Here is a 55255-nt window from a genome sequence, read left to right as displayed (position 1 = left end):
CCAGGACGGAATTCAGGCGTGGCCGGTGCTGCCGAAACCGCCGGCACCCCGGTCGCTGGCGGGGAATTCATCCACCACGTTGAAGCCCACCTGCACCACCGGCACCACCACCAGTTGGGCGAGCCGGTCCAGGGGACTCAGGGTGAACGCTTCCTTGCCGCGGTTCCAGGTGGAGACGAAGATCTCGCCCTGGTAGTCGGAGTCGATCAGCCCCACCAGGTTGCCCAGCACGATGCCGTGCTTGTGGCCCAGCCCGGAGCGCGGCAGGATCATCGCCGCCAGGCCCGGGTCGGCCAGGTGGATGGCGATGCCGGTGGGCACCAGATGGGTCTCGCCCGGCTGAAGGGTCAGCGGCGACTCGATGCAGGCCCGCAGGTCCAGGCCGGCCGCGCCGGGCGTGGCGTAGTGGGGCGGCGCGGCGCGCAGCCGGGAATCGAGAATCTTGACGTCGATGTGGTGCATGTGTGGACCTTTCCCCCAGCCCCTTTCCCGAGGAAAGGGGTGACTTCGGTTCGCTTCGCTCCCCGCTTCTGGCTACCCCGCCTTGGGGCGGCCCGGCGGCGGGGGACCTTTCCCCCAGCCCCTTTCCCGAGGAAAGGGGTGACTTCGGTTCGCTTCGCTCCCCGCTTCTGGCTACCCCGCCTTGGGGCGGCCCGGCGGCGGGGACCTTTCCCCCTCCCTCTTTCCCGAGGAAAAGGGTGACTTCGGTTCGTTTCGCTCCGCCTTATCGCGCCAGCAGGGCGGCGATGTGGACGATGATGCCGCGGGCGACGGTGAGCTTGTCGGCCACCGGCAGCGGATGGGCGCCGGCGGCGTCGAACAGGGTGACGGCGTTGCTGTCGCCCCCCAGGCCGTCCTGCACCAGATTGCCCACCACCAGCGGCAGTTGCTTGGCCCGGCGCTTGCCCTCGGCGTACTCGGCCAGGTTGCGGCTCTCGGCGGCGAAGCCGACGCAGAAGGGCGCATCCGGCCGGGCCGCCACTTCGGCCAGGATGTCCGGGTTGGGCGTCAGTTCGATGGTCAGCTGCGCGCCGGATTTCTTGATCTTGTGCTCGGCGGCGGCGAGCGGACGGTAGTCGGCCACCGCCGCCACGCCGATGAACACGTCCTGGCCCGGCAAGGCGGCCAGCACCGCGTCCCGCATTTCCAGGGCGCTGCCGACGTCGCGCCGCGTCACGCCGCGCGGCGTGGGTTGGGCGGTGGGGCCGGCCACCAGGGTGACTTCGGCGCCGGCCTCGGCGCAGGCCCGCGCCAGGGCGAAGCCCATCTTGCCGGAACTGGCGTTGGTGATGCCGCGCACCGGGTCCAGCGGCTCGAAGGTCGGGCCGGCGGTCATCAGCACCCGCTTGCCGGCCAGGACCTTGGGCTGGAGGAAGGCCAGCAGATCCTCGAAGATCTCCGCGGCTTCCAGCATCCGGCCCTCGCCCACTTCGCCGCAGGCCTGCTCGCCGCTGGCCGGGCCGAGCAGGGTCACGCCGTCGGCGCGAAGCTGCGCCACGTTGCGCCGGGTGGCCGGGTTGTCCCACATCTGGCGGTTCATCGCCGGGGCCGCCAGGAGCGGACAGGCCCGCGCCAGGGCCAGGGTGGAGAGCAGGTCGTCGGCCAGACCCTGCGCCATCTTGGCCAGGAAGTCGGCCGTGGCCGGCGCCACCAGCAGGGCGTCGGCGCCGCGGGTGAGGTCGATGTGGGCCATGCCGTTGGCCATGCGGTCGTCCCACAGCGCGGTCCATACGGGCCGACCGGACAATGCCTGGAACGTCTGCGGGCCGACGAAGCGGGCGCCGGCCTCGGTCAGCACCACGTCCACCGCGGCTCCGGCCTTGACCAGCAGGCGCGTCAGCTCCGCCGCCTTGTAGGCCGCCACGCCGCCGGTGATGCCCAGCACGATGCGCCGGCCCTGCAACTGTGCCACAGCCTGATTCATGACATTAGAATGGAACGTTGTGTCGAATGCGGAGATTCTACTATGTCGATTTCCACCTGGCCCGCGGCCGAGCGCCCGCGCGAGCGCCTGCTGCTGCAGGGTCCCGCCGCCCTCTCCGACGCGGAACTGCTGGCCATCTTCCTGCGCACCGGGCTGCGCGGCAAAAGCGCGGTCGATCTGGCGCGGGACCTGTTGGCCGGTTTCGACGGCGGGCTCTCGACCCTGGCCGCCACGCCGGCCCGCGAACTGGCGCGGCGCCCCGGCCTGGGGCCGGCCAAGGCCGCCCAACTGGCAGCGGTGATGGAACTGGCCCAGCGCATCCTGCATGAGGACGTCCGGGAACGCGACCTGCTCTCATCCCCCGCCCAGGTGCGCGACTGGCTGCGGCTCAAGCTGGGCGGGCTGCCCCACGAGGTGTTCGGCGCCCTCTGGCTCGACAGCCAGAACCGGCTGATCGCCTACGACGAACTGTTTCACGGCACCCTCAGCCAGACCAGCGTCTATCCCCGCGAGGTGGTCAAGCGGGCCCTGGCCCGCAACGCCGCCGCCGTGGTGCTGGTGCATAACCACCCCTCCGGCGCCGCCGAGCCGTCGCGCGCCGACGAGGCCCTGACCCGCGCCCTGCGCGAAGCCCTGGCCCTGGTGGAGGTGCGCCTGGTCGATCACCTGGTGGTCGCCGGCCCCCGTGGGACGGTGTCCTTCGCCGAGCGGGGACTGCTCTGACGCGCTCTGACAAAAGACTTGAATAAGTCGCGGACTCTCGTATAGAATGCCGCGCTTTGCTGTAATCGACTGACTGGAGCAACCAAATGTCCCGCGTTTGCCAAGTGACGGGTAAGGCCCCGATGGTGGGGAACAACGTGTCCCACGCCAACAACAAGACCAAGCGCCGCTTCCTGCCCAACCTGCAGAGCCGCCGTTTCTGGATCGAATCCGAAAACCGTTTCGTGCGCCTGCGCGTGTCCAATGCCGGCCTGCGCACGATCGACAAGAAGGGCATCGAAACTGTCCTCGCCGAGCTGCGTGAACGCGGCGAAGCGGTATAACCTGACGGAGAATCATCATGGCTAAAGGCGGCCGCGAAAAGATCAAGCTGGAGTCCACCGCTGGAACCGGCCACTTCTACACCACCAACAAGAACAAGAAGACCACGCCCGAGAAGCTCGAATTCATGAAGTTCGATCCCAAGGCGCGCAAGCACGTGCTGTACAAGGAAATCAAGCTCAAGTAATAGGCAAGTCCGGCCGATCTCCGGTCGCACCTATCGATCAAAAGCCCGCTCCGGCGGGCTTTTGGCGTTTACGTCGCTCACGTACGCCGCTCACAACCCAGGCCGCGTCCGCCGCGCTCACCCCTGGAGCAGACGCACCTCCCGCTGCGGGAAGGGGAACGCGATGCCGACCTCCTTGAAAGCGCGCCAGATCGACAGGTTGATGGCGGAGCGCAAGCCGCCGGTCCCGGCCTCCGGATCGCGGATCCAGAAGCCCAGCTCCAGACTGATGCCGGAATCGGCGAAAGCCAGCACCACCGCCTGCGGCGCGGGGTCCGCCAGCACCCGGGGCTGGGCCCGGGCGATCCCCTCCAGGATCGCCAGCGCCTGTTCCAGGTTGGTGCCGTAGGACACCTGGACCGGCAGACCGACCCGTACCTGGCGATCGGTATAGGATTCGTTGCCGACCACGGAACTGACCAGCAGTTCGTTGGGCACGATGGCCTCCACGCCGCCCAAGCCCTTCAGCACCGTATAGCGGGTGGTGATCCGCGTCACCTGGCCGCGGTCCGAGCCCACCGAGATCACGTTGCCGATGCGGATCGAGCGGTCCAGCAGGATGATGAAACCCGACACATAGCTGGCCGCGATCTTCTGCAGGCCGAAACCCAGCCCCACGCCCAAGGCGCCGCCGAATACCGAGAGGGTGGTCAGGTCGATCCCCACCAGGGGCAGGCTGATCAGCACCGCCAGCAGCAGCAGCAGGGCGCGGGCGAGACGGGACAGCACCTCGCGCAGATTCCGGTCCAGCCCCTCCACCCGCCCCAGGCGACCTTCCACCAGACTGCCCAGCCAGAGCGCCGCCAGCAGGGCCACGACCACCGTGACGACCCCCTGCGCCACCAGCCAGAGGTTGAGCTGCTGCCGCCCGACGGGGAAGCTGATCTCCTCCAGCAGCCCCACCAACTGCGGCAGCAGCCCCAGGACATGGAGCGCCACCAGCGACCAGGCGCAGAAGGCGAACATGCGCTCGAAAGCACCCAGCCAGCGGGCGGCGCTGAAACTGATGCGCAGCACATAGAACACGATGCGGATCGCCGCCAGGGAAAGCAGCAGGGGCACCGCCACCGACAGCAGCGTTACCGGGAAGTGGCCGCGCAGCAGGGCGCGCCCGATCAGCACCAGCACCAGCGCCGTCATCGGGAAGATCAGGCGCCTCACCCCGCCCTTGCCCACGCTGTGGTGCATGCCTGCGGCCGGGCGCGCGCGCAGGGTCCGGTCGAGCAGCGCGGCCAGCAGCAGACAAAACGCCAGCATACCCACCTGCCACCAGACGTCGGGCCGTTCCAGATCCCGCCAGAGTCCCGTCGCCAGACTGTCCCATTCACCGCTCATGGCTCGTCCCTCATCTTTCAAAACCTCCCGCGCACCGTTTCACCGGCCCCCCCGGCTCCCGCATTCTCCCAGCGTCGCCAGCAAGCGGGCGTCCTCCCGGGGCAGATGGGCGCAGGGCGCGCCCGCCCATGCCGCCGCGCCGGCCTGCGACCGGCCCGCCCCCTGCTCCGCCTGCGCATAGGGTTCCGCCTCGTCGCGGTGGCGCTGCCAGTTGGCCAGGTAGGCCCGCGCCAGCGCCGGATGGTCGCGCAGCAGCAGCAGGTTCTCGGCATTGCGGGCCTGGGCCGACCAAGTGTAGTTGTAGCTGCCGGTGATCACCACCGGGTGTTCCCCTTCCGGGTCGATCAACAGAATCTTGTTGTGGGCGGCGCTGTAGCGCCGCTCCAGGCGCAGCGGAATGCCCGCCGCCGCCAGCAGCGGCAACTGGGAATTCCCGCCTTTCTCCGCCATCGCCGCGTCGGCCAGGACTTCCACCCGCACGCCGCGCTGGTGCGCCTCCACCAGGGCGCGCGCCAGGGTGCGGCTGGTCAACAGATAGGCCTGGACATGGACCGCCTGGCGCGCCCGGCCGAGCGCGCGCAGGATCGCGCCCTCGGCGTCGTCCCAGGGCGTGAACAGCGCCTCCACGGTGCCGCGCGCCGGCAGCGGAGCGGCCGCGCGGGCCGCCCCCGTCGCCAGCAGGACGCCGGCCAGGGCGGCCAGCGCAACCCGAGCCACGCATGCCACCCATGCCACCGAAGCGCGGCGCGGCTTCAAGACTGGCGTTCCAGCACCGCGGCGTAGAAACCGTCGGTGCCATGGCGGTCGGGCAGCAGCCGCAGCGACTCCCCCATCTCCAGGGCGATGCCCTGGGCGGCCAGGATCTCGCCGCAGGAACGGCGCGCGAATTCCGGATGGGCGGCGAGGAAACCGGCGACCACCGCCTCGTTCTCCTCCTCCAGCAGACTGCAGGTGGCATACACCAGGCGGCCGCCGACCTTCACCAGACGGGCCGCGGCCGCCAGGATGGCGGCCTGCTTGGCGGTCAGCTCGGCCACCGAGTCCGGCGTCTGGCGCCATTTCAGGTCCGGATTGCGGCGCAGGGTGCCCAGGCCCGAGCAGGGCGCATCCACCAGCACCCGGTCGATCTTGCCGGCCAGGCGCTTGATGCGCTGGTCCTGCTCGCTGGCGATCGCCGCAGTATGGACGTTGGACAGGCCGGAGCGCGCCACGCGCGGCTTGAGCTTGGACAGGCGCTTTTCCGAGACGTCGAAGGCGTAGAGCCGGCCGGTGGAGCGCATCAGCGCGCCCAGCAGGAGGGTCTTGCCGCCGGCGCCGGCGCAGAAATCGACCACCATCTCGCCGCGCCTGGGCGCCACCAGATGGCCCAGCAACTGGCTGCCCTCGTCCTGCACCTCGATGCTGCCGTCGAGGAACAGCGGATGCTTGGCCAGCGCCGGCTTGTGGACCAGGCGCAGCCCGAGCGGCGCGTAAGGACAGGCGCCGGCCTCGATGCCGTCCGCCTTGAAGCGCTCCAGCACCGCCTCGCGCGTGGTCTTCAGGGGATTCACCCGCAGATCCAGCGGCGCCGCCTGGTTGAGGCTGTTGGCCAGTTGCAGCACCTCTTCCGCCGAACGCCCGGCGGCGAGCAGCTTGTCCGTCAGCCAGCCGGGGAAGTCGGCCGCTTCCGCCAGACTCAATTCCGGCGCCACCCCGGATTTGGCCTGTGCCTTCAGCTCGGCCACCCATTCCAGTTCCCGGGCCGTCAGCGCCTCGGCCAGCTGGCGCTGGCTGAACCCCATCAGGCGCACCAGGGCCGCCAGCAACAGGCGGCGCGGCGTCACTCGCTCGCCGCAGAGCTTTTCCAGCCAGCGCCGGCGGCGCAACACGCCGTAGGTGAGGTCGGCCACGAAGCCCCGCTCGCGGTGGCCCAGATCGCGGTGGTCGCGGAAGATCCGGGACAGTACCGCGTCGGCCGGCTGCTCGAAGCGCAGCATGGCGGTGAGTGCGTCGCCGGCATGATCCAGCAGGCGGGAAGTGATTTTCATCGTCGTCATTTTTCGTAGTCCATTTCTTCGGCGAGCTGGTCGAACAACTCGCCCTTGCGATCCAGATGGCGGATTTTCACCGGCAAGCCGGCCGCCTCCTTGCCCAGCCAGACCTCGGTGGTGTCGCCGCCGCCACTGGCGGAGCGCACCCGCACATGCCAGGTGGTGAAGCGGCCCGCCTTCAGGAGCAGGGTTTCCTGGCCCAGCCACTCGAAGGCGTAGCGTTCCACCTTGCGGCCCGTGGCCACCGCCATCTGGAAACCCTCGCCGCGCTGCGCGGCCTGCATCAATTGGTAAAACATCGACAGCATGTCCTCGGCCCCCTCGCTGAACGCCACGACCTGCCCGCTGCTCAACGTCACCCGCATCGCCGACCAGTCGAAGTCGGCCGCAACCACATCGTTGTCGCCCCGGTCCATCTCGAAGCGGGCCGGCCGCAATTCTCCCTGGAAAAAGCCGCCGCTGCTGGTCTGCACCACCTTCGCCGGACGAAACAGCGCGGCCAGCCCGGTGGTCTCGGTCGTGGCGCGGATCGTGTAGACCTGGCCGTCATGATGCCATTCATGAATCGCCTGTCCCACCACGAAACCGCCCTCCCCCTTCACCAGGGCGAAGCGCAGGCGGCCGCGGCGCGGCAGCGGCGGTGCGATCTGCGGCACCGCGCCGATCACCGCCGCCATCACTTCCGCCAGGGGCGCCGCCGGCAGCAACTCCTCGGTCGGCACGGCCTGCGGTGCCGGCGGCGCCGTGGCGGCCGACCAGGAAGCGACGCCATGGCCCGGATCCTGCCCGGCGGGTCGCGGCGGAGCGGGTGGCACGGATGGTTTGAGCGGCGGCGCGGGCAACTTGGGCGGCGCCAGCAGACGGGCTTCGAGCGGCGGCGGGGGATGGAGCAGGTCGTCCAGCAGGGCCACGTGCCAGCCCGGGCCGCCGACCACGGAAAGATGCAAGGCGATGGAAAGCGCCAGGGCGATCAGAAATCCCCGGCGGGCCATCGGTCTCATCCCAGGGGAGCGCGCAACGCGGCCTCCTCCGGCCGCGCCCCCGCCAACAGCACCCGGTTGCCCCGGATGGCGAGCCGCCCCTCGAGGAACCAGCGGGCGGCCTGGGCATAGACCAGATGCTCCTGCGCCAGCACCCGCGCGCCCAGGGTGTCCTCGTCGTCATCGTCCTGCACGGGCACGGCGGCCTGGATCACGATCGGGCCGGAATCCAGCGCCGGCGTGACGAAATGCACCGTGCAGCCGTGCAGCCGCACCCCGGCGGCGATGGCCTTGGCGTGGGTGGTCAGACCGGGAAAGGCCGGCAGCAGGGAGGGGTGGATGTTCAGCAGCCTTCCTTCGAAACGGCGCACGAAGCCATCCGTCAACACCCGCATGAAACCCGCCAGCAGCACCAGATCCGGCTGATGGCGCTCGATCTCGGCGGCCAGCGCGGCATCGAAATCCTCCCGCGAGGCGTACTGGCGATGGTCCACCACCCGGGTGGGCAGCCCCCGGCCGCGGGCATAGTCCAGGCCGGCGGCCTCCGGACGATTGCTGATCACGGCGACGCACGCGCCGGGCAGGCCGGCTTCGAGCAGGGAACGCATATTGCTGCCGCGCCCGGAAATCAGGATCACGTATTTTTTCATGGTCTCGGAAAACGAAGGGCCGCCCCGGGGTCTCGGGCTGGGCTCATGGTTCGACGGCGGCCTCCTGCCGGTGCTTCCACCAGCCCACCGCCGCCGGCACCAGGCTGACGATCACGATGCCCACCACCACCAGGGACAGGTTGTTGCGAATCACCGGCAGGTTGCCGAACCAGTAGCCGGCCAGGGTCAGGGACACCACCCAGAGCGTGCCGCCGGCCAGGTTGAAGGCGGTGAAGCGCCTCCAGTCCATCGCGCCGATGCCGGCCACGAACGGGGCGAAGGTGCGGAACAGCGGCAGGAACCGCGACAGGACGATGGTCTTGCCGCCGTGGCGCTCGTAGAAGGCGTGGGTCTTTTCCAGCGCCGCGCGGTTGAAAAACCGCGAATCCGGCCACTGGAACACTTTCGGCCCGAGATAGCGGCCGATGCCGTAATTGAGGCTGTTGCCCAGCACCGCCGCGGTGGTGAGCGCCACGATCAGGAGCCCGAGATCCATCCCCCCCACGGCGGCCACCGCGCCGGCCACGAAGAGCAGGGAGTCGCCGGGCAGGAAGGGCGTCACCACGAAGCCGGTCTCGGAAAAGACGATGGCGAACAGGATCGCGTAGATCCAGGTGCCGTACTGCTGCACCAGGAACTCCAAATGCTTGTCCAGGTGCAGGACGATATCGACGAATTGCAGCAGAAGTTCCATGGGACAAGGGCGTTGGGCGAGCCGCGCAGTTTACCCGATGCGCCCCGTTCGATCAGTCCACGGCGCGTTCCGCCACCTGCACGATCTCCAGGAGATTGCCGGCGTTGTCGGCGGCGATCGTCATCCGCGAGCCCTCCTCGCGTATTTTTTGCGGCGGCCGCAGCAGCTTGCCTCCCATCTTCGGGAGATGCTCCACCACCGCATCGAGATCGGGCACGACGAAGCACAGGATGTGATCGCTCCGGGAGGGCGGCGCCTTGCCCACATACTTGAGCAGAATCAGCCTGAATTCGGTGGCCTGGGCGCCGCCGGAAGAAAGAATGATCTCGTCGAGCGGATAGCGGATTCCCGTATCCACCTTGACGCGCTCCACCTCGATCATGCCGAAGACGGCCGTGTAGAAGGCGGCGCTCGCCTCCAGGTCATCGACCACCAGCTTGATGCCGACCAGTCCCGGCGGCGCCGGAGCCGCCGCCGCGGCGGGGGTGGAGACAGGGGCCGATTCCGCCCGATGTGCCATCGTTTCCATTGTTCGCATACAGATCCATCGACATTGTTTCCGGCCGGCAGATTACCAGCGAAGCGGTCGGTCATGCCGGCGCCGTCACAGCGGCGCCGCCACCGTCTTCGGCGGCCGCTGCAGGAACTCGACGAGTTCGTCGGCGGAAAGCGGATACGAATAGTGGAACCCCTGCACGACATCGCATCCCAGGCGATACAGCATTTGCGCCGTGGCCTCGTCTTCCACGCCCTCGGCCACGATCTGTATCCCGTAGCTGATGGACATCTGGATCACGGCGCGCACGATGGTTTCGTCCTGGATGAAGGACTTGTCGATCTTCAGTCGGTTGAGCGGAAAATTCTTGAAATAAGCGAGACTTGAATGGCCTGTACCGAAATCGTCCAGGGCGACGTGAATGCCCAGGGCTTTCAGGTGCCGCAACGTGTCCACCGTTTTCGAGGGGTTGCACATCACGATGCTTTCGGTGATCTCCAGTTCAATGTCGCCGGCCTGCAGACCATGGTGGTCCAATACGGAAACGATCCTCTCGGCAAGATCGTTCTGCGCGAACTGGCAGGGCGAAATGTTCACCGCTACGCGAATGTTCATCAAACCCAGCGTCTGCCACCGTTTCGCCTCGGCGCAGGCAGCGTGAAGCACCCATTCGCCAATGGCCGCCATCATTCCCGACTCTTCCGCGACCGGAATGAAGAACGACGGGGAAACCAGGCCCAGTTCGGGATGCTGCCAGCGTACCAGTGCCTCCACTCCGATGACGCGGCCACTGGACAATTCGATCTGGGGCTGGAAGTTCAGGAACAGCTCATCCTTCTCAATCGCCTTGCGCAACTGGGTTTCAAGGGAAAAGCGCCGGTCGACACCCTGTTGCATATCGTCGGCGTAAAGACTCCAGGTATTGCGTCCCTGGCTCTTGGCCCGGTACATCGCCAGGTCCGCGTGTTTCAGCAGGGCCTCCGTCGTGTTGCCATCGTCCGGGAAAACACTGACCCCGATGCTGGCGGTGCAATAAACCTCCTGTTCGCCCAGAGTGATCGACTCGCCCAGGCCTTCCTGCACCCTCCCGGCAACAATGGCGATGTCGTCCCGCGAGCCCAGATCCGCCAACAGAATCACGAACTCATCCCCGCCCCAGCGCGCCACCGTATCGCCCTCGCGCAGACAGATCTTCAACTTGGCGGCGACCGCCGCCAGCAACTGGTCGCCATGATCATGCCCCAGGGAGTCATTGACCAGTTTGAAGTGATCCAGGTCGATGAACATCACGGCGGCATCCCGCTGGTGGCGTTCCCCCCTTGCCAAGATCTGGCTGAGGCGGTCGTAGAACAGGGAGCGATTGGGCAAGCCGGTCAACAGATCGTAATTGGCGCTGCGCAACAACGCGTTTTCCTGCTGCTTCCGCTCCGTGACATCCCTCATGATGCTGATGTAATGGGTAATCTCGCTCTTGGCATTGCGAACCGGGGCCACTGACAGATCGATCCAGTAGGACTCGCCATCCTTGCGGCGCCCGCGCAGTTGGGTAGCGCCTTCCCGATGTTCGAGAAACATCCGGCGAAGTTCGTTGACTTCGATCTGGTCGACGTCCTCACCCAGGAAAATTCGTCCGCCCCGCCCCAGCAATTCAGCCGAGCAATACCCGGTGATGCGCTCCAGCGCCGGGTTGGCATAGATGATCGGATGCTCGGCCACCCGGACATCGGTGATCATGATCCCATCGGCGGCGGACTCGATGGCCCGATCCTGGATCTGCAGATTGGCCTGCGCCTCAACCCGCTGGGAGATGTCGCGAAAAGAACCCACGAACAAATCGCCGCCGGAAAGCTTCATATGGGCGAAGAAGACTTCCACGGGAATCCGACGCCCGCTCTGGTGTACCGCGGACAGTTCGATCCCATTCCGGCTCCGGTGCTGGCCGCCGGATTTGATGTAATGAGAGAAGCCGAGAAGCAGCGGTTCATGCACATGGTCCGGCAGCAGCACGGTGAGACTCCGGCCTTGAAGCTCATGAGGCTCGAAGCCAAAAACATCGGCCACCGCGGGGTTCGCATAGCCGATCACGCCATGTGCGTCGACCATGACCATCGCATCCGCGCTCACCTCCCAAAGCGTCCGATGGCGCAGTTCGCTATCCCGCACCGCCCGTTCGGCAAGCGCCTGCTCCTCCCTGAGTGCTTGAAGGGCATCCACCATCCGATTGAAGCGTTCCCCCAGACACCTGAATTCATCTTGACGATCCAACCGCAACCGGACGGAAAGATCTCCATCGGCGATCCGGTCGCACATGCGGCTGATGCGAGCCAGCGGCTTGCGGATGCGAAAGTGGCTGTAGAAGAGCGTCGCCATGGAAAGCAGAAGGCCCGATATCAGCGCGATGGACAGAAGCGACTGCAATCGATCCAATTCCCCGATCGCATAGAGCAATACAGCCGCACCCATGAGGGACGCCAGCAGGGCTGACAGGAAAGCAGCGCGACGAAGGCTGGGGCGCAGGAACACGCGCGGGAAATTCATGACAAAACTCCACGCTGGTAGAACAAAGACATTCGACGAGATATGGGCGCGCAAAACACATGCGCATCAAGCGTAGACGTGCCGGCATCAGATCTTCACATGATTCGGGAAGCGACCCCGCCACGCTCACCAAGGCGCTTAGAGACCAGGCCGACTATGCCAAACGGCTTATAGATTCCACTTTCGGTAATCAATAGACACAACTAATAGTAGATTTCTGGATGATAGCGTCTGCTGATGGAAGCACTCATCCAACGTACGAAATTCAGCCGTCGATTGAAACTGGCGCTGGATCGGCTCGACCCGCCGGGGCGTACCGGCGTTGCATGGCTGACCCGGGAGTTCAACCAACGGTATGGCGGCAAACCGATCAGCACCCACGCCGCGCGCAAATGGCTGCTGGGCGAGTCCATTCCCACCCATGACAAGCTGCTGACTCTGGCCAGTTGGCTCAAGGTATCCTCCGAATGGCTGCTCTACGGTGAAGGAAGCATGCAGACGGTAACGGTCGTCCAGCAGAAACAGGCCGTCTATGGGACGGACGAAATCCCCCTGCTCCAGGCCATCAGATCCCTCAATCGGGAGCACCGGCACATCGTCCAGGAACTCGTCGCCACCCTCGTCCGATTGGAAGGGCGGGACGTGCCTTTTGGCTGATGTTTTTTCCGAAGCCACCGCCATCGATGCCTCACCTTCGATGCGGCATGCAAGCCGCCCTGATTCTACTGTCCCCATCCTCTCCCCCAGCCTAGCAGCCCTCCCGCTCCAGTCAGGGCGACGAAGAAAATCAACAGGTGGCCCCACGCCCAGAAGCCGTAGCGGCGCGCCAGCTGGTCCGGCGGTAGATTGCTGACCAGGAACAGCCTGCCGTCATGGGGTTGCGCCATGCAATGGGTGTCGGGCATGGCCCGGACCTCGGCGACGCGCTTTTGCGCCTCCCGCCTCGCGGCCTGGCGCGCCAGGGCCCATTCCTTCATGTCCAGCACGCCGTTGCCGTCCAGATCGAAGCGTGCATGGAGTTTTTTCGAGTCCTGCTTCCACTCGGTCAGCACCGCCTTCAGCTCTTCGCCGGGGTCGATTTCCGCACTGCCCCCTCCCAGGGTGCGGAACTGGCCGATGGCGTAGAGAGGGTCGTTCTCCAGCAACTTCCATTCGGTGTAGCGGTAGTCCCCCCGCCGCCACGTGTCCTTGTGACGGGTCAGGATTTCCGCGCCAAAGGGATCGATGACGCAGACCGCGCTGCCGTCGTCGAGAACAAAGGCGTCCTGGCTCTCGCCCCGGTCCTCGGTATGCCACTTGTTGTCGCTGTCGCGGCGTTCGACCTGATAGCGGTACCAAAGGCAGGGCAGCACCGAGAGCTTGCCGATGAGCGGGGAACCCGCCAGGGGACGGCCGCGGCCGATCAACTCGACATACCCCTGCGCGGCGGAAGCGACCCGGGAGGTCGGCGTATCCCGTACCGCCCACAGCCGCCGCAGGGCGGACATCCAGGCGAACAGGCTGATCAGCGCCATCAGCCCCAGACAGACCAGCCAGACCTCCCGGCTCTCGCTCTGGGCGGCGGCGACCAGCAGCACCAATTGGGCGCCGGAAGTGACGAGCCCGGCGTAATGCCGGCGCAAGGCCTGCCGCATCGTCACGGCGGCCGGACTCAACCGAAGAGGGCCTTGATATCCACGTCGGCCGTTTCCGCGGTGGAGAATTCCAGCAGCGGCCGGGCCGGGAAGTTGAAATGGCGGGCGATGACGGCGTCCGGAAACTGTTCGATGCGCACGTTGTTGATGTTCACCGCCTCGTTGTAAAGCTCCCGGCGATCGGCGAGCGCGTTTTCCAGAGCGGTGATGCGGCTCTGCAACTGCATGAACTGCTCGTTGGCCTTGAGTTCCGGATAGGCTTCGGCCACCGCGAAAAGGTTGCCCAGACCCAGTCGCAGGGCGCCCTCGGCCCGGCCCAAGGCCGGGATGTCCTGCTGTTCCCGGGCGGACTGGACGCGGGAACGGGCCTCGATCACCCGTTGCAGGGTGCTCTGCTCGAAAGCCTTGTATTGCTTGCAGACCTCCACCAGCTTGGGCAGCTCGTCATGGCGCTGCTTGAGCAGCACGTCGATATTGGCCCAGGCCTTGGCGACTTCGTGCTTGACCTGCACCAGATTGTTGTAGAGGCCGATGCCGTAGATCAGGATGACGATCACGGCGCCAAGCAGGATCAGACCGATACTCATGGGGATTTCCTCCACACTGGATGTTTTGGCGCATCTTACGGTGAACCCAGGCCATGCGGCGCCACTATTCCGGCCGCTATAATCCCGCTCCCATGGCGCGCATCCACCCGCTTCCCGACCTTCTGATCAGCCAGATCGCCGCCGGCGAGGTCGTGGAACGTCCGGCCTCGGTACTCAAGGAGCTGCTGGAAAACAGTCTCGACGCCGGCGCCACGAAGATCGACGTGCAACTGGAGGAAGGCGGAGTGCGGCTGGTGCGCGTCACCGACGACGGCTGCGGCATCGAACCCGAGGACCTGTCCCTGGCCCTGGCCCGCCACGCCACCAGCAAGATCGGCAGCCTGTCGGACCTGGAGCGGGTGGCCAGCTACGGCTTCCGCGGCGAGGCCCTGGCGTCCATCGCCTCGGTGGCCAGGGTCAGCATCGGTTCCCGCACCGCCGGCGCCCAGCGCGGCAGCCGCATCCGCGGCGACACCCTGACCCTGGAGCCGGCCGCGATGGCCGCCGGCACCACCATCGAAGTCGCCGACCTGTATTTCAACACCCCGGCCCGGCGCAAGTTCCTGCGCACGGACGCCACGGAATACGCCCATTGCGACGAAGCCCTGCGGCGCATGGCCCTGGCCAATCCGGCCGTCGCCTTCGGCCTCGCCCACAACGGCAACCAGCGTCGCCGCCTGGCGGCCGGCGACCTGAAGCGGCGGGCGCAGGAAATCCTGGGCGACGACTTCCTCGAACACGCCCGCGCGGTGGAGGTCGGCGCCGGCCCGCTGCGGCTGACCGGCTTCGCCGCCCTGCCCGCCTATTCCCGCGCCGGCCGGGACGAACAGTATTTCTACGTGAACGGCCGCTTCGTGCGCGACAAGCTGCTCGCCCACGCCGTCCGCGAAGCCTACGTCGACGTGCTGCACGGCGCCCGCCACCCGGCCTACGTGCTGTTCCTGACCCTGGACCCGGCGGGAGTGGATGTGAATGTGCACCCGGCCAAGACCGAGGTCCGCTTCCGCGACGCCCGTGGCGTGCACCAGTTCGTCTTCCACGCGCTGCAGCGGACGCTGGCGGCGCCGCTGGCGACCCTGCCCACGGCGGCCACGCCGGCGCCGGCGACCAGCCCGCCGGCAGGCGCGGACGCCTATCCCCGCCCCATGCCCTGGCAGGCGCCGCTGGGCGTGCGGGAAAACACCGCCCAGGACTATCTGGCCTTCGCCCGCGGCGCCTTCGACGCGGCCTCAATCCCGGTGCCAGCGCCAGGGATGGCCTCCGCGCCCCAGGCGGCCGGCCGGGACGATGGTCCGCCGCTGGGTTATGCCATCGCCCAGTTGCACGGCATCTACGTGCTGGCCCAGAACGCGGCCGGCCTGGTGCTGGTCGATATGCACGCCGCCCATGAGCGCATCCTCTACGAGGGGCTGAAGAACCAGCTCGACGCCGGCTCGCCGCCGGTCCAGCCCCTGCTGGTGCCGCTGGTGATGGCGGCCGGCGAAAAGGAACTGGCCTGCGCCGAAGAGCATGGCGACACCCTGGCCCGACTGGGTTTCGAGCTGAGTCCGGCGGGGCCCCGCGAACTGGCGGTGCGCGCCGTGCCGGCGCTGCTGGCGGCGGGCGACCTGCCGGCCCTGGTGCGCTCCCTGCTCGCCGACCTGGCCGAGTTTCCCGCCAGCCGGGTGATCGAGGCCCGGCGCAACGAACTGCTGGCGACCATGGCCTGCCACGGCGCGGTGCGCGCCCGCCGCGCGCTCTCCCTGGCCGAGATGAACGCCCTGCTGCGCGACATGGAAGCCACTGAACGGGCCGACCAGTGCAACCACGGCCGCCCCACCTGGGTGCAACTGTCCATCGCCGATCTGGACAAGCTGTTTCTCCGTGGTCAGTAATACCCCCATGAACAACATGCCCATGTACCCGGCGGGCGCACTGACGCCGTCACCTCCCTCGCCCAGCGCGGACAACCGGAAGGAAGCGCATCCAGCCCCCCATGAGGAAGATGGCCGGCAATGGCCGGCCATCTTCCTCATGGGCCCCACCGCCAGCGGCAAGACCGCGCTGGCGATGGACCTGTGCGACCGTTTCCCGGTGGAACTGGTCAGCGTCGATTCGGCCCAGGTGTTCATCGACATGGACATCGGCACCGCCAAGCCCGACGCCGCCACGCTGGCTCGCTATCCCCACCACCTGATCGACCTGATCACGCCCGAGGAACGCTATTCCGCCGCCCGCTTCCGCGAGGATGCGCTGCGGGTGATGGCCGAAATCACGGCTCGCGGCCGGGTGCCCCTGCTGGTGGGTGGCACCATGCTCTACTTCAAGGCCCTGCGCGAAGGGCTGGCGGACCTGCCGGAGGCCGACCCGGCGCTGCGCGCCGCCATCGACGCCGAGGCCGCGGAAAAGGGCTGGCCGGCGCTGCACCGGGAATTGGCGGCGCTGGACCCGGAAACCGCCGCCCGGCTCAAACCCGCGGATGCCCAGCGAATCCAGCGCGCCCTGGAAGTGGTGCGTCTGACGGGCCGCCCGCTGGGGGCCTTCTTCGCCCGCCAGCGGGCGCCACGCCTGCCTTACCGCACGCTGGCGCTGGCGCTGGCGCCGGCCGATCGCGCCGAACTGCATCGCCGCATCGCCCTGCGTTTCGACCAGATGCTGGCGGCCGGGTTGGTCGAGGAAGTGCATGCGCTGCGCCGGAAATACCGGCTGGCGGCCGCATTGCCATCGATGCGCTGCGTCGGCTACCGGCAGGTCTGGGATATGATCGAGGGTCGCATTCCGCCCCCGGAATTGCGGGATCGGGGTATATTCGCTACACGCCAGTTCGCCAAAAGGCAGTTGACCTGGCTCAATAATATGCAAGAGGTGACCGTTCTCGACGCCATGGACGCAATCACCCCGGAGACAGCCCGCCTGACGGTGGACAGATTTTTGGCCGCAATGCCGACTTGATTGCCATGAGTGCACCGAGCAACGACAACCTCGACGAGTTCACGATCACCTTCCGCCGGGAAATCGTTTTTTATCTGCGCCAGTTGATCAATGACGGCACACCGATCAGCATCATGTTCAACGGCGGCAACGACAGCATCCTCACAATCGCGCTGGACCTCGACGAAAGCAAGGACATCCTTGTCTTCGACTGGGGCAGCAGCGAGGAAGTCAATCAGCGTTTCCTGAAGAGCGAACGCAACATCTTCATCGCGCGCCCCCATGGCATCCGCAACCAGTTCGTGACGGGCCAGCCCAAGGAGGTCACCCATCAGAAGCGGCGGGCCTTCGCCGTCAAGCTGCCGGAAAAATATGTACGTCTGCAGCGGCGGGAGTTCTTCCGCCTCACACTGCCCATGACCCAGCGCCCCCCATGCACCATCAAGCAAGGCGACGGCACGGAAATCATCCTGGAGGTGGTGGATATCGGTCTGGGCGGCATCGCGCTGGAAGCCGCCAGCCTGCCCAAGCCCTGCGAAATCGGCCAGACCTTCGCCGGCGTCCGCATCGACCTGAAGGGCCATGACGAACTGCTGGTCGACCTCGTCGTCCGCTACAGGGGCGAAATCACCCGGGGACAAAAACAGATGGCGCGGCTGGGCTGCGAATTCAGGAAACTGAGCCCGGCCCAGGACAACCAGCTGCAGCGCTACGTCACCCAGATACAGCGGGAAGAGCGGCTCCGAATGGGAGGCTAGCCTGCCGGCAGGCCCAGGGCGCACAAGCACCCTGGACGGGTCCGGTCATTCCAGGCCGTCAAAGACCAGTGGCGCATCGTGATACCCGATCGCCCAATCGACCAAGGCGTATCCGGGCATGGGGCGCGCGATGCCGAAACCCTGCGCATAGCCGCAGCCCATCCGCAGCAACCGCTTCCCGTGAGTGATCGTCTCGACCCCCTCGGCCACCACCTCCTTGCCGAACGCCTGCGCCAGGCCGATCACGCCCTCGATGATCGCCAGGTCGTCGGCATCCTGCAGCATGTCGCGCACGAAGGATCGGTCGATCTTCAGGGCATTCACGGGTAGCCGCTTCAGATAAGCGAGGGACGAATAGCCGATGCCGAAATCGTCCAGCGAAATTGACACGCCCAGCCGGCGGCACGCCGCCAGTACTTCGAAGGTTTTGTCCAGGTCCTCCAGGGCGGTGGTTTCCAGTATCTCCAGTTCCAGATGCTGCGGCTCCATGCCGCCTTGCCCGAGCCGGGCCGTCAGGTTGGCGAGAAAATCCCCATGCAGCAGATGGGACGCGGCGATATTCACGCTGACACCGATCTCCAGTCCGGCGGCGCGCCAGCGCCGCCAATACTCGACCGCCGCATCCAGCACCCATTCGCCGATCGGCGCCATCAGGCCGGTATTCTCGACCAGCGGCAGGAATTCGCCGGGAAGCACCAGGCCGTGCTCCGGATGCATCCAGCGCAGCAGGGCTTCCGCACCCACCACCCGACCCGTGCGCAAATTCACCTTGGGCTGGAAATACAGGCACAGCTCCTTCCGCAGCAAGGCAAGGCGGATGCGCTCGAGGTCCGCATGACGCTTCCGCACTCGCAGGTCGTAGTCCGCGTCGAACAGATGGTAGCCATCGCGCCCCTTTTGCTTCGCGATGAGCATTGCCTGGTCGGCATGACGCAGCAGCGTGTCCGGATCGCAGTCGTCGGAAGGGAACACAGTCGCGCCGATGCTGGCCGAAATCTGGACGGCGCAGCCATCGATCGTCATCGGCTCGGACAAGGACGCCAGCATCCGGGTCAGGGTGGGGTGGCACTCCTCGACGTTGGGCAGATCCCCCATCAACAAGGCGAATTCGTCTCCGCCCAGCCGCGCCACCGTGTCGCCGGCCCGCACCGCCCCCTGCAGCCTGACCGAGGCCTCGATCAGCATCCGGTCACCGGCTGCGTGCCCATAAGCGTCATTGATGTGCTTGAAACAGTCCAGATCGAGATAGCAGATCACGAGCACCCGGCCAGACCGCCGCGTCTGCGCCATCGCCACCTGCAGGCGGTCGACGAACAGCGCCCGATTGGGCAGGCACGTCAGGGCGTCGTAGTGGGTCATGTGGTCGAGTTCCCTCTGCCGCGTCCTGAGGACGGAGAGATCCATGAACGTTCCGACATAGCAGCTGCTGCGGCCGGTATCGACCGCGCAAAGCGTGAGCAGCAGCGGGAACGCCTCGCCGCTTTTGCGCCGCCCCAATATCCCCCCGCGCCAGACGCCTTCTTCCCGCAATACACTCCATATGGCGGCGTGGAACCGTACATCGTGCTGCTCCACGGCGAACATGTCGAGGCGGCGTCCGACGACATCCGCTTCGGCGTATCCCGTCATATCCGAGAATGCGGGGTTGACCCGTAGCACACGGCCTTCGTCACAGAGAATCATCATCCCTTCGTGGGCATGATCGAAGAGCGCATCCGCCAAGCCACCTTCCGCACCGGCATGGGATCCGGTATCGATTTCTTCCAATGACATTTCTTCCTCTGCGGCCGCCAAAAGCTTCCGGCAGCCGATCGCCTGACTACCCGGATGGACGATGTCACCGGCGTCCAAAGGTCCAAAGCGCCGATCACCATGACGTATGGAATACTAAGGATTCCTTAGTGACCGGTCAATCAAAACCTAAGAGTCTCTCGCCTGTCTAGGCGGATATCGAGACTCATGTCCAACGAGTTTTTTTCAAAGCGGTTAAAGGAGGCGCGACTGCATGCGGGGTTTTCCCAGGCGGCGCTCGGAATTGCCGCAGGCATCGACGAATTCTCGGCCAGCCCCAGAATCAACCAGTATGAAAAAGGCAAGCATCTGCCCGATCTGCTCACGGTATCCCGCATTGCCGCCGTGCTCGGCGTGCCGCCGCCCTATTTCTTCACCGAGGACGACGCCCTGGCGGAACTCATACGCTGCTGGGGGAATACGGACGAGACCGCGCGACAGGAACTCCTGGGCCAGGCCCGCCAGCGGAGCGGGAGCGCCGCCCCTGAAAAGAAGTCCGGCCGGCAGCGCCGGCCGTGAAACAGGCGCGGCGGAATCAGACGACGACGGTCCGGGCCTGTCCCTCGGCGCGGGCCTCGATGCGGCCGATGGCGTGGACCGTCTCGCCGGCCTCCGTCAGCAGCGACCGGGCAAGGTCCTCGTGCTCGGCGGCCACCACCACCGCCATCCCGATGCCGCAGTTGAAGACCCTGTGCATCTCGGCGTCGGCGACGTTGCCTTCCTTTTGCAGCCACTGGAACAGCGGCGGCAGGGGCCATGCCTTCTGTTGCAGCACGGCCGTCACGTTCTCCGGCAGCACGCGCGGCACGTTCTCCACCAGGCCGCCGCCGGTGATGTGGGCCATGCCCTTCACCGGCAGCGCCGCCATCAGGGCCAGCAGCGGCTTCACGTAGATGCGCGTCGGCGCCATCAGGACGTCGCGCAGCGACCGGCCATGGAAATCGGCGTCCATGTCGGGATCGGCGCGCTCGATGATCTTGCGCACCAGGGAATAGCCGTTGGAATGGGCACCGGAGGAGGCCAGGCCGAGCACCACATCGCCGGGGCGGATGGTGGAGCCGTCGATGATCCGCGACTTCTCCACGGCGCCGACGGCGAAGCCCGCCAGGTCGTATTCGCCGTCCGGATACATGCTCGGCATCTCGGCGGTCTCGCCGCCGATCAGCGCGCAGCCGGCCAGTTCGCAGCCCTGGGCGATGCCCTTGATCACGTCGGCCGCGATATCCACGTCGAGGCGGCCGCAGGCGAAATAGTCGAGGAAGAACAGGGGTTCCGCACCCTGCACCAAGATGTCGTTGACGCTCATCGCCACCAGGTCCTGGCCCACGGTGTCGTGCTTGTTCAGGTGGAACGCGAGCTTGAGCTTGGTGCCCACGCCGTCGGTGCCGGAGACCAGCACCGGCTCCCTGTATTTCTTCGACAGTTCGAACAGGGCGCCGAAACCGCCGATGCCGCCCATCACTTCAGGGCGCATGGTGCGCTTGGCAAAAGGCTTGATGCGCTCGACCAGGGCATCGCCGGCGTCGATGTCCACACCGGCATCACGGTAAGTCAGGGGGGTGCTCAAGTTGAGTTCCTCGGGAAGGGCGGCTAAAGTTGCGGGCTTCGCGGCCTGATGGCCGCTGCTTGGGGCCTGAATTTTACTGTGAAAGAACGCAAAACCGGAGTCCCGGGTAACTTCGAGCGCAGCGAGCAAACATCGTCACCTCCCCCGGAGAGGGGGAGGCCGGGAGGGGGCGGGCCTTCTTGCGCATTTCCGGCCAGACGGGACCGTTCTACATTGAGGCCGTCCTTGTTTGATTCCGGCTTGGCCGGCTCGGGTGCCGCATGACTGCCGACCGCCTACAGGCCGCTCTCTGGATCGGTCTCGGCCTTGTCCTGCTGTACCTGATCAACCTGCTCGGCCCGGTGCTGACGCCATTCCTGCTGGCGGCGATCCTGGCCTACGTCTGCAACCCGCTCGCCAACCGGCTCGCCGCGCGCCTGGGCCGGACCGGCGCGGTGCTCCTGCTGCTGACCGCCTCCGCCGTGATCGGCGGCCTCCTGGCGCTCACCCTGCTGCCCCTGGTGCGGACCGAGAGCCAGCAATTGATGGAGCGCCTGCCGGATCTGCTGGACGTGGCCAACGAACGCTGGCTGCCCTGGCTGCAGCGACATTTCGGCATTTCCCTCAGCATCGGCTGGTCGCCCGAGGAAGTGCGGGCCTGGCTGGGCGAGCATTGGGAGGGCATCCGCTCGGTGCTGGGCGGCCTGGCGCTGTCGGCGGCCAAGGGTGGGCAGGCGCTGCTGCAATGGCTCACCATCCTGCTGCTGACGCCGGTGGTGCTGTTCTATCTGCTGCGCGACTGGGACGCGCTGCTGGCCCGGCTGGCGGAGTTCGTGCCGCCGCGCTGGCGCGACACCACCTTTGCCCTCGCCCGCGAGGTGGACGGCGTACTGTCCGAATTCCTGCGCGGCCAACTGCTGGTGATGCTGATCCTGGCCGGTTATTACAGCCTGGCCCTGAGCCTGGCCGGCATCAACTTCGCCCTGCCCCTGGGCCTCATGACCGGACTGCTGATTTTCGTCCCCTACCTGGGCTATGCCACCGGCCTGGTGCTCTCGGTGCTGGCGGCCCTGCTGCAGTTCCAGGGATTCTCGCCACTGCTCGGCGTGGCCGTGGTGTTCGGCATCGGCCAGGTACTGGAGAGCTTCCTGCTGACGCCCTACCTGGTCGGCGAGCGCATCGGCCTGCATCCCCTGGCGGTGATCTTCGCCCTGCTGGCCTTCGGCCAACTGTTCGGCTTTTTCGGCGTGCTGCTGGCCCTGCCCGCATCGGCGGCGCTCCTGGTGGGGCTGCGCCGCCTGCGGGGCCTCTACCTGAACAGCCATTTCTATCGTAACGAATGATGGCCGCCGCCCCTCTGACGAGCCCGCAGCGGCAACTGTTGCTGGACCTGGAACTGGACCAGCCGCGCACCTTCGACAACTTCGTGGCCGGCGCCAACGGCGAACTGCTGGCCCGCCTCGCCGATCTCGCGCCCGGCAGCACCGCGCTCTATCTGTGGGGCCCCGAGGGCAGCGGCCGCAGTCACCTGCTCCAGGCCGCGACGGCGCGAGCCGCCGGCCAACGCGCCGCGCCGCTGCTGCGGGGCGACGCGGTGGGCGACTACCTGACCCCGCCGCCCGGCGCCCTCCTCGCCGTGGATGACGTCGAGCGCCTGGACGCGGCGGCCCAGATCGCGCTGTTCCGCGCCTTCAACTCGGCCCGCCTGGAAGGCTGGACCCTGCTGCTTTCCGGTCCCTGCCCGCCGGCGCAATTGAATCTGCGGGAAGACCTGCGCACCCGCATCGGCCAGTGCCTGATCTATGAAGTCCAGGCCCTGAGCGAGGAGGACAAGGCCGCCACCCTGCGCCAGCAGGCCGCCGCCCGCGGCATGCGGCTGGACGAGGCGATCGTGCAGTGGCTGCTGCGCCACGGCCGGCGCGACCTGCCCTCGCTGCTGGCGGCGCTCGACGCCCTGGACCGGGCCTCCCTGGAACAAAAACGCCCCCCCACGCTTCCCCTGCTGCGGGCAGCGCTGCAATCACGATCGGATCTCGCATGAAACTCGTTCTCTTCGACCTCGACAACACCCTTCTCGCCGGCGACTCGGACTTCGAGTGGGCCCAGTTCCTGATCTCCAAGGGCGTGCTCGACCAGGAGGTCCATGCAGCCCGCAACCAGGAGTTCTACGACCATTACAAGGCCGGCACCCTGGACATCCATGCCTTCCTGGATTTTCAGCTGGCCCCGCTCGCCCGCCATGGCCGGGAGGAACTGGACGCCTGGCACCGGGAGTTCCTCGCCAGCCACATCCGTCCCATGATCGGCGCCCCGGCCCGCGCCCTGGTGCAGCGCCACCTTGACGAGGGCGCGCTGACGGCGATCGTCACCGCCACCAACAGCTTCGTCACCGGCCCCATCGCCCGCGAATTCGGCATCGAGCACCTGGTTGCCACCATTCCGGCCTGCGAGAACGGCCGCTTCACCGGCAAGCCGCGCGGCACCCCCTCCTTCAAGGAGGGCAAGATCGAACGCGTCGAAGCCTGGCTGGAGTCGCTCGGATTCTGGTGGGGCAGCTTCGAGTCGAGCCACTTCTACAGCGACTCCCACAACGACCTGCCGCTGCTCGACCGGGTCAGTGCTCCCGTCGCGGTGGACCCCGACGACACCCTGCGCCGCCACGCCGAGCGCCGCGGCTGGCCGGTGATCAGCTTGCGCTGATGAATAAAACGCTCGCCCCCCTTCGCCCCCCTCCGGGGGGTTCGATACGGCTCGCTGCGCTCGGATGTTTGAGGGGGCTTCGTAGCGGCACCGATAGGTTGCGGCTGGCGCCGCATGCCGCTTTTCCTTGGGGCGGCCCGGTGGAAAAGCTCTGTTGGGACCTTGGGTTCGCCCCCCTTCGCCCCCCTCCGGGGGGTTCGATACGGCTCGCTGCGCTCGGATGTTTGAGGGGGCTTCGTGGCGGCACCGATAGGTTGCGGCTGGCGCCGCATGCCGCTTTTCCTTGGGGCGGCCCGGTGGAAAAGCTCTGTTGGGACCTTGGGTTCGCCCCCCTTCACCCCCCTCCGGGGGGGGCGATACTGCTCGCTGCGCTCGGATGTTTGAGGGGGCTTCGTGGCGGCACCGATAGGTTGCGGCTGGCGCCGCGTGCCGCTTTTCCCCATCGTGGGAAAGGCGGCCCGGTGGAAAAGCTGCGGGTTTGCGCCGGATGAGTCGTCTGCTCCTGCGTCTCGCCGCGAGCCTGGGTCTGGTGGCCCTGGTGCTCTGGCTGGTCGACCCCTGGAGGGTGCTGACGGCCCTGGGGCGGCCGGATGGTCGCTGGCTGGCGGCCGGCTTCGGCGCGGCGCTGAGCGCCACGGTGGCCAGCGCGCTGCGCTGGCGGCTGCTGGCCCGGTGGCTGGATGTCCGGGCACCGTGGCGCGTGTTCCTGCTTGCCTACTGGCGCGGCATCACCGCCAACACGGTACTGCCGGGCGGCACCCTGGGCGGCGACGCGCTGCGCGCGCTGCACTTGCAGCAAGCCGGCAACGCGCTGGCGCCGACGGCCATCAGCGTGGCCCTGGACCGGATCAGCGGGTTGTGGGTGCTGGTGGTGATCTCGCTGGCCACCACCGCCCTGGCGCTCGCCACCGGCCTGATGCCCGCCGCCGCGCTGCCCCTGCCCTGGCCGACGGCCGCCCTGCTTGCCCTGCTGGCGGTGCTGGCGCCCCTCGTCCTCTGGCATCTGTCCGCATCCACCCGCCATCTGCTGCCCGGCAAGCTGGCGCGCCTGCTCGACGCCATCCACGACCGCCCTCATCCCCTGCGCCAGTATCTGCTGCAACTGGCCGGCTCCGCGCTGGTGCAGGCACTGTCGATCCTGGCCTTCGCCTGCGGCGGCAAGGCGGTCGGACTTGACCTGGCGCTGTGGCTGTATTTCATCGCCGCCGGTCCCATTTTCATTTTCGCCGCCCTGCCCGTCAGCGTCGGCGGCTGGGGCACGCGCGAGGCCGCCGCCGCCGTGACCCTGGGCCTGTTCGCCGCGCCGCGGGAACTGGCCGTCGCGTCCGCTATCCTGTATGGGCTGTTCGCCGCCCTGCAGGGTCTGCTCGGCGCGCTGACGCTGATTCACCGCGCTCCACAGGAGAACCATGATGCTTGAGCAAACCGTCGCCGATTTTTCCGCCGCCGCCACCGGCGGCCGGGCCGTCTCGCTGGCCGACTTGCGGGGCAAGTCCATCGTGCTCTATTTCTACCCCAAGGACAACACGCCCGGCTGCACCACCGAAGCCCAGCAGTTCCGCGACCTGCACGCCGAATTCAGCAGCGCCGGCGCGGTGGTGCTGGGCGTCTCACGGGACGGCCTCAAGTCGCATGAGAATTTCAAGGCCAAGCTGAGTCTGCCCTTCGAGCTCGTTGCCGACCCCGAGGAAACCCTCTGCCAGCAGTTCGGCGTCATCAAGCTGAAGAACATGTACGGCAAACAGGTGCGGGGCATCGAACGCAGCACCTTTCTCATCGACGGCAAGGGCGTGCTGCGCCGCGAATGGCGCGGCGTCAAGGCCGACGGCCATGCGCAGGCCGTGCTGGAGGCGGTCAGATCGCTATGACAGAACCTCGCAGGAGCGGGCCATGCCCGCGACAGCTGGGTGGCACAACGCACTGATCGCGGGCATGGCCCGCTCCGCACGGTCAGAACGTCCGTGCTTCCTCGACAGAGCTTTTCCGCCGCGCCTCCCCGAAGGGGGCGAGCCTTCATGACTTTCCGCATCGTGAAAATCAATGCGAACGCGCCGGGTCCCCGGCCAGCAGGAGTGTCGCCAAGTCCCGGTCTGTCTTCTGGATGTGGTTCACCACCCAGTACTTGAGGTAGTCCAGCATGCCCTCGACGCCCCGGCGCCGCTCCGCTCTGTCCGTCGCATGAAGCGAGCGCAGTTGATTCACGAAGTGGCTGTGCTCCCTGATGTGCAGTTCGGCATGCTTGGCGTAAGCGGATTTCGCCCGCATCATCGACTCCTCGACCTCGAAGTGGAACACCACATAGCTCAGGAGCCGCTGCAGCAGCGGTTCGAGAAGCGCGTCGTCGCCGAGTTTCAAGGTCGCTTCCAGTCCGTTGATGATTTCGATCAGCTCCTGATGCTGCAAATCGATGGCACGGATGCCGACCGCCATTTCCGGTTTCCAGGACAGGCTCATGGCGAGACTCCTTGTGGGCCGGCCCCCCATCTGGCGACGGGGATCGACAATGGACGATCCTCGCGCGCCCGGAGAAATCCGACGAAATCGTCCGCCGGCAGCGGCCGCGAGTAAAAATAACCTTGCACGATGTCGCAACCCAGGCGCTGCAGAAGGTTCAGCGTGGATTCGTCCTCGACCCCTTCGGCCACGGTTTCGAGGCCATAGCTGAAGGCCAGTTGGATCACGGCGCGGACGATGGCCTCGTCCTGGACGAAGGACTTGTCGATCTTCAGGCGGCTGACCGGGAATTTCTTCAGGTAGGCCAGGCTGGAATAGCCGGTGCCGAAATCGTCGAGCGCCGCCCGCACCCCGATCTCCTGCAATTGACGCAAAACCTCGATGGTCTTGGTGGGGTTGCCCATCACCAGGCTCTCGGTGATCTCGACCTCGAGTTCCTCAGGGCGGACGCCATGGCATGCCAGCACGTCCATCACCCGCGCGGAGAGGTCGGGCTGCATGAACTGCCGGGCGGAAAGATTGACCGCCACGCCGACGTCGGCGAAGCCCATTTCCCGCCATCGCCGCACCTCCGCGCAGGCGGTGTGGAGTACCCAGTCGCCGATGGAAACGATGAGGTTCGATTCCTCCGCGAGGGGAATGAACAGCGCCGGGGACACCATGCCAAGCTCCGGATGCCTCCAGCGCAGCAGGGCCTCGGCGCCGATCACGCGCCCGCTGATCAATTCGATCTGCGGCTGGTAGTGCAGCAGCAGTTCGCCATTGTCGACGGCCTTGCGCAACTGGCCTTCCAGCGACAGGCGCCGGTCGATGCTTTCCTGCATCTCCTGGGCGTAGAGCCGATAGATGTTGCGCCCCTGCTCCTTGGCCCGGTACATGGCGATGTCCGCGTGCTGCAGCAGGGCGTCCGGATTGCTCCCGTCCCTCGGGAAAACGCTGCCGCCGATGCTGGCGCCGCAATAGACCTCCTGATCATCGAGGATGAACGGCGCATGCAGGCTGTCGAGCACTCGCTGCGCGATCAGCACGATGTCTTCGGAATGCTCCATCTCCGCCAGAAGAATGATGAACTCGTCGCCGCCCCAGCGCGCCAGGGTGTCGTTTTCGCGCAGACAGCCTTTCAACCGTTCCGTCACCTGCACCAACAGCTTGTCGCCGATGTCGTGTCCGAGGGAATCGTTGACCACCTTGAAGTGATCCAGATCGATGAAGAGGACACCCGTTTCCCGCAGGTGCCGCGCCGTCGCGACGATGGCCTGATGCAAGCGGTCGTAGAGCAGGGTACGGTTGGGCAAGCCGGTGAGGGAATCGTAGTTGACGCTGCGCAGCAGGGCCTCCTCCTGGCGCTTGCGCTCCGTGACATCCATGAAGATGCTGACGTAATGCGTCACCTCGCCCTGCGCATTGCGCACCGGCGCAACGGAAAGCTCGATCCACAGCAGCGTCCTGTTCTTGCGCCGGCCCCGTATCAGCACGGTTCCCTCACGCCGCTCGCGCAGCAACAGAACCAGTTCCTTGATTTCCGAAAGATCGGGCCTTTCGCCCAGGAAGACGCGGCCGCTGCCACCGATCACCTCATCCGCCGAATAGCCGGTGATCCGTTCCAATGCGGGGTTGACATAGATGATGGGATGCCCCGGGGCCCGGGAGTCGGTGATCATCACGCCTTCGCTGGTGGCCTGGATGGCGCGGTCGCGCAGGCGCAGATCGGCCTCGGCGGCAAGGCGCGCGGAGATGTCGCGGAAGAAACCGACGAACCAGTCCTCTCCGGAGAGCGAAACATGGGCGAAGGAAAGCTCCACCGGCACCTCCCTGCCGCTCTTGTGCAGCACGGCCATCTCGATGCCGGCCCAGTTCAGGCGACGCTTCCCCGTCTTGATGTAGTGCGCGAAGCCCTGTTTGTGGGCTTCGCGCAGACGGGCCGGTTGCAGCAGCGCGATATTCTGTCCGCGCACCTCATCGGTACGGTAGCCGAATACGTCGATCACGGCCGGGTTCGTATAGTGGATGGTACCCTCGGCATCGATCATCAGAATCGCGTCGGTACTCACTTCCCAGACGGTACGGCTGCGCAGCTCGCTGTCGCGGATCGCCTGCTCGGCCTCCGCATGAGCGATCGACAGGGACTGGATGGTGTCGGCGTTGTGGTTCATCCGCTCGATCAACCGGCCGAACTCGTCGGCGCGGTATTCCGTCACCCGGACCGAGAGGTCGCCCTGCGCCAGACGATCGGACATCTGCCCGATCAGCGCCAGGGGCTTCAGGATGCGCCAATGGATGTACAGATAGGTCCAGATCGACATCAGCAGACCCAGCACCAGGGTGATCGGCAGCAGCAGGCGCACCCGGTCGCCCATTTTCGAGGCGCGGGCCAGAACCACGTTGACCATGTCGTCGGATGCCTGCAGCAGCGCATCGCCGCCGTTCCCGAGCTGACGGACCTGCTCCTGCGAAAGACGCCGCGTCGAGTCGGCCGCGGCGACGATACTGGAGGTCAACTCGCGATACTCGCCCCAGCGGGCTTTCAGGCTCTTGAGGGCCGCGACACCCACATCCCCCGGATCACGAAAGATTCCTTTGCTCCACCCGTCGGTTTCCACGTGGCGCAACCCGGCATCCACCTTGTCGTGGAGCTCCGACAGCATCCGTTTGGCGTCGGCATCGCCATCCGCTGCGCGGTAAGCCATATAGGCGGTCCGCTGCGACAGCATGCGCAGACGCCCGGCGGTATTCACCAGGTCGGCCAGCGTCGACTGCTGTTCCAGCTGCTGGATCGCATTCAGGATGAGCACGGTGCCAAGCACGGTCGTCAGCATGACCGCCAGGATCGAGTCACGGCGCAATCCCTGGCGAAGAACAGGCCCCGAATACGGGAAGGACCAGTTCTTTATCGCGCCCAATACGTCGACGATCTTCATGCGCCCCCTCTGACGGACTTGAATACTCAGCGTCGTCAATATTACCTTGGGTCCGCCGGTTTACCCCCTTTCGAAGCATGGCAAACCATGATCGGCTCGCTGCGCTCGGGCGCTGGGGGGCATCCATGGGGCAGCCTGTCCTGAGCCTTGCCGAAGGGCCCGGTGCGAACGAATTTACAGCGTTTCCCTAGGGTCTGTTCACAGTATCGGATTTGTGTTTACATCCTGGAATTTGGACGTAAGCAATGGATCGGGACATGTTGAGCGATGCACAGTGGGCGCGGATTTCGGAGTTGTTGCCAGGGAAGCCCACGGACAAGGGAGGGCGTGCCGTGGATAACCGTTTATTTGTTGAGGCGGTGCTATACACCGCCCGGGTAGGCAACCCCTGGCGTGATTTGCCGCCGAAGTTTGGCAACTGGCACTCTGTGTATGTGCGCTTTGCACGATGGGAAGCCAATGGGGTTTGGTCGCGAGTGGCCGAGGCCCTCCGAGGAGAAGCAGACCTGGAAGAGCTCTTCATCGACTCGACAGTGGTACGTGCGCACCAGCACTCAGCGGGCGCATCAAAAAAAACGGTGGCGATCAGGCGATCGGTCGGTCGCGTGGCGGACTGACCACCAAGATCCATGCGTGCGTGGATGCCCTGGGTAATCCGCTGCGCCTGATCCTCACCGGTGGTCAGGTGGCCGACATTACGCAAGGCCCCGCACTGGTCGATGCCTTGGTTACCGACGCAGTGGTCGCCGACAAGGGATACGACAGCAACGCGTTTGTCGACACCATCGCCCGCATGGGCGCTGAGGCCGTCATTCCACCCCGCAGCAATCGCCCCACGCCGCGTGAGTTCGACCGAGAGCGCTACAAGGCGCGTAACCTGGTCGAGCGATTCTTCAATCGGCTCAAGCAATTTCGCCGACTCGCCACACGTTACGACAAGCTCGCCAACCGCTTCAATGCATTCTTGCATCTGGCATGCACCTATATCTGGCTACTGTGAACACGCTCTAGAAGAGCTCGACCCTGGCCATGGGTTGTTCGTGATGCGCCTGGGCGGCCTCTCCCGTCATCTGCCGATGGGTGTCGCGCTGGCTTTGCATGACGTAATTCTCGAACAGCGCCTCCAGTTGGCCGATGATCGAAGGCACCTGCAGCGGCTGCACCAGGCATTTCCCGGTAGCCTCCGCCAGTTGGTCCATATGTGTTGCATCCCGTGTGATCATATCCCGCTTCGTAGCTGGCCACTCTTTCGAGCAAGAGAAGTGATGCGTGGTCTGATTGAAACCTTGAAAGCGAAGCAAGCGACATGAGTGAAGTCCACGCCCAAGCCCGAACGACCCCTCGAACGCGAACAGAGATCAAGCAGTCATCCGCATCGCTGGCTGAGTTGGCAGAACGCTACAACATCAGCGTAGCGACCGCGCGTAAGTGGAAGCGGCGCGATAGTCCGGAGGATTTATCGCACCGCCCGCACAAGCTCTGTACCACGCTGACGCCTGCGCAAGAGGCGATTGTCGTGGCGTTACGGCGCCTGACGCTGCTGCCGTTAGATGACCTGGTGGCTGTGGTGCGCGAATTCATCAATCCGGAAGTCTCGCGCTCGGGACTGGATCGCTGCTTGCGCCGCCATGGCGTGGCCAACCTGCGCCAACAACAAGCCGAGGCACTGGCCGATGCAGGCGAAATCCAGCCCTCTGTCAAAACCTTCAAGGATTACGAGCCAGGCTTCCTGCACATGGATATCAAGTACTTACCGCAGATGCCCGACGAAAAAGAGCGGCGCTACCTGTTTGTGGCTATCGATCGCGCCACACGCTGGGTGTTCATGCATATCTATGCCGATCAAAGCGAGCGTAGCAGCGTGGATTTTTTGAACCGCCTGGAACGCGCCGCACCGATGAAGATCGTCAAACTGCTCACGGACAACGGCAGCCAGTTTACCGACCGCTTCACAAGCAAAAAGCGTGAGCCCACAGGACGCCACGTCTTTGATGTACGCTGCGCGGCGCTGAACATCGAGCACCGCCTGTGCCCGCCACGCCACCCGCAGACCAACGGGATGGTCGAGCGTTTCAATGGCCGAATCAGTGAGGTGGTGAGCCAGACCCGATTTGCTTCAGCCGCTGAGTTGGAGACGACGCTTGCGCGCTATGTAAAAACCTACAACCAGCAGATTCCGCAGCGCGCACTCAACCATCGTTCTCCCATTCAGGCGCTCAAGGAATGGCAGCAGAAAAAACCAGAATTGTTCAAAAAACGTGTTTATAACCAGGCGGGACTAGACACATATGGACATCCAGACGGCTCAGCGCCTGGCCGACGTGCTCGATCTGCTGCCGCGTCACGTCCTGGAACTGCAATCCACTCAGGGTTTCCATCACTTCGTCGACGATCTTCGCAGAGGCGGCATCCAGCGTCCCGGTCAGCGCGTGGAGGTAATCGGTGGTCTGGGTGAAACGCTCCCCCATCGCGCCGAGCCGGGTGCAAACGTCCTCCAGTTGCCCGATTTCGCTCTTTTCCTCGGCCGTGCTGAGCGACTGTTCCAGTTCATCGTGGATCACGGCCGTCACGGCGGCGATCCCGTGGGTGATCTTCACCGCCGCCGTATCGGTCTGTTCCGAAAGCTTGCGGATTTCGTCGGCGACGACAGCGAAACCTCGCCCGGCGGTGCCCGCCCGCGCCGCCTCGATCGTGGCATTCAGCGCCAGCAGATTGGTCTGCTTGGATATCTGCCGGATCAACTCGGCCAAAGGGGACAATGAACCGACCTGGCCGATGACCGATTGCACCCGCTGATGCTCGGCGGCGATCTCGTCCTGCCGGCCGATCTGGTACCGCTTGAGCGCATCCAGCGCCGCCAGGTTCCCCGCCAGTTGCTGTTCCGACTGCTCGGCCAGGTCTTCGGAATGGGAAACCGAACGTTTCACCTCGCTGGAGAGCTGGCTGCATTCGGCGTAAATGCGGTCGAGGCGGCCGGCGATGGCGTAGGCGGCGTCTTCCGTTTCCCGGGTAACCGCCTCCAGTTGCCCGCGAAGCACCCCGTTGACGGTGGAAATGTCCCGCAGGTGTCCGACGATGGTGTCGAAGTTGCGCAGATGATCCGCCTCCTGCAGCGCCCAGCGCTCTATCTCGTCGGAAAAGTCGAGGAACGTGCGCCCCAGCAGCAGGCGGTTGAACAAGGCCTGGAGGGCGGCAAAAATCAGCACGACGACGGTCGTCAGAACGATCAACTGTTCCTCGCTCCTGGCCAGGAGATGAATCCGAAATGCCTTCATCGCCCCCCAGGTCAGCGCAAAGGTCACGACCGCCACGACCAGGAAAGCGCCCAGGGTGAGCAGTGTGCCGTGGCTGCGGTAGAGGCGGATCAGGTTCAGATGCCAGCGACTGGTTTTGCTCATGGAGGCCTCAGCCCACGCCGCGAAGCTTGAGTTCGCGCCCCATGTCCTGGTCCGTCTCCAGAATGTGATTGATCCACCAGCGGTTGAGGTAGGACACCAACGCCTCGGCGGCGTCGGGCAGCCCCGCCTCGAAGCGCATCCGGATATCGGCGATGCTCGACCAGTACGAACGATGGGCGAGAATATGCCGGACGGTCCGGGCCTCGGTCGGTAGATGTTCCCGCAACAGCGCCTCCTCGGTGAGAAAGTGGTAGGCGGCGTATTCGTTCAGGTCCCGCAACGCATCCCGGACCGCGTTCCGCAACGGCCCGCTCCCCGCCGCCTCGGCACCGCCCCCCAGACGATTGAGCCGGTTCAGGCACTGCAACAGGACTCGATGCTGCGCGTCGACGTCGGCGACGCCCGTCGCGTATTCGGGGCACCATTTGATGGCGGAAGGAGGGGGGGTCATCATGAATTCGGTTTCCAACAAAAATCATCAGCGGACAGGATGCATCACTTCACTCACGCCGTGACTCAATTTACATTAAATCACGATGTTTTTCCGCCAGGTGGAAACAACATCCGCCAGGCCGCTTTGACAGGGCCGGGACGAATCCCGATAATCCGCGCCGCTGCAGCACCTCGACAGTCAAGGGAACACGGTTGAAATCCGTGGCGGGCCCGCCGCTGTGACCGGGGACGCCGCCCGCACGATCCACGATCGGCCACTGGGAGAGCCCACTCTCCCGGGAAGGCGCGGGGCAGGCGAATGATCCGGAAGCCAGAAGACCTGCGATCGAGGATTCCTTTCAGCGTTCATCGGCGTCGCGCATGGTCAGCGCGGCGTCGATCGAACCGGAATCTGGAGAATCGGATGCATTCCACCGCGCTACCGCGTGCCGACCTGGCACGCCTCGACACCGGCCTTGACGCCGCCCTGCAACGCAAAATCGACGCCAAGACCAAGCCGCCGGGCGCGCTCGGCCGCCTCGAAGCCCTGGCCCTGCAACTGGGCCGGCTCCAAGGCAGCCTCAGCCCCCGCATCCGCCGGCCGCAGCTGCTGGTGTTCGCCGGCGACCATGGCGCGGCGCGCGCCGGCGTGTCGGCCTACCCCCAGGACGTCACCTGGCAGATGGTGGAAAACTTCCTCGCCGGCGGTGCCGCCATCAACGTCTTCGCCCGGCAGTTGGGTTGGGAATTGCAGGTCGTGGACGCCGGCGTGGCCCACGACTTCGGCGCCCGCCCGGATCTGGTGGATGCGAAAGTCGCGCACGGCACCGCCAATTACCTCGAAGCGCCGGCCATGAGCGCGGATCAATGCGCCACCGCGCTGGCGCGGGGTGCGGCGCTGGCACGGCAGGCGGCCGACCGGGGCGGCAACCTGCTGGCCTGCGGCGAGATGGGCATCGGCAACACCGCCGCGGCCTCCTTGCTCACCCATTTCCTGGCGCCCGCGCCGCTCGCCGACTGCGTCGGCCGCGGTACGGGCCTCGACGACCTGGGCCTGGCCCGGAAAAAGGAACTGCTGGCGACGGCGGCGAGCCGCCATCAGGGCGCCAACGATCCCCTGTCCATCCTGGCCCGGTTCGGCGGCTTCGAGATCGCCATGATGGTCGGCGCCATGCTGGCCGCGGCCGAAGCGCGGATGCTGATCGTGGTCGACGGCTTCATCGTCACCGCGGCCGCGCTGGTCGCCGCGCGGCTGCAACCGGCCCTCACGGATTACTGCGTGTTCGCCCACCGCTCCGGCGAACCGGGGCACCAGTTGCAACTGGAGGCGCTGGACGCCCGTCCCCTGCTCGACCTGGGCCTGCGTCTGGGAGAGGGCACCGGTGCCGCCCTGGCCCTGCCCCTGATCCAGGCCGCCGCCAACTTCCTCGACCAGATGGCCAGTTTCGAGTCGGCCGGGGTGGCGGAGAAAATCTGAGGCCCGAAGCCACCGCCTCGTCGCGCTATGATCCGCAATGCGTGCCCACACCAGGAACAGCCATGAACGCCAAGCGCAGCAAGACCACCAAGCTCTTCGTCCTCGACACGAACGTGCTGATGCACGATCCCAACAGCCTTTTCCGCTTCGAGGAGCACGACATCTACGTGCCCATCATGACCCTCGAGGAACTGGACAACAACAAGAAGGGCATGTCGGAAGTGGCGCGCAACGCCCGCCAGACCAGCCGCATCATGGACGGCATCGTCAGCGACGAGGCCGACATCGAAAAGGGCATCGACCTCAGCGAACCCTCCCGCGGCCTGGCCACGGGCCGCCTGTTCCTCCAGGCCGAGGCGATCGCCACGGTACTGCCCACCTCCCTGCCCACCGCAAAAGGCGACAACCAGATCCTGGCCGTCGTCATGTACCTGCAGCAGAAGTTCCCCAAGCGGCCGGTGATCCTGGTCTCCAAGGACATCAACATGCGCATCAAGGCCCGCGCGATGGGCCTCCACGCGCAGGACTACTTCAACGACAAGGTGCTGGAAGACACCGATCTGCTGTACACAGGCACCCGGGAACTGCCCGCCGATTTCTGGGACAACCACGGCCAGGGAATGAAGTCATGGAAGGAGGAGGGCAAGACCCTCTACCAGATTCATGGCCCCCTCTGCCCCGAACTGCTGATCAACGAGTTCATCTATCTCGACGGCGAAACCGAAAAGCCGTTTATCGCCATCGTCAAGGAAGGCGGCGGCAAGAGCGCCCAATTGGCGACCCTGGTGGATTACGGCCACCAGAAGAACGCGGTCTGGGGCATCACGGCCCGCAACCGCGAGCAGAACTTCGCGCTGAACCTGCTGATGGACCCGGAGATCGACTTCGTCACCCTGCTGGGCCAGGCCGGCACCGGCAAGACCCTGCTGACCCTGGCCGCGGCCCTGACCCAGACCCTGGAACTGAAGCGGTTCTCCGAGATCATCATCACCCGGGTCACGGTGCCGGTGGGCGAGGACATCGGCTTCCTGCCCGGTTCCGAGGAGGAGAAGATGACGCCCTGGATGGGCGCCATCGAGGACAACCTGGACGTGCTCAACCGGCCTCACGAGGAACCCGGCCAGCCGGCCCAGGGCGGAAGCTACGGCGGCGACTGGGGGCGGGCCGCAACCATGGACCTGATCCGCAGCCGGATCAAGATCAAGTCGCTGAACTTCATGCGCGGCCGCACCTTCATCAACAAGTTCCTGATCATCGACGAAGCCCAGAACCTCACCCCCAAGCAGATGAAGACCCTGATCACCCGCGCCGGCACCGCCACCAAGGTGGTGTGCCTGGGCAACATCGCCCAGATCGACACGCCCTACCTGACCGAAGGCAGTTCCGGCATCACCTACGTGGTAGACCGTTTCAAGGGCTGGCCCCATTCCGGCCACATCACCCTGCAACGGGGCGAGCGTTCGCGCCTGGCCGACCACGCCGCCGAGGTGCTCTGAGCGCCGGCCCAGACACCGAATCGCACCCAACCGCGCCCGAACCCCGTCCCGGCGGTTCGGGCGTATCCGCAGCCCGCCCGCCATGACCTTCCCCGACCTCGAACCCGCCATCGTCTGGCGCCACTTCGCCACCCTGTGCGAGATCCCCCGCGTCTCAAAGCACGAAGGCGCGCTACGGCGACACCTGCGCGCATGGGCGGGAAATCGCGGCCTCGCCGCCCTGGAGGACGCCACCGGCAACCTGATCCTGAGGAAGCCCGCCACCGCCGGCATGGAGGATCGGCCCATGGTCACGCTGCAGGGCCACCTCGACATGGTCTGCCAGCAGAACACGGGGGGCGGCCACGACTTTTTCCGCGATCCGATCCGGCCCGTGCTGAAGGACGGCTGGCTGTGCGCCGAGAACACCACCCTGGGAGCCGACAATGGCATCGGCGTCGCCCTGGCGCTGGCGGCCCTGGAGGCCGACGACATCGCCCACGGCTCGCTGGAAGTCCTGCTCACCGTGGACGAGGAAGCCGGCATGGGCGGTGCCCAGGGCCTGCCCGCCGGCGTGCTGCAAGGGCAACTGCTGATCAACCTGGACACCGAGGAATGGGGCCAGTTCTATCTGGGCTGCGCAGGCGGCCTGGACGTGGTGGTGGAATCGGCCTGCGGCAGCGAAGCCGTGCCGGCCGGCCATCAGGTGTTCAGCCTGACGGTGCAAGGCCTGCAAGGGGGCCATTCCGGCATCGACATCCACCGCGAGCGGGGCCATGCCATCAAGCTGCTGGTGCGCCTGCTGCGCGCTCTGGAGCAGGAGACGCCGTTGCGCCTGGCCCGACTGGAAGGCGGCACCGCGCGCAACGCCCTGCCCCGGGAAGCAGTGGCCCTGATCGCCGTGCCGGCGGCGGCCGGCGCCCGGCTGCCGGCCTGGGCCGCAGCCATGGAAACCTTGCTGCGGGACGAACTGGCGGCAGCGGACCCGGCACTGAGCGTCGCCATCGCGCCCGCCCATGCCGAAACGGTGCTCCCGCTCGCCGACCAGCGGCGTCTCCTGGCCGCGCTCCACGCGGCGCCCCAGGGTGTGCGGCGCCGCAGCCAGCGCGTCGACGGCGTGGTGGAAACCTCGGACAACCTGGGCGTGATCCGCATCGCCGACGGCCGGGCCGAGGCCACCTTCATGGTGCGTTCCCTGATCGACCGCTGCGCCCGCGAACTGGCCGACGAGATCATCGACCTGTTCCACCTGGCCGGCTGCGCGGCGCGCCCCGTCGGCCCCTACCCGGCCTGGACGCCGCAACCCGACTCGCCCCTGGCTGCGCTGGCGCAGCAGGTCTACGCGCAGGAATTCGGCGCCCCGGCCGGCTTCCAGGTGATCCATGCCGGCCTCGAATGCGGCATCATCGGCGCCAAGTATCCGGACCTGCCGATGATCTCCTTCGGCCCCGACATCCGCGGCGCCCATGCCCCCGGCGAACGGGTCGAAGTGGCCTCCGTCGGCCGCTGCTGGCATCTGCTCAAGGCCCTGCTGGCGGCGCTGCCGGCGGATTGGGCGATGCTCACAGGTTAGAGCTTTCCCGTCGGGCAGTTCCAAGGGAAACCACGGCGACACGGCGAACACGGCGAAAATCTTCCTCGTCCGGTAGGTCGGGTTAGCGCAGCGTAACCCGACATCGGCGTCTGCAACGGCTGTCTGTCGGGTTACGCCCTGTGGGCTAACCCGACGCGACTCCGCCGCACCGCCCCGGAGGATGGCGAAGGGATGGAATACCGAAAAAGCTTTCCCGCCGCGCCGCCGCAAGGAAAAGCGGCACGCGGCGAAGCCGCAACGCATCGGTGCCCCCACAACGTTCCCCCAAACACCCGAGCGCAGCGAGCCAATGAGACCCCCCCGGAGGGGGGTGAAGGGGGGCGAGTCAAAGGTGGGGCGAGCCTACCTCAGCCCGAGGCTGATGCGTACCAGTTGCGGAATCCCGTCCACTTTCAGCTTCGTCATCATCCGGGCCTTGTGCACCTCGACGGTACGCACGCTGATGCCGAGCTCGCGCGCGATGTCCCGGTTGTGCCTGCCGGCGACGACCAAGTCCATCACCTCCCGCTCGCGCGGGGTGAGCTCCTCCAACTGGGCGGCCAATTGCGCCCGCCGCTCCTCGTCGCCGCGCCGGCTCGCCTGACGCGCCAGGGCTTCGCCGATCGCCTGGATCAGGCGGTCCTCGTCCAGGGGCTTTTCCAGGAAATCCACGGCATCGGCGCGAAAGGCCTCGCGGGTGGAGGCGACGTCGCCGTGGCCGGTGATGACGATCACCGGCATGGAACACGCCATTTCGCGCAACCGGCGCTGCAGGGCCAGCCCGTCCATGCCGGGCATGCGGATGTCGACCAGCAGGCAGCCGCGCCAGGCGGGATCGAAGGCCGCCAGGAAACTCGGCGCATCGGCGAAGAACACGGTCCGATAGCCGCGCAGCCCGAGCAGCAGCCCCAGGGCGTCGCGCACCGAGGCATCGTCGTCCACGATGAAAACGGCGTCATCCATGGACGGACACCTTCATGGTCTCGATGGGCAGGATCAACCGGAAGCAGCCATGGGCGCCGGTCTCGACCGCGAGGCTGCCGCCGTGGGCGTCGACGATGGAGCGGCTGATCGCCAATCCCAGCCCCAGGCCGCTGGATTTGGTGGAGACGAAAGGCTCGAACAGGCTGTCCGAGACCAGGGATGCCACCCCCGGCCCGCTGTCCTCGACCCGGATGCTGAGCAGGCCTTCTTCCCGCAGCTCCGTGGTGACCCGCACCCGCCGGCTGCCGGCCGGATTATCCGCGACCGCCTCGAACGCATTGGACAGCAGGTTGCGCAGGACCACCTCCAGTTGCAGGCGGTCCGCGTAAAGCTCGGCCGCGGACGCTCCGCTCACGGAGAGGACGATGCCGTGCTGGTCGGCCTTGTCCCGGAACGGCCGCAGCGCGGCGTCCATCAGTTCGCGCAGGGGGAACCGCTCCAGCTGGGTCGCCCCGGTCCTGAAGAAATCCCGCAGGCGGCGCACGACCTCGGCCGCGCGCCCGGCCTCCAGCCGCATGCGCCGGATCACGTCGCGCAACTGCTCGCTGCCGCCGTCCCGTTCCAGGATGCGCTCGCTGGCCGCGCCGTAGGCGGACAGCGCGGTCAGGGGCTGATTGAGTTCGTGCGCCAGCGCGGCGGCCATCTCGCCGGCGGCGGCCAGGCGCAGCGTGTGGCGCAGGTCGGCGGCGGCCCGGCGCTGCTCGTCGACGGCGACGCCGATCAGGAAGCCGACGATGGCCAGCATCAGCGCGCGCATCTGGAGTTCGAACACCGACATGCTCGCCCCTTCCCACAGCCATCCCGCCACCAGCATGCCAAGCTGCAGCAGCGATGCGCAGAAAATCGCGCCCACCAGCCCCTGGCGCGAGGCCGCCCAGACCAGGGGAAGGTAGAGGACGAAGGAGTACCGGAAGCGCCCCTCCGCGCTGAAGGCAAACGTGAACCACAGGGTGACCATGACCAGCGCGACATAGCCGAGCGACTCCCAGCAACCGACCGTGGTCCGGAAGATCTGCCGCCGCCGGCCGTCCTGCAGCCACCAGAGCAACGGCAGGGTGACGAAGATGCCCACCCCGTCCCCCACCCAGAAGCGCAGGGTCGCGTCGCTCCAGCCCGAAACGGGAAGCTGGTCGGTCGCGATCAGCCCGGAAACGAACAGTGCGCTGTTGGCCAGGGAACCGGACATGACGATGGCGGCCCACTTCACCAGGCCGGCCCGGTCGACGAACATGCCCTCCTCGCCGACCTGGCGCTTCAGCACCCAGGCGATCGCCATATAGCCGGCCGCCAGCATCGAGTCGAGCAGCAGGATCGCCCACAGGGGCGCCCGCAGATCGCGCACGATCAGGTCGCCGGCCACCAGCGCCGCGAGCATCGTCGCCACTCCACCCGGACCGCCGCGCAGCAGGAACAGCAGGCCCAGGGCCGCCGCCGGACTCCAGGGCGTGATGTTGAGACGATGGAAGGCGTCGATGTAGCTTGCCCAGTCCAGAACGACATACGCCGCGCAGAATGCGGCGGCCCAGCCGGCGTCCGGCCAGGTCCGGCGCAGCCGCCGCGGCGGCGTAAGTGATTCGCTTACGTTCATTCCCGAATGTTCATTCCCGGCCGAGTGCCCTAGTATTGATGTCCATCTGATTTCCTGACCGCCGATTGCGCACGGGGATCGATTCTAACCAACCGCGGGCGTCCTGCCCGACGGCGTCCGCCGCGCGATCGACCGCAACCGGGTCAACCGGGTCGATGGCGCGGCCAAATCTGCCTCCAGCATCGCGGCACACCGCCGTTTTCGAAAATGTGAGCGGCGCGGGGACGGCGTTCCCGACCACCGCCGGAGGGCTCCGGGGAAAGGATCATTGTGCCCGATACTTTGCTGCGACTCCTGCACGACATTTCCTGGCCGGCCGCGCTGGCCCTGGCCTGGCTGGCCGGCGAAGCCGGCCAGCGCTGGCTGCGGCTGCCCCGCGTCAGCGGCTACGGCATCGCCGGCTTTCTGATGGCGGCAAGCCAGGGCGGCTTTCTCGCCGATCCGGAAGGCGCCCCGGTCACGCTGCTCGCCGATTTCGCCTTTGCCCTGATCCTGTTCGAACTGGGCTACCGCATCAACCTGCGCTGGCTGCGCGCCAACCCCTGGCTGGGCGCGACCAGCATCCTCGAGGCGTTCGGCACTTTCGGCGCGGTGCTCGCGGTGGCCCTGGCGTTCGACGTTCCGCCGGTCCCCGCGCTGCTGCTGGCGGCCCTGACCATGTCCACCTCGCCGGCCGCCGTGCTGCGGGTGGCGAACGATCTGCGCAGCGCCGGTCAGGTCACCGAGCGCATCATGCATCTTTCGGCCTTCAATTGCGTGCTTTCCGTGGCGACCTTCAAGGCGGTGCTGGGCTATTCGATCCTGACGAATTCCGGCAGCGTCTTCCATGCCATCTGGAGCAGCCTGGTGGTGGTCCTGGCATCCGCCGGCATCGGCACGCTGTTCGGCGTGGCCGTCCCCGGTCTGCTGCGCGGCATCGGCGGCCTCGCCCGCAACGCGACGATCGCCTTCGCCCTGGCCGCCCTGCTGTTGACGACGCTGACCCATGCCCTCAAATTCTCGCCCCTCCTGGCGGCACTGGCCTTCGGCCTGGTCGCGCGGCACCGGCGCGTCATCCTGTCCCAGGCCCAGCGCAATTTCGGCGCCCTCGGCGATCTGCTGACGGTGCTCCTGTTCGTCTTCGTCGCCGCCACCATCGACGGACGGCAGGCGCTCGCCGGCGCCACCCTCGGCCTGTCCATCGTCGGCGTCCGCCTGGCCGTCAAAACCGCCGTCACGACCCTGCTGTCCCGAGCAAGCGGCATTTCCTGGCGCAAGGGCGCCTTGACCGGGGTAGCGATGATGCCGCTTTCGGTGTTCGCCATCCTGCTCATGGAGCAGACGCGGCGCAGCGACTTCGGCGCTTTCGAGGAAATGGCGGGCATCGCTGCGGTGGTCCTGCTGCTCGAGGTCGCCGGCCCCCTGTTCACCCAATGGGCGCTGGCCCGGGCCGGCGAGAGCGTCGGCAAGGAGGAGCGCTGACCATGCCGCTGGAACCTTTCAAGCACAGTGCCGCGCTGACCATGGGCGTCGAACTGGAATTGCAACTGATCGACCCGACGGACTTCAATCTTTCGGCGTCGGCGACCGACATGCTGCATCTGCTGGAGCGATCCGGTTTCCAGGGCGACGTGAAGCCCGAGGTCACCGAGAGCATGATCGAGCTCGCCACCACGGTGCACACCCGATACGACGCTCTGCTGGCCGAGCTGAAGAATATCCGCGACGGCCTCGTCGCGGCGGGCGACCGCCTCAACGTCAGTCTCTGCGGCGGGGGCACCCACCCTTTCCAGCACTGGTCCGAGCAGCGCATCTTCGCCAAGCCGCGCTTCAAGGAGGTCGCGGCGCTGTACGGCTACCTGGCCAAGCAATTCACGGTGTTCGGCCAGCACATCCATATCGGCTGCACCAGCGCGGACCAGGGACTGTTCCTGCTCCATGGGCTGAACCGCTATCTGCCCCACTTCATCGCCCTGTCGGGCTCCTCGCCTTTCTCGCAGGGGGTGGATACGCTGTTCGACTCGTCGCGCCTGAATTCCGTTTTCGCCTTCCCCTTGAGCGGCCGCGCGCCCTTCATGCTCGACTGGGCGGACTTCGAGCGGGATTACTTCGCCAAGATGGAGGCGACCGGCATCGTCAAGAGCATGAAGGATTTCTATTGGGACATCCGGCCCAAGCCCGAATACGGCACGATCGAACTGCGGGTCTGCGACACGCCGCTCACCGTCACGCGGGCGGCCGCGCTGGCCGGCTATCTCCAGGCGCTGTGCCACATGCTGCTGGAGCGGCGGGATCCGCCACCGACGGAGGACGATTACCTGGTCTACAACTACAACCGATTCCAGGCCTGCCGCTTCGGTCTCGACGGCATCCTGGTGCATCCGGCGACCCACGAAAACATCCCGCTGCGCGAAGACATCCTCGCCACCCTGCGCCGACTGGAGCCTCACGCCGAGGCCCTGGACAGCCGGGCGGCGCTCGACATCCTGTGGCGTGAGATGGTCTTCGACGGCAATCACGCCAGCTTCCTGCGCCATCAATACGCGTCGGCCGGCGGCCTGCAGGGCATGGTCGCGGCCGCGGTAAGTCTGTTCCGCGAGGACGCGGCGACATGATCCGCCGCACGTGCCAGGCATCGCGCATAGGACACACTGGATAGAATGGCCGGCATGGAATTGATCCTGCTGACCATTCTCCCGTTTCTGGGCAGTTTGTGTGCGGCGTTTCTGCCGTCCAACGCACGCAACGCCGAGGCATGGCTGGCCGGTACCGTTGCGCTGGCGGCCACGGCGATCATCATCAGCCTCTATCCCCAGGTGGCAGCCGAAGGCGCCGGGGGCGTATTGCGCCAGCACCTGCCCTGGGCGCCTGCGCTCGGCCTCGACATCAGCCTCCGCATGGATGGCTTCGCCTGGCTGTTCGCCCTACTGGTGACGGGCATGGGCACGCTGGTGGTGATCTACGCGCGCTACTACATGTCACCGACCGATTCGGTACCGCGCTTCTTCTCCTTTTTCCTCGCCTTCATGGGCGCCATGCTCGGCGTCGTGCTCTCCGGCCACCTGATCCAGATGGTGATGTTCTGGGAGATGACCAGCCTGTCGTCCTTCATGCTGATCGCCTACTGGCACCACCGCAGCGAAGCGCGCCGCGGCGCGCGCATGGCGCTGGTCGTCACCGGCGCCGGCGGCCTCGCCCTGTTCGGCGGCGTGCTGCTGCTCGGTCACATCGCCGGCAGCTATGACCTCGACACCGTGCTCACGGCCGGCCCACGCATCCAGGCCCATCCGTGGTATCCGACGGTGCTGGTGCTGATCGCGCTGGGCGCGCTCACCAAGAGCGCCCAGTTCCCCTTCCATTTCTGGCTGCCGCACGCGATGTCCGCGCCGACACCGGTTTCGGCCTACCTGCATTCGGCGACCATGGTCAAGGCCGGCGTGTTCCTGCTGGCGCGGCTGTGGCCGGTGCTGGCCGGCACCGAGACCTGGTTCTGGATCGTCGGCGGCGCCGGGCTGTGCTCGCTGGTGCTGGCGGGCTACCTGGCGATGTTCCAGCAGGACATGAAGGGCGTGCTGGCCTACTCGACGATCAGCCACCTCGGCCTCATCACGCTGTTGCTCGGCATGAACAGCGAACTGGCGCTGGTCGCCGCCGTGTTCCACATCGTCAATCACGCCACCTTCAAGGCCTCGCTGTTCATGGCCGCCGGCATCGTCGACCACGAGACCGGCACGCGTGACCTCGGCCGCCTGTCGGGCCTCTCCCGCGCCATGCCGCTCACCGCCGCGCTGGCCGTCGTCGCGGCGGCGGCGATGGCCGGCGTGCCGCTGCTCAACGGCTTCCTGTCGAAGGAAATGTTCTTCGCCGAGACGGTCTTTCTCGATCGTCCCGACTGGCAGCACGTCGGCCTGCCGCTGGCGGCCACGCTCGCCGGCGTGTTCAGCGTCGCCTATTCGCTGCGCCTGATACAGCGTGTCTTCTTCGGTCCCCTGGCGCGCAACCTGCCGCACGCACCGCACGAGCCGCCGCGCTGGATGCTGCTGCCAAGCGCGCTGCTGGTCGCCGCCTGCGTGCTGGTCGGCATCGTCCCGGAACTCGTCATCGGCCCCTTCCTGCGCATGGCGACCGCCGCGATTCTCGGTGCCGATGCGCCGACCTACAGCCTGGCCGTCTGGCATGGCTTCAATGCGCCACTGCTGATGAGCCTCGTCGCCCTCGGCGGCGGCACGCTGCTCCATGGCGCCCTGCTCACCCGGCGGCGGGCGACGACAGTGCCGCTGCTCGAAGCCATCGACGGCCGCAATCTCTTCGACGCGGCGCTGAGGGCGCTGACCGCCGGCGCCGGGGGGGGGCTGCGGTGGCTGTCGTCGCAGCGTCTGCAGATGCAGATGCTGCTCATCTTCATCGTTGCGCTCGGCGGCGCGCTGCTGCTGGTCAAACCCTTCGGCATCGGCTGGGGAACCCGCTCGCCGCAGCCCCTCGAGCCCGCCTTCGCGCTGCTCTGGGTCGTCGGCGGCACCTGCGCCCTGGCCGTCGCCTGGCTGGCGAAGTTTCATCGCTTCGCCACCATCGCCTTCGCCGGCGGCGCGGGGCTCGCCACCAGCCTGACCTTCGTCTGGTTCTCGGCGCCCGATCTGGCGCTGACCCAGCTCACCGTCGAGGTCGTCACCACCGTGCTGATCCTGCTCGGCCTGCGCTGGCTGCCGCGCCGCGACAAAAACATCGCCGGCCCCGGCGGCGCCTCCCCGCGCCTGCGCCGGGCGCGTGACATCCTGCTCGCCGGCGCGTGCGGCCTCGGGCTGGCCGCCCTCGCCTACGCGGTACTGACCCGCCCCGCCACGGACGGCATCGCGCCATTCTTCGTCCAGCACGCCCTGCCGCAGGGTGGCGGCCTCAACGTGGTCAATGTCATCCTGGTCGACTTCCGCGGCTTCGACACCTTCGGCGAAATCACCGTGCTGGGCATCGTCGCCCTCACCGTGTATGCGCTGCTGCGCCGCTTCCGGCCGGCGCCGGAAAGCATTCCCCTGCCGCGCCAGCAGCATGAGCAGGATGTGCAGAGTGGCAACGCGGCCCCGCGCAACAACCAAGACGCATTGCTGCCCACTGGCGTCATGATGCTGCCCGCCGTGCTGGTACGGCTGCTGCTGCCGCTGGCCATGCTGGTGTCGCTGTTCTTCCTGCTGCGCGGCCACAACGCGCCGGGCGGCGGCTTCGTCGGCGGCCTGATCCTGGCCACGGCGGTGATCCTGCAATACCTGGTCGGCGGCACGCTCTGGGTGGAGTCGCGCCTGCCCATCCAGCCGCTCTACTGGATCGCCATCGGCCTCCTGCTCGCCGCCGCCGCCGGCATCGGCGCCGCCTTTGCCGGTGCGCCCTTCCTCACCAGCCAGGCCTGGCACGGCACGCTGCCGGTGGTCGGTGAACTTCACCTGTCGAGCGTGCTGCTGTTCGACCTCGGCGTCTACATGCTGGTGGTCGGCGCCACGGTGCTGATGCTGGTGGCCATCGCCCACCAGTCGCTGCGCAGCCATCATCACAGGACCGCGACGGGAGAGACGCGCTGATGGAAATCGTCTTCGCCCTCGCCATCGGCGTCATGGCCGGCTCGGGCATCTACCTGCTGCTGCGCCCGCGCACCTTCCAGGTCATCATGGGCCTGTCGCTGCTCTCCTACGCGGTCAACCTGTTCATCTTCGGCATGGGCCGCCTGCGCACCGGCGCGGCGCCGGTGATCGACGCGGCGCGCGGCGCCGATCCGGCGCTCTACGCCGACCCGGTGCCGCAGGCGCTGGTACTGACCGCGATCGTCATCGGCTTCGCCGTCACCGCGCTGCTGCTCGTCGTCCTGCTCGCCGCACGCGGACTGTCGGGCACCGACCACGTGGACGGCCGGGAACCGGAGCGGGAATGATCCAGCACCTGCCCATCCTGCCGATCCTGCTGCCGCTCCTGGCCGGCGTGCTGCTGCTGTTCTCCGGCGAGACGCGTCACGGCGCGCGCTCCCTGTTCGCGCTGTTTGCCACGCTTGCGCAACTGGTGGTGGCGGTCATCCTGCTCGCCGGCGTGGACGGTTGGCTCGCCGCACCCTGGCGGGACGGCGTCGGCGTCTATGCACTCGGCAACTGGCCCGCCCCCCACGGCATCGTACTGGTGGTGGACCGCCTGGCGACGCTCATGCTGACACTGACCGCCATCCTCGGCCTATCCACCCTGGTGTACGCGCTGGCCCGCTGGGAGCGCGCCGGCAGCCATTTCCTGCCCCTGTTCCAGTTCCTGCTGATGGGCCTCAATGGCGCCTTCCTCACCGGCGACCTGTTCAACCTGTTCGTCTTCTTCGAGGTGCTGCTGGCCGCCTCCTACGGCCTGGCCCTGCACGGCTCGGGCGCGCCGCGCGTCAAGGCCAGCCTGCACTACATCGTGGTCAACCTGGTCGCCTCGCTGGTTTTCCTGGTCGCCGCCGCCCTGATCTACGGCGTCACCGGCACGCTCAACATGGCCGAGCTGGCGTTCGCGGTGCCGCGGCTCGACGCCGACGCGCGCGCGCTGTTCGAGCTCGGCGCGCTCCTGCTCGGCATCGTCTTTCTCGTCAAGGCCGGCGCCTGGCCGCTCAACTTCTGGCTGCCCGCCACCTACGCCGCCGCCGCCGCCCCGGTCGGCGCCGTGTTCGCCATCCTCACCAAGGTCGGCGTGTATTCGCTGCTGCGCTTTTCCATCCTGTTCGGCCAGGACGTCGCCCCGGCGCCCTTCAAAGGCGACTGGCTGTTCTACTGCGGCCTGGCCACCATCGCCGTCGGTACGCTGGGCGTGCTCGCTGCGCAGAAGCTCGACCGCCTCGCCGGCTTCATGGTCGTCATCTCCTCCGGCACCCTGCTCGCCGCCTTCGGCTTCACCGGCACGACGCTCACCGGCCCCGCGCTCTACTATCTCGCCAGCTCGGTGCTCGGCGGCGGCGCCTTCTTCATGCTGATCGAAATGGCGGAACGCAACCGCGCGGTGGCCGCCGACCTGCTCGCCATCAGCTTCGAGGCCTTCGGCCTGCAGGAGCGGCACGAGTCGGAGCATCCGGACGCAATGGGTGAGGCCGGTGCCGCCATTCCGGCGGCGATGGCCTTCCTCGGCCTCGCCTTCTTCTCCTGCGCCGCCATACTCAGCGGTCTGCCGCCACTGTCCGGCTTCGTTGCCAAGTTCGCGCTGCTCAAGGCGGCCATTGCCGCGCCACCGGCGCCCGCGTCGCAGGCGATACTGCTCTTCGCGGCGCTGCTGCTGTCGGGGCTCGCCGGCCTGATCGCGCTGTCGCGGCTGGGCATCCGCGTCTTCTGGGACAGCGAGCGGCCGACGCCGCGGCTGCAGTGGCTCGAAGCCGCGCCGGTGGCCACCCTCGTGCTGTTATGCAGCGCGCTGGCCTTCGGCGCCGGCCCGGCCATGGCCTACTTCGAGGCGGCCGCGCGCGCGCTGCACGATCCCGCGGCCTACATCGGCGTCGTGCTGCCGGGGGGGCGGCCATGAAACGCCCGCCCCTGATGCCGCTGCTGCCCGTCGTACTGGCGATCGTCTGGCTTCTGCTCAACGACAGCCTCGCGCCCGGCCATGTCCTGCTTGGCATCGTCTTCGCCCTGCTGGTCGGCGCCGCCATACGCCCACTGCGCCCGCTGCCGGCCTGGCCGCACCGTCTCCATGTCGCCATCGGCCTGATCTGGCACGTATTCCTCGACATCGTGCGCTCCAACATCGGTGTCGGCCGTGTCATTCTCGGCGCCACGCGGCGCCAGCCGACCATCGGCTTCGTCAGGATTCCCCTCGATCTGCGCGATCCGCACGGCCTCGCCATGCTGTCCATCATCGTCACCGGCACGCCGGGCACGGTGTGGGCCGGCCATGATCCGGCGGCCAACGTGCTCACACTGCACGTCCTCGACCTGTGGGACGAGGATGCATGGATCCGCACGATCAAGGACCGCTACGAACGCCCCCTGATGGAGATCTTCGAATGAACGCCATCCTGCCCTTCGCCGTGAACTTCGCGCTCGCCTGCTTCGCGCTGGCCATGCTCTGCGCCCTGATCCGCCTGCTGCGCGGCCCCGCCGCCCAGGACCGCATCCTCGCGCTCGACACGCTCTACATCAACGGCATGCTGACCATCCTGATGCTGGGCATCGGCTTCGGCGCCGCGATCTACTTCGACATCGCGCTGCTGATCGCCCTGTTCGGCTTCGTCGGCTCGACGGCGATGGCCAAGTTCCTGCTGCGCGGCGAGGTGATCGAGCCATGAGCGCGGCCGACGTCCCCCTCTGGGCCGCGCTGCCTGCCGCCCTGCTGCTGGTCTGCGGCGGTCTGCTGACCCTGGTCGGCTCGATCGGTCTGCTGCGCCTCAAGTCATTCTTCGCTCGCATCCACGCGCCGACCATGGGCAGCACGCTCGGCGCGGGCTGCGTGCTGATCGCCTCGACGCTCACCTCGACGGCGCTGGCGCAGCGCCCGGTCATCCACGAGCTGCTGATCACGCTGTTCATCCTCCTCAGCGCGCCGGTTACAACGATGTTGCTGATACGCGCGGCGATGCTACGCAGCGAGAGCCATCTACCGACAGAGATGGAGGCACCCGACTGATGCCAGAAACGCAGCACCATCTGCAGGCGCCTGTCGAATGGCACGGTCTCGCAGCGGAGCAAGCCGTCACGCGGCTCGGCACCGATCCGCTGCGCGGCCTCGCCAAGGATGAAGCGGCACGCCGTCTGCATCGCTTCGGCGCCAATCGGTTGCCTCCGCCTCCCCGGCACCCCGCCTGGCGGCGCTTCGCGCTCCAGTTCCACAATGTGCTGATCTACGTGATGCTGGCTGCCGCGACGGTCACCGCCGCACTGTCCCACTGGGTGGATACGACGGTGCTCCTCGTCGCCGTGGTGGTCAATGCCGTGATCGGTTTCATCCAGGAAGGCAAGGCCGAGCAGGCGCTGGCGGCGATTCGCGACATGCTGTCACTGCGCAGCACGGTCGTGCGCGGCGGCGAACGCATCGAGGTCGCGGCGGAGACGCTGGTGCCCGGAGATGTCGTGCTCCTTGCATGCGGAGACAAGGTCCCGGCCGATCTGCGGCTGATCGCGGAAAAGGGTGTGCGGGTGAATGAGGCCATCCTGACCGGCGAATCCGAGGCGGTGGAGAAGTCGCTGGCGGCGGTTGCCCCGGCCCTGCCGCTCGGCGACCGCGCCTGCATGATCTATTCGGGCACCCTGGTCGTGGCTGGCCAGGCGACCGGCGTCGTGGTCGCCACCGGCAGCGGAACCGAGCTTGGCCGCATCGGCGCGCTGCTGCGGCAGGTGCAGCCGGTAACGACGCCGCTGCTGCGCCAGATGGCCGGCTTCAGCCGCTGGCTGGCCTTCGCCATCGTGCTCATGGCCGTCGCCACCTTCATCCTCGGCATTCTCTGGCGCGACCATCCGCCCGCCGAGATGTTCATGATGGTCGTCGCCCTGGCGGCCTCCGCCATTCCGGAGGGCCTGCCGGCGATCATGACCGTCACCCTGGCGTTCGGCGTGCGGAGAATGGCCCGCCGCAAGGCCATCATCCGCCATTTGCCGGCAGTGGAAGCGCTCGGCGCGGTGACGACGATCTGTTCCGACAAGACCGGCACCCTCACCCGCAACGAGATGACGGTGCGGCGCATCGTCATTGCGGGCGAAGTGCTGGAAGTCAGTGGCGTCGGCTACGGTCCGGACGGCGGCGTATCCCTCGACGGCATTCCGATCTCCGGCGACGGCCATCCGGAACTGGCGGCGGCGGCCCGCGCCGCGCTGCTGTGCAACGACGCGGAACTCCAGCGCCGGGACGATGGCTATCAGTTGCAGGGCGATCCGACCGAGGGGGCGCTGCTGGCGCTGGCGCTCAAGTGCGGTCTCGATCCGGCCCGGGAACGCGCGGACCTGCCTCGCACCGACGTGATTCCCTTCGAGTCCGAACATCGCCTGATGGCCACGCTGCACCACGACCACGAGGGGCGGGGCGTCATCTACGCCAAGGGAGCGCCCGAGAACATCCTCGAAATGTGCGGCTACCAGGGCAGCGACCGGAAGGCCGCGCTGGAACCCGACTACTGGCGCCGCGGCGCCATCGACTGTGCGGCGCGCGGGCAGCGGGTCCTGGCCATTGCCGCAAAACCGGTGGACGAGTCGCAACGCAATGTGCATTTTTCCGACCTGGAGGGCGGATTCACCCTGCTGGCCCTGGTCGGGATCATCGATCCCCCCAGGGACGAGGCGATCACCGCGGTGGCGGCGTGCGCCGCCGCCGGCATCCGGGTCAAGATGATCACGGGCGATCACGTCGAGACGGCGCGGGCGATCGGAGCGCAGATGGGCATCGGCGCTGGTGGAGCGGCGCTGACCGGCGCCGAGATCGAGCTCATGAGCGACGAGCAGTTGCGCCGCGTGGCGCCGGAGGTCGATGTCTTCGCCCGAGCCAGCCCCGAGCACAAGCTCCGTCTGGTGACGGCGCTCCAGGCGGCCGGACATGTGGTGGCGATGACTGGCGACGGCGTCAACGACGCGCCGGCGCTGAAGCGGGCCGACGTCGGCGTGGCCATGGGTTTGAAGGGCAATGAGGCGGCGAAGGAGGCCGCCGACATGGTGCTCGCCGACGACAACTTCGCCACCATCGCCAATGCCGTGCGCGAGGGGCGCGGCATATACGACAACATCATCAAATTCATCCTGTTCATGCTGCCCACCAACGGTGGCGAGGCCTTGGTGGTGATCGCCGCGATCCTGTTCGATCTGATGCTGCCGTTGACGCCGGCGCAAGTGCTCTGGATCAACATGGTCACCTCCAGCACGCTCGGACTGGCGCTGGCCTTCGAGCGGCCGGAGCACGACGTCATGCGCCGGCGCCCCCGCGATCCGCGCAAGCCGCTGTTCTCCTGGTTCTTCATCTGGCGCGTGACAATGGTCTCACTGCTGATGATGGCCGGCGCCCTGGGGCTTTTCCTGTGGGAACTGAAGCACGGCGCAAGCCTGGAAACGGCGCGGACCATGGCCGTCAGCGCGGTCGTCATGGCCGAGATGTTCTACCTGCTGAACAGCCGCTACATCCGCCGATCGGTGCTGTCCCGCGAAGGCCTGTTCGGCAACCGCTACGTGCTGTTCGCCATCGTCGGTTGCCTGGCGCTGCAGATCGCCTACACGAACGCCGGGGTGCTGCGCGAAACATTCGGCTCGACCAGTCTGTCGGCGGGCGAGTGGCTGAAGGTGGCCATGGCGGGCATGCTGGTCTTCGCCATCGCCGAAGCGGAAAAAGCGCTATCAGGGATATCCGGAAAGCTCCGCCGACAGGCTGCGCATTCCGGCTGATGCGGATTCACACATCGACCCGAGGAGGAAACTCATGACGACTTTCAAATCCATTCTGGCTGCGACAGACTTTTCCGACGACGCCCGCCGCGCCGTCGACCGCGCGGCCTCCCTGGCTGTGGAGCAAGGCGGGGAACTCGAGTTGCTGCACGTGATGAGCGGCCCCTCGTTGAAATCGCTGCGGGAATTGTTCCAGTTGATGCCCGATGCCGAGGCGAAGCTGGTGGAGGATGCCCAGGCGACGCTGAACGAGTTGGCATCGACGGCCCGTCTATTGACGGGAACAGGCGTCGCCGCGACCGTCAAGGTCGGCCACGTGCTGGATGAGATTCTCGCGGCATCCAGACAGCGGGAACTGCTGGTGCTGGGAGGCAAGGGCTCGAATCCGCTGCGCGACCTGATTCTGGGAACCACCGCGGAACGCTTGCTGAACAAATGCAGGCAGCCGGTTCTGGTGGTCAAGCAGGCCCGCCGCGGACCGTATCAGCGCGTGCTCGTACCGGTGGACTTCTCGCCTCATTCGGCGATCGCCCTGGCACGGGCCATCGCCATCGCCCCGACGGCGGAAATCACCCTGGTCCATGCGTTCGAGGCATTGTTCGAAGGCAAGCTCTGGCTCGCCGGCGTCAGCGACGACGACCTTCGACGGTACCGCAACCAGGCCCGGCAAAAAGCGCTCGCCAGCATCGACGCCATGATCCAGGGCTGCGGGCGTGACTCCGATCGGATCTACCGCACGGTCGAGCGCGGCAGCCCGGCGCCGGTCATTCTCGCCAAGGAGGCCGAATTCGACGCCGATCTGATCGTCGTCGGCAAGCATGGCCAGTTGCTGGCCGAGGAACTGCTCCTGGGCAGCGTCACGCGCCATGTCCTGGCCGACTCGAAGTGCGACGTGCTGGTGGTGCAGTAGGGAACGATGGCCGGCCGCCGCCGGTGCCGATGAACACGCAGGGCCGCGCCGCGCTGGCGCGGCCTCTCGCGGGGAGGGTCCGCAACCCGGACTCCTGCGGCAGGCTCAGTAGTTGCCGGCGTTGGCGCAGTTCTGGAACTTGGTGTATTCGCCCAGGAAGGTGAGCTGCACCGTGCCGGTGGGGCCGTTCCGGTGCTTGCCGATGATCACCTCGGCCATGCCTTTGTGCTGGCTGTCCTTGTTGTAGTAGTCGTCGCGGTACATCATCAGGATCATGTCCGCATCCTGCTCGATGGCGCCGGATTCGCGCAAATCGCTCATCAGCGGGCGCTTGTCGTTGCGCTCCTCCACCTTGCGCGACAGCTGGGACAGCGCGATCACCGGCACTTCCAGTTCCTTGGCCAGGGCCTTGATGGAGCGGGAGATTTCCGACACTTCCGTCGCCCGGTTCTCGCCATCCTTGGAGGAGCTCATCAACTGAATGTAGTCGATCACGATCAGGCCCAGCTTGCCGCACTGGCGATGCAGCCGGCGGGCCCGGGCGCGCAGGTCCGAGGGGCTGATGGCGCCGGTCTCGTCGATGTGGATCGGGGCGTCGTGAAGCTTGCCCAGGGCCACGGTCATCTTGTCCCACTCCTCGTCGCCCAGGCGCCCGGTGCGCAGCTTGTGCTGGTCCAGCCGCCCCAGGGAGGAGAGGAAACGCATGGCCAGCTGGGGCCCCGACATTTCCAGGGAGAAGATCGCCACCGGCAGGCGCATCTCGACGCCCACGTACTCGGCGATGTTGAGGGCGAAGGCGGTCTTGCCCATGGAGGGGCGGCCCGCCACCACGATCATGTCCCCCGGCTGGAGGCCCGAGGTCATCTTGTCCAGATCGATGAAGCCGGTGGGCACGCCGGTCACGTCGGAGGGGTCGTCGCGGTCGTAGAGCTGCTGGATCTTGTCCACCACCTGGCCCAGCACCTGGGGAATGGCGATGAAGCCCTGCACGTTCTTGGCGCCGGCCTCGGCGATCTCGAACACCTTCTGCTCCGCCTGGTCCAGCAGCTGCTTGACGTCCCGTCCCGCCGGATTGAGGGCGCTGGCGGCGATCTCGTCACCGACGGTCACCAGCTTTCTGAGCACCGCCCGTTCATGGACGATCTCCGCGTAGCGACGGATGTTGGCGGCGGACGGCGTGTTGTTGGCGATCTCGCCCAGATAGGCCAGGCCGCCGGTCTGCTCGACCTCGTTGGATTTTTCGATGGACTCGTAGACGGTCACCACGTCCGCCGGCCGGCCGGTTTCCACCAGCTTGCGGATGTGGCCGAAGATGCGGCGATGGTCGTCCCGGTAGAAGTCGGCCTCGTTCACCACGTCGCCGATGCGGTCCCAGGCCGAATTGTCGAGCAACAGGCCGCCGATCAGCGACTGTTCCGCCTCGATGGAATGCGGCGGCAGCTTGAGCGCCACCATCTGGGGATCGGGCTGGGAAGACACCTGAAAGGGGCGGACGTGGGCCATGAAAACTCCTTGAAGACAGGGCCGGAGTCTACCCCGGCACAGCCTCATGGGCTGTTGATAAACCTGTGAAGGATCAAGGGGATTCTGTGGATAGGCTGTGGAAATCCTGAGGACGGCCTGGGGAAGGATTCAACGTGGCGAGCGGCGGGAGTTTCCCTCCGGAATTCGCAATAACCGTTCATATTTCATGGTAATCGCGTCATAGGGTGAGCTATCGACAGCCACCATATGGACCCCAACGTGTCAATTACACTAGAATGCATTCGCGCTGACGCAGCGAGAACTAAAAAAACGCGCGGTACTTGCCCCCAGGCAAGTCATTCGCCAGTAGAGGAGATTATCATGACGGAGGCATTGAACGGAACTCGTGCGTCTGTCGATGCAACCCAGTCGTGCACGACAGTCGCCGGACTTTCCATCCGCAAGCCGGATGCCCGCTCCCTGAAGCCGATGGCGACCCGCGTCCATGGCCCGTTCGCTGTCGGAAAACCCGGATAACGACCGTGGCCGAATTCCCCATCCCATGCATTGAAGCAGAACGCCAGGCTCACGATTGCCTTGCTGATTTTTACCAGGAGACCAGAAATGTTTTGTGATCGAGTACCGCCCAGTTCCAACGCCAATGTGTCCGTTCCCGCCACTTCCGCACGGGGTGCGGCATTGCGCTGGATGATGTCTGCCGCGCTCGTCGTTGGGCTTGCCGCCGGCTGGTCGGCGGACGGCATGGCCCAGTCCGCTCGCAAAGCGATTTCCAAGGAGCCGCCCGTCTTCCCCTCCGAAGCGCTCGACGAAGGCATCGACAGCGGCTCGGTGAAGGTCCGCATCACGATTGCCGGCGATGGTTCCGTGACCGGCGCGGAAATTCTCGATGCCCAGCCCAAACGCATCTTCGACAAGGCGGTGACGCGCGCCGTGATGCGCTGGCGCTATGAACCCACCGGCACGACCGATACCACCGAAGTCCAATTGACCTTCAAGGGACGTTGACGCGGCCGCCAGTACCACCGGGAACGGGTCCATCGATTTTCCTTTCCAAGGAACAATGACATGTTGAGCAAACTGAATATCGGCCCTCGGCTGAATGTTGCATTCCTGATCGTTGTCGCTTTCCTGATCGCATTGGCTGGCATCGGCTATAGCGCGGTCAACAATCTGGCCAGCCAGTTTGAGATATCGGTCAATGAGAACAACAAGAAGCTGGCCCTGTCCCAGGACCTGCGCGAGCAACTGAACGTGATCATGCGTTCGGTGCGTAACGTATTGCTGTACCAGAACAATGAGAACTTCGTAAAGGCGCAGTTGAACCGGATCGAAAAAGCCCGGGCCGACTACATGGTCAGCTATCAGGCGATGGAAAAGCTGCTGCGCTCGCCCGAGGA

51 protein-coding genes, 2 pseudogenes and 1 riboswitch (1 of these 54 only partly in view) are annotated in these 55255 nt (G+C 66.5%); of the genes and pseudogenes, 30 read left to right on the top strand and 23 right to left on the bottom strand.

From position 1 onward, the window contains the following. Nucleotides 1–12: 12 nt before the first annotated feature. Both dut and coaBC read right to left on the bottom strand, forming a co-directional pair. Nucleotides 13–462, bottom strand: a complete 450-nt coding sequence (gene dut, locus B9N43_RS16805; protein WP_145840310.1) for a dUTP diphosphatase — start codon at nucleotides 460–462, stop codon at nucleotides 13–15. A 262-nt stretch (nucleotides 463–724) separates the two neighbouring features. Further along, complete coding sequence (gene coaBC, locus B9N43_RS16800) at nucleotides 725–1924, bottom strand: bifunctional phosphopantothenoylcysteine decarboxylase/phosphopantothenate--cysteine ligase CoaBC (RefSeq protein WP_222428764.1); 1200 nt, start codon at nucleotides 1922–1924, stop codon at nucleotides 725–727. 42 nt (nucleotides 1925–1966) lie between these two features. Between coaBC and radC the strand changes: the two genes are divergently transcribed. The 3 genes from radC (at nucleotide 1967) to rpmG (ending at nucleotide 3155) form a co-directional block, all read left to right on the top strand. Further along, the gene (gene radC, locus B9N43_RS16795; protein ID WP_145840308.1) at nucleotides 1967–2647 is read left to right on the top strand and encodes a RadC family protein; all 681 of its coding nucleotides are present in this window, start codon (nucleotides 1967–1969) and stop codon (nucleotides 2645–2647) included. Nucleotides 2648–2733: 86 nt separating this feature from the next. Next, entirely contained in the window at nucleotides 2734–2970 is a 237-nt protein-coding gene (gene rpmB / locus B9N43_RS16790) for a 50S ribosomal protein L28 (protein ID WP_145840307.1), read from the top strand. 17 nt (nucleotides 2971–2987) lie between these two features. Continuing rightward, nucleotides 2988–3155: a 50S ribosomal protein L33 gene (gene rpmG / locus B9N43_RS16785; RefSeq protein ID WP_145840306.1), complete on the top strand. Its 168-nt coding sequence runs from the start codon at nucleotides 2988–2990 to the stop codon at nucleotides 3153–3155. 117 nt (nucleotides 3156–3272) lie between these two features. Here rpmG and B9N43_RS16780 read toward each other — a convergent pair whose 3' ends face one another. The 8 genes from B9N43_RS16780 to B9N43_RS16745 form a co-directional block, all read right to left on the bottom strand. Next, nucleotides 3273–4529 (bottom strand): mechanosensitive ion channel family protein, encoded by a 1257-nt coding sequence (locus B9N43_RS16780; RefSeq protein WP_145843359.1) that lies wholly within the window; start codon nucleotides 4527–4529, stop codon nucleotides 3273–3275. Nucleotides 4530–4568: 39 nt separating this feature from the next. Then, nucleotides 4569–5246, bottom strand: coding sequence for a phospholipase D family protein (locus B9N43_RS16775; protein WP_145843358.1), 678 nt, complete (start codon nucleotides 5244–5246; stop codon nucleotides 4569–4571). A 35-nt stretch (nucleotides 5247–5281) separates the two neighbouring features. Further along, nucleotides 5282–6556, bottom strand: coding sequence for an RsmB/NOP family class I SAM-dependent RNA methyltransferase (locus B9N43_RS16770; RefSeq protein ID WP_145843628.1), 1275 nt, complete (start codon nucleotides 6554–6556; stop codon nucleotides 5282–5284). A gap of 5 nt (nucleotides 6557–6561) precedes the next feature. Next, the gene (locus tag B9N43_RS16765; protein ID WP_186453893.1) at nucleotides 6562–7551 is read right to left on the bottom strand and encodes a DUF3108 domain-containing protein; all 990 of its coding nucleotides are present in this window, start codon (nucleotides 7549–7551) and stop codon (nucleotides 6562–6564) included. A 5-nt stretch (nucleotides 7552–7556) separates the two neighbouring features. Then, nucleotides 7557–8189: a phosphoribosylglycinamide formyltransferase gene (gene purN / locus B9N43_RS16760; RefSeq protein WP_145843356.1), complete on the bottom strand. Its 633-nt coding sequence runs from the start codon at nucleotides 8187–8189 to the stop codon at nucleotides 7557–7559. A gap of 43 nt (nucleotides 8190–8232) precedes the next feature. After that, complete coding sequence (locus B9N43_RS16755) at nucleotides 8233–8883, bottom strand: DedA family protein (RefSeq protein WP_145843355.1); 651 nt, start codon at nucleotides 8881–8883, stop codon at nucleotides 8233–8235. 52 nt (nucleotides 8884–8935) lie between these two features. Then, complete coding sequence (locus B9N43_RS16750; protein ID WP_186453891.1) at nucleotides 8936–9412, bottom strand: VOC family protein; 477 nt, start codon at nucleotides 9410–9412, stop codon at nucleotides 8936–8938. A gap of 75 nt (nucleotides 9413–9487) precedes the next feature. Beyond that, nucleotides 9488–11971: an EAL domain-containing protein gene (locus tag B9N43_RS16745; RefSeq protein WP_145843352.1), complete on the bottom strand. Its 2484-nt coding sequence runs from the start codon at nucleotides 11969–11971 to the stop codon at nucleotides 9488–9490. 183 nt (nucleotides 11972–12154) lie between these two features. Between B9N43_RS16745 and B9N43_RS16740 the strand changes: the two genes are divergently transcribed. Then, entirely contained in the window at nucleotides 12155–12574 is a 420-nt protein-coding gene (locus tag B9N43_RS16740; protein ID WP_145843351.1) for a hypothetical protein, read from the top strand. 65 nt (nucleotides 12575–12639) lie between these two features. On the opposite strand, the gene B9N43_RS16735 is transcribed toward B9N43_RS16740, so the two are convergent. Then, nucleotides 12640–13557 (bottom strand): hypothetical protein, encoded by a 918-nt coding sequence (locus B9N43_RS16735; protein WP_186453889.1) that lies wholly within the window; start codon nucleotides 13555–13557, stop codon nucleotides 12640–12642. 11 nt (nucleotides 13558–13568) lie between these two features. After that, nucleotides 13569–14138 (bottom strand): LemA family protein, encoded by a 570-nt coding sequence (locus tag B9N43_RS16730; protein ID WP_145843349.1) that lies wholly within the window; start codon nucleotides 14136–14138, stop codon nucleotides 13569–13571. Nucleotides 14139–14230: 92 nt separating this feature from the next. Between B9N43_RS16730 and mutL the strand changes: the two genes are divergently transcribed. The 3 genes from mutL to B9N43_RS16715 all read left to right on the top strand — a co-directional run bounded on the left by mutL (nucleotide 14231) and on the right by B9N43_RS16715 (nucleotide 17806). Further along, on the top strand, nucleotides 14231–16012 hold the full coding sequence (mutL, locus tag B9N43_RS16725; protein WP_145843348.1) for a DNA mismatch repair endonuclease MutL: 1782 nt from the start codon (nucleotides 14231–14233) through the stop codon (nucleotides 16010–16012). Nucleotides 16013–16151: 139 nt separating this feature from the next. Then, nucleotides 16152–17069: a tRNA (adenosine(37)-N6)-dimethylallyltransferase MiaA gene (miaA, locus tag B9N43_RS16720; RefSeq protein ID WP_222428910.1), complete on the top strand. Its 918-nt coding sequence runs from the start codon at nucleotides 16152–16154 to the stop codon at nucleotides 17067–17069. A 5-nt stretch (nucleotides 17070–17074) separates the two neighbouring features. Further along, nucleotides 17075–17806 carry a flagellar brake protein gene (locus B9N43_RS16715; protein WP_145843347.1) on the top strand — a complete coding sequence of 244 codons (732 nt, stop codon included), beginning with the start codon at nucleotides 17075–17077 and terminating at the stop codon, nucleotides 17804–17806. Between the two features lie 45 nt (nucleotides 17807–17851). Here the strand turns inward: B9N43_RS16715 and B9N43_RS16710 are convergent, their stop codons facing one another. Beyond that, entirely contained in the window at nucleotides 17852–19579 is a 1728-nt protein-coding gene (locus tag B9N43_RS16710; protein WP_145843346.1) for a putative bifunctional diguanylate cyclase/phosphodiesterase, read from the bottom strand. Between the two features lie 186 nt (nucleotides 19580–19765). Between B9N43_RS16710 and B9N43_RS16705 the strand changes: the two genes are divergently transcribed. Continuing rightward, nucleotides 19766–20116: a helix-turn-helix transcriptional regulator gene (locus B9N43_RS16705; RefSeq protein WP_145843345.1), complete on the top strand. Its 351-nt coding sequence runs from the start codon at nucleotides 19766–19768 to the stop codon at nucleotides 20114–20116. Nucleotides 20117–20132: 16 nt separating this feature from the next. On the opposite strand, the gene purM is transcribed toward B9N43_RS16705, so the two are convergent. Next, a complete protein-coding gene (purM, locus tag B9N43_RS16700; protein WP_145843343.1) occupies nucleotides 20133–21164 on the bottom strand; it encodes a phosphoribosylformylglycinamidine cyclo-ligase in 1032 nt (343 codons plus the stop codon). 260 nt (nucleotides 21165–21424) lie between these two features. On the opposite strand from purM, the gene B9N43_RS16695 reads away from it, so the two are divergent. The 5 genes from B9N43_RS16695 (at nucleotide 21425) to B9N43_RS16675 (ending at nucleotide 25711) form a co-directional block, all read left to right on the top strand. Next, nucleotides 21425–22486 (top strand): AI-2E family transporter, encoded by a 1062-nt coding sequence (locus B9N43_RS16695; RefSeq protein ID WP_145843342.1) that lies wholly within the window; start codon nucleotides 21425–21427, stop codon nucleotides 22484–22486. Beyond that, nucleotides 22486–23184 carry a DnaA regulatory inactivator Hda gene (hda, locus tag B9N43_RS16690; RefSeq protein WP_145843341.1) on the top strand — a complete coding sequence of 233 codons (699 nt, stop codon included), beginning with the start codon at nucleotides 22486–22488 and terminating at the stop codon, nucleotides 23182–23184. Before B9N43_RS16695 ends, hda begins: the two co-directional genes overlap by 1 nt. Further along, entirely contained in the window at nucleotides 23181–23843 is a 663-nt protein-coding gene (locus B9N43_RS16685; protein ID WP_145843340.1) for an HAD family hydrolase, read from the top strand. The genes hda and B9N43_RS16685 overlap by 4 nt, the downstream gene beginning before the upstream one ends. Before the next feature lie 487 nt (nucleotides 23844–24330). Next, a complete protein-coding gene (locus B9N43_RS16680) occupies nucleotides 24331–25263 on the top strand; it encodes a lysylphosphatidylglycerol synthase transmembrane domain-containing protein (protein ID WP_145843339.1) in 933 nt (310 codons plus the stop codon). Continuing rightward, nucleotides 25256–25711 carry a peroxiredoxin gene (locus B9N43_RS16675; RefSeq protein ID WP_145843626.1) on the top strand — a complete coding sequence of 152 codons (456 nt, stop codon included), beginning with the start codon at nucleotides 25256–25258 and terminating at the stop codon, nucleotides 25709–25711. Before B9N43_RS16680 ends, B9N43_RS16675 begins: the two co-directional genes overlap by 8 nt. Before the next feature lie 169 nt (nucleotides 25712–25880). On the opposite strand, the gene B9N43_RS16670 is transcribed toward B9N43_RS16675, so the two are convergent. Together B9N43_RS16670 and B9N43_RS16665 are read right to left on the bottom strand one after the other, a co-directional pair. Beyond that, complete coding sequence (locus B9N43_RS16670) at nucleotides 25881–26297, bottom strand: bacteriohemerythrin (protein WP_186453886.1); 417 nt, start codon at nucleotides 26295–26297, stop codon at nucleotides 25881–25883. Beyond that, nucleotides 26294–29215 (bottom strand): EAL domain-containing protein, encoded by a 2922-nt coding sequence (locus B9N43_RS16665; protein ID WP_145843336.1) that lies wholly within the window; start codon nucleotides 29213–29215, stop codon nucleotides 26294–26296. Before B9N43_RS16665 ends, B9N43_RS16670 begins: the two co-directional genes overlap by 4 nt. A gap of 245 nt (nucleotides 29216–29460) precedes the next feature. Here B9N43_RS16665 and B9N43_RS16660 point away from each other — a divergent pair. Further along, nucleotides 29461–30215, top strand: a pseudogene (locus B9N43_RS16660) (IS5 family transposase). A 7-nt stretch (nucleotides 30216–30222) separates the two neighbouring features. Here the strand turns inward: B9N43_RS16660 and B9N43_RS16655 are convergent. Then, nucleotides 30223–30414, bottom strand: a complete 192-nt coding sequence (locus tag B9N43_RS16655; protein ID WP_145843335.1) for a hypothetical protein — start codon at nucleotides 30412–30414, stop codon at nucleotides 30223–30225. 107 nt (nucleotides 30415–30521) lie between these two features. Between B9N43_RS16655 and B9N43_RS16650 the strand changes: the two are divergent. Next, nucleotides 30522–31499, top strand: a pseudogene (locus B9N43_RS16650) (IS481 family transposase); the annotation flags it as partial. Here the strand turns inward: B9N43_RS16650 and B9N43_RS16645 are convergent. Both B9N43_RS16645 and B9N43_RS16640 read right to left on the bottom strand, forming a co-directional pair. Beyond that, nucleotides 31465–32613, bottom strand: coding sequence for a methyl-accepting chemotaxis protein (locus B9N43_RS16645; protein WP_145843334.1), 1149 nt, complete (start codon nucleotides 32611–32613; stop codon nucleotides 31465–31467). The pseudogene B9N43_RS16650 and the gene B9N43_RS16645 sit on opposite strands and share 35 nt — an antisense overlap. Before the next feature lie 7 nt (nucleotides 32614–32620). After that, the gene (locus B9N43_RS16640) at nucleotides 32621–33067 is read right to left on the bottom strand and encodes a bacteriohemerythrin (RefSeq protein WP_145843333.1); all 447 of its coding nucleotides are present in this window, start codon (nucleotides 33065–33067) and stop codon (nucleotides 32621–32623) included. Between the two features lie 135 nt (nucleotides 33068–33202). Continuing rightward, nucleotides 33203–33407, top strand: a riboswitch (cobalamin riboswitch). A gap of 62 nt (nucleotides 33408–33469) precedes the next feature. Between B9N43_RS16640 and cobT the strand changes: the two genes are divergently transcribed. The 3 genes from cobT (at nucleotide 33470) to B9N43_RS16625 (ending at nucleotide 37570) form a co-directional block, all read left to right on the top strand. Then, on the top strand, nucleotides 33470–34522 hold the full coding sequence (cobT, locus tag B9N43_RS16635) for a nicotinate-nucleotide--dimethylbenzimidazole phosphoribosyltransferase (RefSeq protein ID WP_145843332.1): 1053 nt from the start codon (nucleotides 33470–33472) through the stop codon (nucleotides 34520–34522). 62 nt (nucleotides 34523–34584) lie between these two features. Next, nucleotides 34585–36018, top strand: coding sequence for a PhoH family protein (locus B9N43_RS16630; RefSeq protein ID WP_145843331.1), 1434 nt, complete (start codon nucleotides 34585–34587; stop codon nucleotides 36016–36018). Nucleotides 36019–36100: 82 nt separating this feature from the next. Further along, a complete protein-coding gene (locus B9N43_RS16625; protein ID WP_145843329.1) occupies nucleotides 36101–37570 on the top strand; it encodes an aminoacyl-histidine dipeptidase in 1470 nt (489 codons plus the stop codon). Nucleotides 37571–37933: 363 nt separating this feature from the next. Here the strand turns inward: B9N43_RS16625 and B9N43_RS16620 are convergent, their stop codons facing one another. Continuing rightward, nucleotides 37934–38533 carry a response regulator transcription factor gene (locus tag B9N43_RS16620; RefSeq protein WP_145843328.1) on the bottom strand — a complete coding sequence of 200 codons (600 nt, stop codon included), beginning with the start codon at nucleotides 38531–38533 and terminating at the stop codon, nucleotides 37934–37936. Continuing rightward, a complete protein-coding gene (locus B9N43_RS16615; RefSeq protein ID WP_145843327.1) occupies nucleotides 38526–40142 on the bottom strand; it encodes an ATP-binding protein in 1617 nt (538 codons plus the stop codon). Before B9N43_RS16615 ends, B9N43_RS16620 begins: the two co-directional genes overlap by 8 nt. 270 nt (nucleotides 40143–40412) lie before the next feature. Between B9N43_RS16615 and B9N43_RS16610 the strand changes: the two genes are divergently transcribed. From B9N43_RS16610 to B9N43_RS16565, 10 genes are read left to right on the top strand one after another with little or no spacing between them, the layout of a single operon-like run. Beyond that, the gene (locus B9N43_RS16610) at nucleotides 40413–41603 is read left to right on the top strand and encodes a cation:proton antiporter (protein ID WP_145843326.1); all 1191 of its coding nucleotides are present in this window, start codon (nucleotides 40413–40415) and stop codon (nucleotides 41601–41603) included. Between the two features lie 2 nt (nucleotides 41604–41605). Next, complete coding sequence (locus B9N43_RS16605) at nucleotides 41606–42736, top strand: YbdK family carboxylate-amine ligase (RefSeq protein WP_145843325.1); 1131 nt, start codon at nucleotides 41606–41608, stop codon at nucleotides 42734–42736. Nucleotides 42737–42790: 54 nt separating this feature from the next. Next, nucleotides 42791–45688: a monovalent cation/H+ antiporter subunit A gene (locus B9N43_RS16600; RefSeq protein WP_145843324.1), complete on the top strand. Its 2898-nt coding sequence runs from the start codon at nucleotides 42791–42793 to the stop codon at nucleotides 45686–45688. Then, nucleotides 45688–46035 (top strand): Na+/H+ antiporter subunit C, encoded by a 348-nt coding sequence (locus B9N43_RS16595; RefSeq protein WP_145843323.1) that lies wholly within the window; start codon nucleotides 45688–45690, stop codon nucleotides 46033–46035. The genes B9N43_RS16600 and B9N43_RS16595 overlap by 1 nt, the downstream gene beginning before the upstream one ends. Further along, on the top strand, nucleotides 46032–47630 hold the full coding sequence (locus tag B9N43_RS16590; protein ID WP_145843321.1) for a monovalent cation/H+ antiporter subunit D: 1599 nt from the start codon (nucleotides 46032–46034) through the stop codon (nucleotides 47628–47630). Before B9N43_RS16595 ends, B9N43_RS16590 begins: the two co-directional genes overlap by 4 nt. Further along, complete coding sequence (locus B9N43_RS16585) at nucleotides 47627–48115, top strand: Na+/H+ antiporter subunit E (protein ID WP_145843320.1); 489 nt, start codon at nucleotides 47627–47629, stop codon at nucleotides 48113–48115. Before B9N43_RS16590 ends, B9N43_RS16585 begins: the two co-directional genes overlap by 4 nt. Further along, the gene (locus B9N43_RS16580; protein WP_145843319.1) at nucleotides 48112–48393 is read left to right on the top strand and encodes a K+/H+ antiporter subunit F; all 282 of its coding nucleotides are present in this window, start codon (nucleotides 48112–48114) and stop codon (nucleotides 48391–48393) included. Before B9N43_RS16585 ends, B9N43_RS16580 begins: the two co-directional genes overlap by 4 nt. After that, the gene (gene mnhG, locus B9N43_RS16575) at nucleotides 48390–48731 is read left to right on the top strand and encodes a monovalent cation/H(+) antiporter subunit G (protein WP_145843318.1); all 342 of its coding nucleotides are present in this window, start codon (nucleotides 48390–48392) and stop codon (nucleotides 48729–48731) included. The genes B9N43_RS16580 and mnhG overlap by 4 nt, the downstream gene beginning before the upstream one ends. Further along, nucleotides 48731–51463: an HAD-IC family P-type ATPase gene (locus B9N43_RS16570; RefSeq protein WP_145843317.1), complete on the top strand. Its 2733-nt coding sequence runs from the start codon at nucleotides 48731–48733 to the stop codon at nucleotides 51461–51463. Before mnhG ends, B9N43_RS16570 begins: the two co-directional genes overlap by 1 nt. Before the next feature lie 34 nt (nucleotides 51464–51497). Next, the gene (locus B9N43_RS16565) at nucleotides 51498–52373 is read left to right on the top strand and encodes a universal stress protein (RefSeq protein ID WP_145843315.1); all 876 of its coding nucleotides are present in this window, start codon (nucleotides 51498–51500) and stop codon (nucleotides 52371–52373) included. Between the two features lie 105 nt (nucleotides 52374–52478). Here the strand turns inward: B9N43_RS16565 and dnaB are convergent, their stop codons facing one another. Together dnaB and B9N43_RS17265 are read right to left on the bottom strand one after the other, a co-directional pair. Continuing rightward, a complete protein-coding gene (dnaB, locus tag B9N43_RS16560; protein ID WP_145843314.1) occupies nucleotides 52479–53876 on the bottom strand; it encodes a replicative DNA helicase in 1398 nt (465 codons plus the stop codon). Between the two features lie 317 nt (nucleotides 53877–54193). Next, nucleotides 54194–54601: a hypothetical protein gene (locus B9N43_RS17265; RefSeq protein ID WP_186453885.1), complete on the bottom strand. Its 408-nt coding sequence runs from the start codon at nucleotides 54599–54601 to the stop codon at nucleotides 54194–54196. Between B9N43_RS17265 and B9N43_RS17260 the strand changes: the two genes are divergently transcribed. Further along, nucleotides 54600–54863, top strand: a complete 264-nt coding sequence (locus tag B9N43_RS17260) for an energy transducer TonB (RefSeq protein WP_186453884.1) — start codon at nucleotides 54600–54602, stop codon at nucleotides 54861–54863. The two genes, B9N43_RS17265 and B9N43_RS17260, sit on opposite strands and share 2 nt — an antisense overlap. A 60-nt stretch (nucleotides 54864–54923) precedes the next feature. After that, nucleotides 54924–55255, top strand: partial view of a methyl-accepting chemotaxis protein gene (locus B9N43_RS16550; protein WP_145843312.1) — the 5' end (the start) only. It continues 1303 nt past the right edge of the window; the window shows 332 of its 1635 coding nt (coding positions 1–332); it begins with the start codon at nucleotides 54924–54926; the stop codon falls past the right edge of the window.

Origin of the sequence: Denitratisoma sp. DHT3 (genome assembly GCF_007833355.1) — a bacterium.
Taxonomy (GTDB): Bacteria; Pseudomonadota; Gammaproteobacteria; order Burkholderiales; family Rhodocyclaceae; genus Denitratisoma.
This window is presented reverse-complemented; position numbering and strand designations above follow the sequence as displayed.

Excerpts from the sequence above, each read along its gene's own strand:
- dut (WP_145840310.1), bottom strand. The coding sequence starts at position 462 with ATGCACCACATCGACGTCAAGATTCTCGATTCCCGGCTGCGCGCCGCG.
- coaBC (WP_222428764.1), bottom strand. The coding sequence starts at position 1,924 with ATGAATCAGGCTGTGGCACAGTTGCAGGGCCGGCGCATCGTGCTGGGC.
- radC (WP_145840308.1), top strand. The coding sequence starts at position 1,967 with ATGTCGATTTCCACCTGGCCCGCGGCCGAGCGCCCGCGCGAGCGCCTG.
- rpmB (WP_145840307.1), top strand. The coding sequence starts at position 2,734 with ATGTCCCGCGTTTGCCAAGTGACGGGTAAGGCCCCGATGGTGGGGAAC.
- rpmG (WP_145840306.1), top strand. The coding sequence starts at position 2,988 with ATGGCTAAAGGCGGCCGCGAAAAGATCAAGCTGGAGTCCACCGCTGGA.
- B9N43_RS16780 (WP_145843359.1), bottom strand. The coding sequence starts at position 4,529 with ATGAGCGGTGAATGGGACAGTCTGGCGACGGGACTCTGGCGGGATCTG.
- B9N43_RS16770 (WP_145843628.1), bottom strand. The coding sequence starts at position 6,556 with ATGAAAATCACTTCCCGCCTGCTGGATCATGCCGGCGACGCACTCACC.
- B9N43_RS16765 (WP_186453893.1), bottom strand. The coding sequence starts at position 7,551 with ATGGCCCGCCGGGGATTTCTGATCGCCCTGGCGCTTTCCATCGCCTTG.
- purN (WP_145843356.1), bottom strand. The coding sequence starts at position 8,189 with ATGAAAAAATACGTGATCCTGATTTCCGGGCGCGGCAGCAATATGCGT.
- B9N43_RS16755 (WP_145843355.1), bottom strand. The coding sequence starts at position 8,883 with ATGGAACTTCTGCTGCAATTCGTCGATATCGTCCTGCACCTGGACAAG.
- B9N43_RS16750 (WP_186453891.1), bottom strand. The coding sequence starts at position 9,412 with ATGGAAACGATGGCACATCGGGCGGAATCGGCCCCTGTCTCCACCCCC.
- B9N43_RS16740 (WP_145843351.1), top strand. The coding sequence starts at position 12,155 with ATGGAAGCACTCATCCAACGTACGAAATTCAGCCGTCGATTGAAACTG.
- B9N43_RS16730 (WP_145843349.1), bottom strand. The coding sequence starts at position 14,138 with ATGAGTATCGGTCTGATCCTGCTTGGCGCCGTGATCGTCATCCTGATC.
- mutL (WP_145843348.1), top strand. The coding sequence starts at position 14,231 with ATGGCGCGCATCCACCCGCTTCCCGACCTTCTGATCAGCCAGATCGCC.
- miaA (WP_222428910.1), top strand. The coding sequence starts at position 16,152 with ATGGGCCCCACCGCCAGCGGCAAGACCGCGCTGGCGATGGACCTGTGC.
- B9N43_RS16715 (WP_145843347.1), top strand. The coding sequence starts at position 17,075 with ATGAGTGCACCGAGCAACGACAACCTCGACGAGTTCACGATCACCTTC.
- B9N43_RS16710 (WP_145843346.1), bottom strand. The coding sequence starts at position 19,579 with ATGTCATTGGAAGAAATCGATACCGGATCCCATGCCGGTGCGGAAGGT.
- B9N43_RS16705 (WP_145843345.1), top strand. The coding sequence starts at position 19,766 with ATGTCCAACGAGTTTTTTTCAAAGCGGTTAAAGGAGGCGCGACTGCAT.
- B9N43_RS16695 (WP_145843342.1), top strand. The coding sequence starts at position 21,425 with ATGACTGCCGACCGCCTACAGGCCGCTCTCTGGATCGGTCTCGGCCTT.
- hda (WP_145843341.1), top strand. The coding sequence starts at position 22,486 with ATGGCCGCCGCCCCTCTGACGAGCCCGCAGCGGCAACTGTTGCTGGAC.
- B9N43_RS16685 (WP_145843340.1), top strand. The coding sequence starts at position 23,181 with ATGAAACTCGTTCTCTTCGACCTCGACAACACCCTTCTCGCCGGCGAC.
- B9N43_RS16680 (WP_145843339.1), top strand. The coding sequence starts at position 24,331 with ATGAGTCGTCTGCTCCTGCGTCTCGCCGCGAGCCTGGGTCTGGTGGCC.
- B9N43_RS16675 (WP_145843626.1), top strand. The coding sequence starts at position 25,256 with ATGCTTGAGCAAACCGTCGCCGATTTTTCCGCCGCCGCCACCGGCGGC.
- B9N43_RS16670 (WP_186453886.1), bottom strand. The coding sequence starts at position 26,297 with ATGAGCCTGTCCTGGAAACCGGAAATGGCGGTCGGCATCCGTGCCATC.
- B9N43_RS16665 (WP_145843336.1), bottom strand. The coding sequence starts at position 29,215 with ATGAAGATCGTCGACGTATTGGGCGCGATAAAGAACTGGTCCTTCCCG.
- B9N43_RS16655 (WP_145843335.1), bottom strand. The coding sequence starts at position 30,414 with ATGGACCAACTGGCGGAGGCTACCGGGAAATGCCTGGTGCAGCCGCTG.
- B9N43_RS16645 (WP_145843334.1), bottom strand. The coding sequence starts at position 32,613 with ATGAGCAAAACCAGTCGCTGGCATCTGAACCTGATCCGCCTCTACCGC.
- B9N43_RS16640 (WP_145843333.1), bottom strand. The coding sequence starts at position 33,067 with ATGATGACCCCCCCTCCTTCCGCCATCAAATGGTGCCCCGAATACGCG.
- cobT (WP_145843332.1), top strand. The coding sequence starts at position 33,470 with ATGCATTCCACCGCGCTACCGCGTGCCGACCTGGCACGCCTCGACACC.
- B9N43_RS16630 (WP_145843331.1), top strand. The coding sequence starts at position 34,585 with ATGAACGCCAAGCGCAGCAAGACCACCAAGCTCTTCGTCCTCGACACG.
- B9N43_RS16625 (WP_145843329.1), top strand. The coding sequence starts at position 36,101 with ATGACCTTCCCCGACCTCGAACCCGCCATCGTCTGGCGCCACTTCGCC.
- B9N43_RS16620 (WP_145843328.1), bottom strand. The coding sequence starts at position 38,533 with ATGGATGACGCCGTTTTCATCGTGGACGACGATGCCTCGGTGCGCGAC.
- B9N43_RS16615 (WP_145843327.1), bottom strand. The coding sequence starts at position 40,142 with ATGAACGTAAGCGAATCACTTACGCCGCCGCGGCGGCTGCGCCGGACC.
- B9N43_RS16605 (WP_145843325.1), top strand. The coding sequence starts at position 41,606 with ATGCCGCTGGAACCTTTCAAGCACAGTGCCGCGCTGACCATGGGCGTC.
- B9N43_RS16600 (WP_145843324.1), top strand. The coding sequence starts at position 42,791 with ATGGAATTGATCCTGCTGACCATTCTCCCGTTTCTGGGCAGTTTGTGT.
- B9N43_RS16595 (WP_145843323.1), top strand. The coding sequence starts at position 45,688 with ATGGAAATCGTCTTCGCCCTCGCCATCGGCGTCATGGCCGGCTCGGGC.
- B9N43_RS16590 (WP_145843321.1), top strand. The coding sequence starts at position 46,032 with ATGATCCAGCACCTGCCCATCCTGCCGATCCTGCTGCCGCTCCTGGCC.
- B9N43_RS16585 (WP_145843320.1), top strand. The coding sequence starts at position 47,627 with ATGAAACGCCCGCCCCTGATGCCGCTGCTGCCCGTCGTACTGGCGATC.
- B9N43_RS16580 (WP_145843319.1), top strand. The coding sequence starts at position 48,112 with ATGAACGCCATCCTGCCCTTCGCCGTGAACTTCGCGCTCGCCTGCTTC.
- mnhG (WP_145843318.1), top strand. The coding sequence starts at position 48,390 with ATGAGCGCGGCCGACGTCCCCCTCTGGGCCGCGCTGCCTGCCGCCCTG.
- B9N43_RS16570 (WP_145843317.1), top strand. The coding sequence starts at position 48,731 with ATGCCAGAAACGCAGCACCATCTGCAGGCGCCTGTCGAATGGCACGGT.
- B9N43_RS16565 (WP_145843315.1), top strand. The coding sequence starts at position 51,498 with ATGACGACTTTCAAATCCATTCTGGCTGCGACAGACTTTTCCGACGAC.
- dnaB (WP_145843314.1), bottom strand. The coding sequence starts at position 53,876 with ATGGCCCACGTCCGCCCCTTTCAGGTGTCTTCCCAGCCCGATCCCCAG.
- B9N43_RS17260 (WP_186453884.1), top strand. The coding sequence starts at position 54,600 with ATGGCCCAGTCCGCTCGCAAAGCGATTTCCAAGGAGCCGCCCGTCTTC.
- B9N43_RS17265 (WP_186453885.1), bottom strand. The coding sequence starts at position 54,601 with ATGCCGTCCGCCGACCAGCCGGCGGCAAGCCCAACGACGAGCGCGGCA.